The sequence below is a fragment of the Pseudomonas sp. GW704-F2 genome, assembly GCF_059423025.1.
In genome coordinates, this window is record NZ_JBWKXO010000023.1 from 54,533 (window position 1) to 99,205 (window position 44,673).

A 44,673-nucleotide genomic window follows, 5' to 3' on the forward strand; every position below is an offset into this window, starting at 1 on the left:
GGGCATAGAAGTCGGCGCGCTAGTGGGCCTGGAGGACGAAAACGGTCGCCAGCAATGGTTGTTCCTGGCGCCGGATGCTGCGGGTTTGAAAGTCGATGTGGTGGGGCAACCGGTCACCGTCATCACCCCGCGCTCGCCCCTGGGCCACAGCCTGCTGGGCAAGTTCGAAGGCGATGAGGTGGAAATCCTGGTGGCGGGCGCCCGGCAACACTTTACGGTGACCGAGGCCCGCTGAAACCACTCAGTGGACGGGCAGTTCTACGCCGTCGAACAACTCTTCCAGTTCCTGCTTGTTGTGGCACTGGATCGCCTTGGCCATGACTTCGCGCGTCAGGTGCGGGGCGAATTTCTCGATGAAGTCGCACATGAAACCACGCAGGAACGTGCCGCGACGGAAACCGATCTTGGTCACGCTGGACTCGAACAACTCGCTGGCGTCGAGCACGACCAGGTCTTTATCGAGCTGGGTGTCGACCGCCATCTTGGCGACGATCCCCACGCCCAGGCCCAGGCGAACGTAAGTCTTGATCACGTCGGCGTCGGCGGCGGTGAACACCACTTTCGGCGTGAGGCCGCGGTGGCTGAAGGCTTCGTCGAGCTTGGAGCGGCCGGTAAAGCCGAACACATAAGTCACGATCGGGTATTCCGCCAGGGCTTCCAGGGTCAGCTTCGGCAGCTTGGCCAGCGGGTGGCCTTGCGGCACCACCACACAACGGTTCCAGCGATAGCACGGCATCATCACCAGGTCGCCGAACAACTCCAGCGCCTCAGTCGCAATCGCGAAATCGACGGTGCCGTCGGCGGCCATTTCAGCGATCTGCATCGGTGACCCCTGATGCATGTGCAGGGCCACATCCGGGTATTGCTTGATGAAATCGCGGATCACCGGCGGCAACGCATACCGCGCCTGGGTGTGGGTGGTCGCGATCGACAGGGTGCCCTTCTTCTCGTTGGAGAATTCCTGGGCGATCTGCTTGATGCTTTCGACTTTGCGCAGGATCTCGCCGGCGGTGGTGATGATGCGCTCACCGGCCGGGGTGACGCGTGTCAGGTGCTTGCCGCTGCGGGCGAACACTTCGACACCCAGCTCGTCTTCGAGCAGGCGGATCTGTTTGCTGATACCCGGTTGCGAGGTGTACAGGCTTTGAGCGGTAGCGGAAACGTTGAGATCGTGGTGCGCCACTTCCCAGATGTAGCGCAGTTGTTGAAGCTTCATATGTATCCCTCAAAGCAGATAGACGCCACGGGTATCAGCGACGGTATATAACTATATTAAAGGTTAGACAGATAAATCTAGAACTTTTTATCTATCACTCCCCCTCACACGTCATCACTGCGTCGACGTTGTAACGATGGCACCAGGTAAACCGGCACCGGAGACAGCTGCAACACCCGCGCGGCAGTGCGCCCAAGGGGTGTGGCCGCGGCCGTTGCGTGGCTATGACTGCCTACGATCAACAAATCCACGGAAAGTTTACGCAACTGGTCGAGAATCACCTCGCACGGGTCACCCTGGATCACCCGCACCGAGTGGATCAGTTGCAAGTCTTGCGCGCCGTCCCCCAGCTCCTCGCGAAAACTCTCAAGGACCCGCTGCTCGATCGTCGCCATCACTGTGCTCAGGCCCTGGCTCTGCCATTCGTTCAGGGCCTTTTCATCAAGGTAGCTTTGCAACACCGATTCGGCGAACAGCCCGATGGGTTCGACCACATGAATCACCGACAGCTCAGCCTTGAACGTTCGCGCCAGCGCCAGCGCATGTTGCATCACATAAGGCGCATACAGACCAAGGTCCGTGGCATACAGCATCGAACGGATCATAAAACCTCCTGGACTGCCAGGATGGCGGAGATTGAATGAGCTTAGCAGCGCCTCGGGGATTTCGACTGACTTAGCTCGGCGTCTGAATCTTCACCTCATTACTGATGCCATGGGGCACATGCCCGGTGGCCACCACCTCCCTGGCTTTCTCGCAATGGCCGGCCTGGTCGTCGAAAAAAACGTCGGCGGCGAACGCCTCCAGGAACGCGGATTTCTCCAGGCCGCCGAGGAACAGCGACTCGTCCAGGCGGATATCCCACTCGCGCAGGGTGCGGATCACCCGCTCGTGGGACGGCGCCGACCGGGCGGTGACCAGGGCAGTGCGGATCGGGCAGGCCGCGTCCGGAAACTCACGCTGCAACAGGTTCAGCGCCGCGAGGAAGCCCTTGAAGGGGCCGCCATGCAACGGCTGGCGCGCCGATTCGCGTTCGCTGGCCTGGAACGCTTCCAGCCCGCCCTGTTGGTAAACGCGCTCCGACTCGTCGGAAAACAACACCGCATCGCCATCGAATGCGATCCGCAGCTCCTCGCTCGATGCACGGCGCGCGCCGCCCGACAGAATCGTCGCCGCGGCGAACCCAGCATCGAGCGCACTGCGCACATCGTCAGCATGGGTCGAAAGAAACAGATGGCAACCAAACGCCGCCAAATAAGGATATGGACTACGCCCTCCTACGAAAGCGGCGCGGGAAATGTCCAACCCGTAATGCTGGATCGAATTGAACACGCGCAGGCCGGTGTCGGCACTGTTGCGCGACACCAACACCACCTCGACCCGGGCCCGGCCCAGGCTGGCGTTGAGGCTCAGCAGTTTTTTGACCAGCGGGAAGGCATCGCCCGGCTCGAGCGTTTCTTCTTCGTGCTCGATCTGGTATTTGCGGTAGGCCTCCACGCCTTGGGCCAGGTAGACCTTGTGGCTATCGCTCAAGTCGAACAGGGCCCGCGATGAAATCGCCAGCACCAGTTTGTCGCCCAATCCGTTTGCCATGGTGGTTCCCCCCAATCAGCGGTTATGCCGATCAATAAAACTCAAGGCCTGATACAACGCCTGCATGCGCGGCAGCTCGCAGCCAGCGGCCTTGGCGGCGGCGAGTGGGCGAGCGTAGATCGCCGCCAGTTCCAGCGGGCGTTTATGGATATGGTCGTGGTACATGCTGGGCAGGTAGTCGTCCATGCTTTCGGTCATGGTAAACATCTGCTCGGCATAGCTGGCCGGAATCTCATGACCGCAGGCGTGAGCGCCCTTCACCACTTCGGCCATCAGCGCCTGGATCAGTTCGCGGCTGGACTCGTCCGCCATCATCGCCGTGGTGCCACAGCCCAACAGCACGGAGAGACCGTTATAAGGCACGTTCCACACCAGCTTGTGCCAGCGCGCCAGGTGTACGTTGGCCATGGCCTGGGACTCGATGCCGGCCTGATGAAACAACGCGGCGCCTGCCTCGACAATCGCCTTCTGGCGCGCTTCGTCGTTGGCGGCAGTGCCGCTGTGATAACCCAGGTTGACCCGGCCCAACGCCTGATGCTCGACAACGCCGGGGGCGGAACGGTGTACGCCGATATAGCACAACCCACCGAGCAGATGCAGGGACGCCGGCAAGTGTTCGCGCAGGCTGTCTTCGACGTCGAGGCCATTTTGCAGCAACACCACCTTGGCGTCGGGCGCCGCGACCTGGGCGATGGTCGGGGCCAGGTCGACATTGCCCGTGGATTTGGTGCCCACCAGCAGCCAGTCGCACGGCGGCATGTCGGCGGCGTGGGCGTAGGCCTGCACGGGGTTCAGGTGCAAGGTGCCATGCACGCTGCTGTTGAGGCGCAGGCCACGCTCACTGACCGCTGCGTATTCGCTGCGCAGCAGGAAATGCACATCGAAGCCGGCGCGCGCCAGCATCAGGCCGTAGAAACCACCGATGGCGCCGGTGCCGATAATGCCAATGCGTGGCGACAATGCGGTCATGGCAAATCCTCTGGAGTGCGGGTAAGCGCTTGATGAATAGCGTCGGTAAGCTCGGAAGGTGTAAGACGTGTCTGTATCTGCCCGAAGAATTGACCCTCGCACACCACGAACAGCGCCGGCAAATGAAAGACCTGATAACGTTCCACCGCGCCGCCGTTGTGCCCGGCATCCACCCAGCACAACCGATCCACCGGCAACTGCCAGCCCGGTAGCTGCTGATGCGCCCAACGGCAACCGGAACAGCCCACGCTGGTAAACAGCACGAGCGAAATGCCTGGTAATCCCAGCAGTTGCTGGTCAATATCCAGGTCGGTCAATGCCTGCTCCTTCACTATACTGCTGCCACCGCCGTCGACTGGACGGTGCTCGGAGTCCGTGTACATGGGTCGTTTTTTACCTCATCCTGATGATGTCGCTGCCCTGTTGATCCAACGTCCCTCTCCCCCCATTCCCCGCCAACGCCTGCACACTATCGGCCTGGGCGGCATCGCCTGCAATTGCCCGCGTGCCTGGCGCCAGGGTACAGCGGTTGACCTGCATATCCCGTCCCTGGGCGCCGGGGCCCGCTACCCGGGCTATGTGGCATGGTGCCGCAAGGTAGAAGACGGCTATCGCGTCGGCATCTCGTTTACCGATGAACATGCGTTGTTCGGCGCACGCATGGGTGAGCAAGCATGCCGGATAGAGCGCTACTGCCGCCAGCACGAAGACGCCGAGTCGACGCCCGAGCAGTTCGAAACGATGGCCCGCGAGTGGGTGGCGCGGCACGCCGGTGAATTCTCCCATGAGGCGTTTGTAGCGCCGGCACTGGATTAAAGCGGGCTTTGCCCATTGTCGCGGGCCCGTGTTACGCGCTAAGGTTCCTCCCCCCTGCATTCAAATCATGCTGTGCTCCGCCGCACGGGGATGGCTGGCGGCCGGCACCCGTGACCCTGACGAGTAACACGATGGCTGATTTACCGATCAACGACCTGAACGTCGAATCCAACGAGACCCTGATCACGCCCGATCAGCTCAAGCGCGAAATCCCCCTGAGCGACGCTGCCCTGCAGACCGTCACCAAGGGTCGCGAAGTCATTCGTGACATTCTCGACGGCACCGACCACCGCCTCTTCGTGGTAATCGGGCCATGCTCGATCCACGACCTCAAGGCGGCCCACGAATACGCCGAGCGCCTCAAGGCGCTGGCCGAAGAAGTGTCCGACACCTTGTATCTGGTCATGCGCGTCTATTTCGAGAAACCGCGTACCACCGTCGGCTGGAAGGGCCTGATCAACGACCCGTACCTGGACGACTCGTTCAAGATCCAGGACGGCTTGCACATCGGTCGCAAGTTGCTGCTGGACCTGGCCGAAATGGGCCTGCCCACCGCCACCGAAGCCCTCGACCCGATCTCCCCGCAGTACCTGCAGGACCTGATCAGCTGGTCGGCCATCGGCGCGCGCACCACCGAATCGCAAACCCACCGCGAAATGGCGTCCGGCCTGTCTTCGGCCGTGGGCTTCAAGAACGGCACCGACGGCGGCCTGACCGTGGCGATCAACGCGCTGCAGTCGGTCTCCAGCCCTCATCGCTTCCTGGGTATCAACCAGGAAGGCGGCGTCTCCATCGTCACCACCAAAGGCAACGCCTACGGTCACGTGGTATTGCGCGGCGGCAACGGCAAGCCCAACTATGATTCGGTCAGCGTTGCCCTGTGCGAACAGGCGCTGAACAAGGCCAAGATCAAGCCGAACATCATGGTCGATTGCAGCCACGCCAACTCCAACAAGGACCCGGCCCTGCAACCGCTGGTGATGGAAAACGTCGCCAACCAGATCCTGGAAGGCAACCAGTCGATCATCGGCCTGATGGTCGAAAGCCACCTGAACTGGGGCTGCCAGGCAATCCCCAAAGACCTGGCCGACTTGCAGTACGGCGTGTCGATCACCGATGCCTGCATCGACTGGGCGACCACCGAGAACACCCTGCGCAGCATGCACGCCAAGCTCAAGGACGTGTTGCCCCTGCGCAAGCGCAGCTGAGTCTGATCCTGATCCTGATCAGCGCACACAAAAACGCCGGGCTAAGCCCGGCGTTTTTCATGTTGCAGTTCATGCCTTACAGCTTGGCCGCATGGCGCTGGTGGCGCTCCATGTAGCGCTCGACGTAAGAGCACGACGGGATCACCGTGTAGCCGGCCTCTTCGGCGAACTTCAAGGCTTCCTCGGTCAATGCAGCCGCGATACCGCGACCTCGCAGTGCGTTGGGCACGAAGGTCCGATAGATGTCCAAGGTCTGCTTCCCGAGGTCCATATAGGTCAGGTAGGCACGATGACCGTCCACATTGGTCTCGAACTGATGACCAGCCTGGTCATGGTGGATGGACAACGCCTCGCTCATCACTACTCCTCGCGGGTCTTGGATTCTGACCCCTACCTTACCGATGTTTTTCCGGCGAAGGAACATCTACGCCACCCCGTGCCGGTTTCGACAACGAGAAAACCGTGAGCGCTCACAACCAGCACGTAGAGAATAGTAGGCGGCAATCCTGAAATTGCTCAAGACGCACTCGTCATCCCTGGGGCTGGCGGATATAGAAAGGGCCTCGATCAATCGGTGACCGAAAGCCTGAACATTGCCGGCAGTTGAAGCTTGAGACGAACAGGCGCTGTTAAAGTCACCTCTACATGCGCAAAAGATACAGGGTTTGGCAAAGTCAACCTGTACAAAAGTGTTAGCTTCAGTATATAAATTTTCATCTACTTACAAGGCTTGACACATGCGGGCCGGCCCTTTCAGGGCGCATGCATTCTTCAGCAGACTGCTAAAAATTGAACGCTTTTTATACAATTTCCCAAAAGATTAGCCAAAATAGATTCAGCACAGAAATTTTTTTTTGCTTCTTGCGCTACGTCAGTTTACTTACTACAAGTAATGAGTAGTATGTACGCCGGCTATTAGCTCACTCTGAGATAGTAGCTATCTTATAGAAAGTCCTTGAAGGGGAACACGATGAACAACGTTCTGAAATTCTCTGCTCTGGCTCTGGCCGCAGTTCTGGCTACCGGTTGCAGCAGCGTCTCCAAAGAAACCGAAGCTCGTCTGACTGCAACTGAAGACGCAGCAGCTCGCTCCCAGGCTCGTGCAGACGAAGCCTACCGTAAAGCTGATGAAGCTCTGGCTGCTGCTCAAAAAGCACAACAGACTGCTGACGAAGCTAACGAGCGCGCTCTGCGCATGCTTGAAAAAGCTAGCCGCAAGTAATAGTCCTTCGGGGTTGTTACCAAGCCGGTCCATTCTTGGACCGGCTTTTTATTGCCTGCGATTCGGTCCCGGATCACGGGCAATAAAAAGCCCGCCGCAGCCCAAGGCCGTGGCGGGCGATTGATCGAACCGGCTTATTGCAACGGATCGAGCGGCGCGTTCGAGACCATCGACGCCGCAGCCGGCACACCGATTTCAGTCGGCAGGCCATCTTCCGCCGCGACCACGTCGCGCACCTGATCCCAATTCACCCGCAGGTGATTGGCCAGGTCTTCACGCTTGAGCAGCGCGTTGATCACCGCGGTGTGCTTGTCGACCACCGACGGCGTGCCATCGTCGTTCAGCGGCGTATGCGCTTCGAGGTAGACCTTGCCGCCACTGCTGCCGAACTTGTAGGCATCGTTGATGATACGCACCGGAGTACCCACCGGTACCATGCCGGCCATTTCCAGCACGTTATTGTTGAACATGCGGAAGCAGCCGTGGCTGGTACGCGTGCCGATACCGAACTTCATGTTGGAGCCGTGGATCAGGTAGCCCGGCGTGCCCAGGGTGAACTTGAACGGCCCCAGCGGGTTGTCCGGGCCGGCCGGTACCACGTTGGGCAACGGATCGCCGTTGGCGGCGTGCTCGGCCTTGATCGAAGCGGGCGGCGTCCAGGTCGGGTTCGGCGTTTTCGCGACAATGCTGGTATGGGCGATCGGCGAGCCCCAGCCTTCACGACCAATCCCCAGCGGGAAGGTGTAGACGACGTTCTGGCCCTTGGGGAAATAGTAGAGCCGGTATTCGGCAAGGTTGATCACGATGCCTTCGCGGGGGCCCGGCGGCAGGATGAACCGCGTCGGCAGGACGATCTCGGTGCCCGCCCCCGGCAACCAGGCATCGACGCCCGGGTTGGCGGCGACCATCTCCGAGTAGCCCAGGTCGTAAGTGGTGCCCAGGTCGGCAAACGTATCTTCGTACTTGGCCTTGATCACTTGGACCTGGCCGACGATGTCTTCGCCCGGGGGTGGCAGGGGCAACTGCAAGGCCGCTGCGGAACCCGCCGCACACAGGGCGGCAAGAGACAGGCAGCAGGTGACGGCGGAAAGGCGCGACAACATCCGGAAAATCCTTCGCAGAACAACGTGTAGGTAAAAAGCGATTGTATACGCGATGCGGGCTTCAAGCTGCAAGCTCGTAGCGCCCCTCACCACTCGAAGCGCAGCTCCGGCCAGATCGGCGGCGTGCCACGCTTTTGCGACTCCAAGATGGCACGGCACAGGGGGCACAGGCGCTGATCCTGGAAAATCGAGCGATCCACCGCCGACCAGCGTGGCTGAGCCGGCAACAACGTGCCGCAGAGCGTGCGATCGATCGTGCCGCCCAGCTCCAATTGACGCGTGACCAGATGCACCCGGACTTCCTGGCAGGCGAACAGATCCAGCTGCTCGTCCGGCTCGATCAGTTGGTAATTAAACAGGGACCAGGCAGGACGCGACATCGAGGGCTCCAAATCGGGGGGGCGCCACCTTAGCCGAAAGCCTGCCGGTAGAAAAGCGTCATAACAGCGGTTTTAGCGTCGGCCAGACATTTTCCAGCAACTTACCCTGGGCGCCGACCGCCGGGTGCAGTTGATCGGCCTGCATCAGCTCGGGATGACCGCCTACGCCGTCGAGGAAAAACGGTACCAACGGCACGCTCTTTTCCTTGGCCAGGGCCGCGTAGACCCCGGCAAATGCCGTGGTGTATTTCGGACCGTAGTTAGGCGGCAACTGCATGCCCAGCAGCAGGACCTTGGCGCCGACCGCCTGGGACTGCTCGATCATCGACGCAAGATTTTGTTTCAATTGCGCGGGCGGCTGTCCACGCAGGCCGTCATTGCCGCCCAGCTCGATAATCACCAGGTTGGGCTTATGCTCCGCAAGCGCCGCCGGCAGCCGCGCGAGGCCTCCGGCGCTGGTGTCGCCGCTGATGGACGCGTTGACCACTTTATCGTCGAAACCTTCGTGTTTGAGCCGCTGTCCCAACAAGGCTACCCACCCTTTGCTGGTATCCAGTCCGAAACCGGCACTGATACTATCGCCAACGATCAGGACTGTACCCGCCGCTGCGTTCTGGGCCATGCACATCAAGGCCAGGCCAGCACTCAAAAACCACATTCGCATCGGATTCTCCATGGGCGCAAGCATTCTCATCGCGCGAAACCTTAGCAAAGTGGTTCCCAGCGCGGAAGGTGAACTGACTATCCTGCACGAACTGAGCCTGGAACTGAACAAGGGCGATAGCCTGGCTATCGTCGGTGCCTCCGGCTCCGGCAAGTCCACCCTCCTCGGTCTGCTGGCCGGCCTCGACCTGCCCAGCAGCGGCGAAGTCATCCTCGCCGGCCAAGCCCTGAGCAGCCTCGACGAAGACCAGCGCGCGCGCATCCGCGCCGAGCATGTGGGCTTCGTCTTCCAGTCATTCCAACTGCTCGACAGCCTCAACGCCCTGGAAAACGTCATGCTGCCGCTGGAGCTGGACGGCCGCAAAGACGCCCGCGAGCGCGCCAGGTACCTGCTCGAACGGGTCGGCCTGGGCCAACGCCTGACCCACTCGCCACGCCAACTCTCCGGGGGTGAGCAGCAACGGGTGGCGATCGCCCGCGCCTTTGCCGCCGAACCGGACGTGCTGTTTGCCGACGAACCCACCGGCAACCTCGACAGCCATACCGGCGAGCGCATCAGCGACCTGCTGTTCGAACTGAATAAAGAAAGCGGCACGACCCTGGTCCTGGTCACTCACGACGAGCGCCTGGCGCACCGTTGCCGACGCCTGATCCGCCTTGAAGCCGGCCTGCTGGTCGCGCCCCTGGAGCCTTGATGGCACGCTTGCCGCTGTTGCGCCTGTTTAGCCTTGCCCTACGCCAATTGCTGCGCGATGCCCGCGCCGGCGAATTGCGCGTGTTGTTCTTCGCCCTGCTGGTGGCCGTGGCCTCCAGCACCGCCATCGGCTACTTCGGCGCACGCCTTAATGGCGCCATGCTGTTGCGCGCCACCGAGTTCCTCGGCGCCGACCTGGTGCTCGAGGGCAGCTCACCCGCGCGCCCCGAGCAAATCAGGTCCGGGATCGAACTGGGCCTGGATCACGCACGCGTCGTCGAGTTTTCCAGCGTTATCGCCACCGATAACGGCATCCAGCTGTCCAGCATCAAGGCGGTCAACGAACAATACCCGCTGCGCGGCGAACTGAAGAGCGCAGCCGCGCCATTCGCTGACGAAACCGCGGGCGGCGGCCCGAAACCCGGCGAAGCCTGGGTGGAGGCACGGCTGCTCACCGCACTCGACCTGAAAGTCGGTGACAGCATCGACGTGGGCATGAAGTCCCTGCGCCTGGCGCGTGTGCTGACCTATGAACCGGACCGCGCCGGCAATTTCTACAGCCTCACGCCACGGGTGATGATCAACCTGGCCGACCTGGGCGCCACTGGCGTCGTCCAGCCCGGCAGCCGCGTCAGTTACCGCGAGCTGTGGCGCGCAGCCCCCTCAAGTACGGCACTGCAAACCTATCGTGACCTGATCGAGCCGGGCCTCGCGGCCAACCAGCGCCTGCAGGACTCGCGGGATGGCAACCAGCAGATCGGCGGCGCCCTGGGCAAGGCCGAGCGCTACCTGAACATGGCCAGCCTGGTGGCGGTGTTGCTGGCCGGTGTGGCCGTGGCGTTGTCCGCCAACCGTTTCGCCAGCCGACGTTTTGATGCCAGCGCGTTGTTGCGCTGCCTGGGTTTATCGCGGCGTGAAACCATGCTGTTGTTCAGCCTGCAACTGAGCGTACTCGGCCTGTTGGCGAGCCTGGCCGGCGCCCTGCTGGGCTGGCTGGCGCAATTTGGCCTGTTCTATTTCCTGCACGACCTGCTGCCGGCGGACGTACCGCCCGGCGGGCTGCTGCCGGCCATTGCCGGGATCGGCACCGGGCTGGTGGCCCTCGCCGGTTTCGCCCTGCCACCGTTGGCAGCACTGGGCCGCGTCCCACCGCTGCGCGTGTTGCGGCGCGACCTGCTGCCCATCCCGTCCAGCACCTGGATGGTCTACGGCGCGGCGCTGCTTGCCCTGGGCCTGATCATGTGGCGCCTGAGCCTCGACCTGGTGCTGACCTTCGCCCTGCTCGGCGGGGGCGTGGTTGCGGCGTTGATCCTCGGTGGCCTGCTCCTGCTGCTGTTGCAGAGCCTGCGCCGCCTGCTGGCCCGGGCGTCCCTGCCGTGGCGCCTGGGCCTGGGCCAGTTGCTGCGTTATCCGTTGGCGGCGGCAGGCCAGTCGCTGGCGTTCGGCTTGATCCTGCTGTCCATGGGCTTGATCGCCCTGCTGCGCGGCGAATTGCTCGACACCTGGCAAAACCAGCTGCCCAAGGATGCCCCCAACTACTTCGCGCTGAACATCCTGCCCGCCGACAAAGACGCCTTTGGCGCTCGCCTGCTCGAACTGCAGGCACAATCGGCGCCGCTGTATCCGGTGGTGCCCGGCCGGCTGATCAGCGTCAACGGCGAGCCCGTGCAGGCGATCGTCAGCAAGGACTCCAGCGGCGACCGCGCAATCCAGCGCGACCTGAGCCTGACCTGGGCCGCCGACCTGCCGCCGGGCAATGCCCTGACCGCGGGTACCTGGTGGTCACAGCAACCGGGCGATGAAATACCGGGCGTGTCGGTGGAAGCCAAGGTTGCCGAAAGCCTGAAACTCAAGCTCGACGACCACCTGGTGTTCACCGTGGCGGGCGAAACCCGTGAAGCGCGGGTCACCAGCCTGCGCACCATCAATTGGGATAACTTCCAGCCCAACTTCTTCATGATTTTCCAGCCTGGCACCTTGAAAGACCTGCCGGCCACCTACCTGACCAGCTTCTATCTGGCCCCCGGCCATGACCGGCAGATCATCGACCTGTCCCGGGCCTTCCCGGCGGTCACGATCCTGCAAGTCGAGGCCCTGCTGGAACAGCTGCGCAGCATCCTCGCCCAAGTAACGCTGGCCGTGGAGTATGTGCTGCTGTTCGTGCTGGCGGCAGGGATGGCGGTGCTGTTCTCCGGCCTGCAGGCCACCCTGGACGAACGCATTCGCCAAGGTGCGCTGCTGCGTGCGCTGGGCGCCGAGCGCAAGCTGCTGGTGAAGGCCCGACGCATCGAGTTCGGCCTGCTCGGCGCCGTCAGCGGTTTGCTCGCGGCGCTGGGCACCGAACTGGTGACCTGGGTGCTGTACCGCTATGCCTTCGACCTGGCCTGGCACCCACACCCGTGGTTGCTGTTGCTGCCGGTGATCGGTGGCGTGCTGATCGGCGCTGCCGGGGTGTTCGGGACGCGCCGCGCGCTGAATGCCACGCCATTGGCGGTATTGCGCGAAGGCTGAGACGACAATGGCCCGCGCGTCACAGACCGCGGGCCACCATTGTCTATTTCACATACTCGATAGCGGTGATCCACCAGCACACCTCGCCGTTCGGCGTCTGCACGATGGCCTCATCGTCGACTTGCTTGCGCAGCAGCGCCCGCGCCATCGGCGAGTCGATGGAGATGTAGTCCATGCGTTCGTAGATCTCGTCATAGCCGACGATGCGAAAACGCTTGGTTTCGCCCTGCTCGTTTTCGATATCGACCCAGGCACCGAAAAATACCCGCCCTTCCTGTTCGGGCATGTACTCCACCACGCGCATGTCTTCCAGACGCTTGCGCAGGTAGCGCACCCGTCGGTCAATCTCACGCAGCAGCTTCTTGTTGTACTGGTAGTCCGCGTTCTCGCTGCGATCCCCCAGGGAAGCGGCCCAAGTCACCTTGCGCGTGGTGTCTGGACGCTTTTCGCGCCACAGGTAATCCAACTCCTTCTTCAGCGCCTCATGACCTTCTTTGGTAATCAGCTTGGTACTCAAACGTGTGCATCCCCAGGCAATGTCCATTGATTCCAATACGCCGCGGCATGCAGGCCCCGGCGTCGACGAACAGAGGGTGATGATAAATGAACCGGGGAAAGTAGCCAGACCCTCTGACGCCTCGCATCACAGCTGGATTGCGCCCGGCTCACTGCTCGCTTGAACCAGCTCATTCCTGGCCAGGCCGTCCAACGCCTGGTCGAGTTCAAAGAGAATGGCATGCACATTCTGGCGCAACCCTGGTAACTGCACGAGCAGCGCCGCCAACGCCTGCGCCTGCAACTGCACGGCGCCCTCCTCCTGCACCATGCGACGGGTCAGTTCCTGGCGTTTTTGCTCAAGCTCCGCCAGCCCTCGCTGCAGTTCAACCTGGCGCTGTTCGAGCGCTTCTTCGCGCTTTTGCATTGCAAGTTTTTGCTGGGTCAGTTCCTGGGCGACACGCGCGAGGTTGGTCAAGGTGCTGTCCACCTCGAACAGTGAATTGTGTTCTGCCTGTTCGTTGGATGCCGGCGGCGCACTGGGTGCAACCGCGACGACCGGCGCAGCAGTTGGCGCCACGACCGCGGGCACCTGCCGCTGAGGTTCAGCCAGCCCCTCGATCACCACGGGCAAGACCTTTTCAGGCTCCTTGGTGACTTTGGGAGCCGAGACCAATTTGGAAGAAAAACGAATGGACGGGACAATCAGCGTAGGACTTTCAATCGCCTCTGACGCAGGGGCCGATGTGCCCAAGGTAATCACCTTCATCACCAAGGCTTTCTTGATGTTCATTGAATGATGATCTTCGGGCCTGGCGGGCGGCAACTTGCAGCCTTTCAAGTCGACAAAGTGATAGGGAATCTGGCCGTCGCCGACGCTACCCGACTTGGTACCGGAAGCGGCCAGGGTCAGTATTTGTTTAAACACCCGCATCGCAACTTGCAGATCCTCTTGGGTATCCACCCCACCCAAGAAGTAGCGTTCAACTTTCCTACGCAATGCTGCGACATATACCCGGGAACTACCCGGCTCTATTTCTTCATCCAGGCTGTACACAAGAAAGTTCGACTCGATCTGGGGAACAGCAAAACCACAGAGCAGAGCACCGTTGACCGGCGCATCCTCACCAGAGCGTTCAAGAACTAGGGTACGTAGAAGCATCATAGTAATCAGGCCTCATGACAACAAGCAAAGCGTATATAAACATCAGATAAACATCCGACCATCAACATGCATTTATCACTCAACGATTGTTTCAGCGAGGTAACAGACTGAACGTAGGACTTCTCTTATTAAGATACTTCAGCGTTTCCAAGCACTGTACATTGAACGTACCATTTTTAAACCCGAGCCCTATATCACTCAACAAAGGCGCTTGCCTCTTCATTCTTCTTGCCTCATCAACCGAACAGAAAAGCATAATGATCGAGATAAGCAACCTCACAAAATACTTGAACAAAAAGAGTGTAATCAGCGATGTCTCATTTTCTGCCAAACGCCAAGAGTGCCTTGGTTTATTTGGATTGGAGGGGGCAGGTAAAACGACACTTTTAAAAATGATCGCCGGCGCCATCCAACCCTCCTCGGGGCAAGTGCGGATTCTGGGGCTGGATACACACACACACGGCTATCACGCACGCAAGGCAATAGGCTATCAACCCGAATCCGGTGTCAGTCACCCGACTCTGTCGGTCAAGAACCTGCTCAAGTTCATCGCCACCGTTCGGGGATTCCAAGGCGCGGAGCGACGCAGGCGGGTGGATCACGCGGCCAGCCGACTCGAACTCTGGCCAGTCCTCGATTACCCGATCAACACCCTTCCCCCTGGTCTGAAACGCAAAGTCGCGTTTGCCCAGGCCCTGCTGCACGACCCCGACGTGCTGTTGCTGGACGAACCCAGCGAAGGGTTGGCGCCCCATCAGCAAGGCAAGATCAGCAGGCTTATCCAGTCGTTGGCCGACGAGATGACGATCATCGTTGCCTCACGCGATTGCGAAGCACTGGCCGGCGTCTGCACCCGCGCCCTGGTCATTGGCGGCGGGCGCCTGTTGGCGGACACCCCGATGCCCGAGCTGCAGCGCAGTTCCCGGCACTTTCGCGCGGTCACCCTGGCGGCGGAGTCAGCCCTGGATTTACTGGCGCTTGCCGTACTGCCCGGCGTGGCAGGTATCGAAGAAGACCGGCACGGCCCGGGCACGGTAACCGTTCTCGCCATGCCGGGACACTCCATCTACCCCGCCATCTGCGCATTGATTGCCAACCGACGCTGGGAAATACACTCACTGAATCTGGAGCCAGGCCGCCTGAACGATGTCGTTCACCACCTGAGCCAGGAGGCATCCCATTGAACCTGCTGCCATCTGTTTTCAAACGCCAGCTTGCCAGCTATCTATCGGCACCTGCCACCTACCTGAGCGTTGCGCTGTTCCTGTTGCTGTCGACCTTGCTGGGGTTGCACACCAGCCAACTGCTGGAGCGCAGCAGCAGCGATTTGCAGGGCTTTTTTCAATGGCACCCGTGGTTGTACCTGTTACTGATCCCTGCGCTGTCGACTCAACTTTGGGCGGACGAGAACGAGACAGGCTTTGGCGATTTCATGAAAACACTGCCTGTGCGGCCCGCCGAACTGGTTATTGGGAAGTTCCTCGCCGCCTGGGTCGTGGCGGGCCTGGCATTATTACTGACATTCCCCATCGTGACGGTGGTCAACTTGTTGGGCAGTGCGGACAACCGGGTCATCGTCTCCCAATTCCTGGCCAGTTGGTTATTGAGCGGAAGCTATCTCTCAGTGGGTGTTTTTATTTGCGCACTGACCCGCCAGCGCCTGGCCATTTTCATATTGACGCTGAGCCTGCTGTTATTGGCCAGCGGCGTGTCTTCGATATTGGATGCACTGGAGCGTCAAGCGCCCATCTGGATCATCGACAGTTTGACATCTCTCAGCCCACTCCTGCGTTTTGGCCTGATTGATCACGGGACACTTACCTTTCAGGACGGCGCGTATTTCATCAGCATGATCATTGCTTTTCTTGCTGCGACGACCGTTATCCTCAACTACAAGAACAGCTGAGAAGGAACACTCTCGATGCGATATCCATTGCGCACCGGCATGACACTTAGCGTCATACTGCTGCTGTTCCTCGCATTCAACCTGGTATGGGTAGTCAAACTTCCTGATTTACGCCAGGACTTTTCCCAACAACAGACCAATACATTGTCACCCGCGGCATTGCACTTGCTCACCACACTGGAAAGTCCACTGGACTTCTATTATTTCAATTCAAGCATACCGGCCAAAAAAAGCATCCTGAAACACTATGCCAAACGCGTTGAAGAAAAACTCAGGGCGTTCGAACACGCAGCAAACGGCAGGATCAATCTGCACATTATCGATCCCACTCCCTTTTCAGAGGATGCCTACAAAGCAGGACTGTATGGCCTGCGCGATCAACCGGGGTTCTTCGGTCTTATCGGCGCTCGGGAAGGGCAAACCGCCCAACGCATCGAGTCGTTCAACCCGGAGAACGAGCCGCTGCTGGAGTATGAAATCAGCCACTTGATCACCCAGTTGCTGCACCCCGAGCCCGCGATCGTCGGGCTGTTATCAGGGTTACCGGCCGGCGCATCCATCGAGCCGCTGGTACTGGAATTGCACCGACATTTCGACCTCCTGGAGCTGGAGCCGACCGCCGATCATGTGCCCTCACGGATTAAAACCCTGATGCTGGTACATCCACGCGGGCTGCCGGAAAAAACACTGTATGCGATCGACCAGTTCGTCCTGGGCGGCGGCAAACTGCTGATGTTTATCGACCCCCTCGACAAAGGCGGCTCAAAGACAACGTCTTCCGCCACCCGGTTAGACGGGTTGCTCGCCGGCTGGGGGGTCAGCATGCCGAGCAACAAAGTGCTGGTCGACCCCACCTATGCCCCGTCGGAACATCAACCGGCCACATTCACCCTGCCACGCCAAGCAATGAATACCCGCGATGTCAGCACCTGGAAGCTGGGCACAGTGACCGTGTCGAACAGCGGCGCCCTGTTTTCCCTGGATAAAAGTCGCGCCATCTTCACGCCGCTGTTGCGCAGTTCCAGACAGTCGTTACTGATCGATTCAGACGCCGTGGGCAGTGCGTTACCCACGCGTGGCGAGCCTCACGTGATCGCTGCCCGCCTCGAAGGGCCAGCCTATTCGGCGTTTGCCGACGGATTTGGCGGGCGGCCGCCGGGGTTGCAGAAGGCGGCGCAGATCCATGTGGTCGTGGTTGCAGATACGGATATGTTGAGCGAGCCTCCCGGCGAATCCGCGCGAAATGCCAACAAACTGTTTGTCATGAACGCACTGGATAACCTCGCCGCGCCGCAGGCCCTGGCGGACATTCGCCCGCGCGCGGTGGCCGGCCATTCATTGAAGCTGCTGGCGAAGCGGCGCGAGGCTGCCGAACGCGCCTATCGGGATCAGGCTGCCGAGCTGGAACGGCGCCTGGCACGAACGGAAAAGGAATGGCAGCGCCTTAACCCCGACGTCACGGCCCTGGGCACGGAGTCGGTCGATACCAGTACCCAGTTGCAAGCGCTCAACAAGGAACGCCTGCGTCTACCGATGGAACTGCATACGCTGAAAAACACGCTTTACGCGCCGGTGCAGCGCCTGGAACGCAACGTAAAACTGCTGGTGATTGTGCCGTTGCCGGCACTGCTGTGCCTGATTGCCTGGGGGCTGTTTCGGCGGCGGCGTCGTCGCTGGCCGGTGCCGCCGTCGGCGTTTTATTGAGGGCTCAGCGCCGCGCGATCAAACCTTGCCGGGCAATGCGCGTCAGTTGGCGGATCACCTCAGCCGCGTCACTGGCGCTGGGCGCCTGGATCACCGCAAGGTCAAAGCTGTTGCTGGCAAAGCGTGCCAGGGAATCGCCATCTTCGACAAATTGGATCAGGAACGCCGAGGGCCGCCCGCCCCGACGCGGCCAGCCGTCCAGGTAACGCAACAGCGTCGGCTGGTGCTTGCCGCCCAGGAGAATTCTCGGATTGCGTTGAGTCAGCTCCGCAGTGATCGGAGCCAGGCGTATGAGGGGGCGTGGTGCATTCATCGTGTCGTGTCTCTGCCTCAAAAGTCTGCGGGCAGGTGAGAGGCAACACCGAACCAGCGCTTTAGCGGTATTTCGAAGCCGGCGTCTGCAATGAGAACTGGCTTCTGTCGGGCTGCATCGAGTCCCAGTGGCGCCCCGCAATTAGCTGTTTAAATCGGCGCATAACCAACATCCTAGAGAAGCCGATGGGGCGGTGTCAAGAATCCCGCGCAACGAAAAGGCCCGCACATGGCGGGCCTTCTCCAGCGGTTACAGACCGATCAGTGGGTGATGGCGCGGTCGGCGGACAGTTTGCCGGCACCTTCGAACAGGACGGCCAGGGAGCCGCCGAGCAAGGCCAGGGCGAACTCATAACCATTGTTCGCCATGAACAGACCGTTATGGATATGCACCGAGAAGATCGCCACCAGCGACAGGATCGTCAGGCCCAAGGCCGCAGGGCGTGCCAGCAGGCCGATGATCAAGGCCAGGCCGGCGAAGAACTCGGTACCGCCCGACAACAAGGCCATCAGGGTGCCCGGCGCCAGGCCGATGCTTTCCATCCACTGCGCGGTGCCCGCCAGGCCGTAGCCGCCAAACCAGCCAAAGAGTTTTTGCGAACCGTGGGCAGCGAAGATGATGCCGACGACAATGCGCAGAATGGTCAAGCCATAGCCGGCGCGGGTGGACAGGATGCTTTTGATCAGTGGGCTCATGGGGATAATCCTTTTCAGAGTAGGGGTTGGTTGGCCGCTATATTAATCAGTTTAGGCAATGATAAAAGCCGAAAAAATGCCTGATTAATATCTATAAAATCGATCACTTGCGCGAAGCGATTTTCGGCTCCAACGCCGACGGCTCCAGGGAGTCCCGCTCCCGATCAAACGCCAGGTAGTACTTGTTGACGCTATTCACATAGCTCACGCCGCTCATCCCCACCTGCTCCATGGCAATGCGCTCCACCTGGAAGAACCACTGATTGGGGTTCAACCCACGCCGCTTGGCTTCGGTACGCATGCCTTGCACGCGTTCCGGCCCCATGTTGTAGGCCGCCAGCACGAACGCCATGCGCTCACGCTCGTTGAGCTTGGGGCTGGCGAAAAACTTGCGGCGGATCATCGACAGGTAACGTGCGCCCGCCTGCACATTGCTGTCGAGATTTTCGATATTGTTCACGCCCACCCGCTGCGCCGCCGAAGGCGTGATCTGCATCAGGCCGGTGGGGCCACCGCTGCTGCGCGCGCTTGGGTCGAGGGCGGACTCCTTGAAAGCCAGCGCGGCGAGGTTCAACCAATCCATGCCTTGCTCGCGCGCATGTTTTTGCAGGATCGGGCGCAGTTTCTCCAGGCGCTGGCGGTCGATGCGGGCCAGCGGGTTGCGCACTTGGTAAAGGCGTCGATAAATGCGCTGAAACGCCACGTCCTGGTCGGACGGCGTGCGGTAGGTCTTGAGGAAGCGATCAATACTCGCCCGCAGCATCGCGGCGTCCTGCCGCACGAACCAATACTCTTCGCCCGGCTCATTGATCACCACTTGCTTGTCGAAGCGCAGCTTGGGCAGGATCTTCGACCAACGTTCGGCGATGGGCTTCTCGACGATGGTCAGGTGAAAGATGCCGGCCTGGACCATCTCCAGCACGTCCTCCACCGCCAGGCTCGGGTCGACCCACTCCACCTTGATCGGCGGCTGCTTGTGCAGGGCCAGTTTCTGGTTGACCTGGTTGATCGCATCCGCCGCCGCGCTGCCGGTGGTCAGCGCCAATGTGCGCCCGGACAACTGCTCCAGCCGGGTGAACCGGCGCTCGCCCTTGACCCCCACCAGCCATAACGGCACACCGCTGGCAATCGGGTCGCTCGCACTGATCTTGTGCGTGGCCTTCACTTCCAGCAATTCCCCGGGGGCTACCAGATCGCCTTCACCCCGCGCCAGCGCACCAAGCAGTTGGTCCTTGGCCTTGGGGATGACCTTCAGATTGATTTCCTGGCCATCGCGGGCTTGGTCGTTGAGGTACTGCTCGAACGCACGCAGGCGATGGTATTCGACACCAATGGCCTGGCCCTGGATTTCGCCGGAACTGTTGCGGCTCTGGTTGACCAGTACGCGCAGGGTACGACTGGAGCGAATCTCGGCCAGGTCGCGCACCTTGCTCGGTTTGGTCACTTCCAGCGGCCCGTCCAGCCGCGCGACCGCCGCCATGGGCAGCGATAACGTCAGGCACAACATAAGCAACGCCGAGGGTCGGATCATCCGCTCTCCGGAAAGAATACTGGCCAGCACCTTCGCGAAAAACGAGGGGCTGGAGGTCAGAAACAGAGCGCTTTATGCGCTGACAAGGCACGCAACGGCGGCACCAGGATAGGCGATAGACCCACCACAATGTCACTTGCGACGTTCAAAGACAGCTATAACTCGTTGTAGTTCTAGGTTTTTCTTATAAATCTACAGCTCTGATATGCTTTCCGGCCGCAGGCGGAGATAGCACCATGCAACTCATTGATATCGGCGTCAACCTGACAAACCCAAGTTTCGACGAGAAGCACCAGGCCGTTCTCGAGCGTGCGTATGCCGCCGGCGTGCAACAATTGGTGCTCACCGGCACCAGTGTCGACGGCAGCGAACAGGCCCTGCAATTGTGCGAAAAGCTGGATGAAAGCGGCCAGCGACTGTTCTGCACCGCCGGCATCCACCCCCATTCCGCCAGCGACTGGAACGGCGACAGCGCCCAACGCCTACGTGGTTTGCTCAACGACAGCCGCGTGCGCGCGGTGGGCGAATGCGGGCTGGATTTCAACCGCGACTTCTCACCGCGCCCGCAGCAGGAAAAAGTCCTCGAAGAACACCTGGCCCTGGCCGTCGAGCTGAAACTGCCGGTGTTTCTCCACGAACGCGACGCCAACCAGCGCCTGCTGGAGATCCTCAAGGATTACCGCGATCACTTGTCCGCCGCCGTGGTGCATTGCTTCACGGGCGAGCAGCAGGCGCTGTTCAGCTACCTCGACCTCGACTTGCACATCGGCATCACCGGCTGGATCTGCGACGAGCGCCGTGGGACGCACCTGCATCCGCTGGTCAGAGAAATTCCTCGGGGCCGCCTGATGCTGGAAAGCGATGCGCCTTACCTGCTGCCGCGCACCCTGCGGCCCAAACCGAAAAACGGCCGTAACGAACCGGCCTACCTGCCGGAGGTGCTGCGCGAAGTCGCCCTGCACCGCAACGAAAGCCTGGAAGACCTGGCCCAGCACAGCACCGCCTGCGCGCGTATTTTTTTTGGCCTACCCGCTGTGGTTTGATGTGGCGTATTGACCCATATCAAAGTGGTATTTTTTCAGTAGCGGCACAATAATGGCACCTTGCCAATGCTGTTTCCGCTATCAGAGAAAAACCTTCTATGGGTGCCTGGCTTAGCAATATCTCGCTGAAATACAAATTCTGGGCCGTCAACGCGGTCGCCTTTATCACCACGCTGCTGTTGGTGCTATACGCTGTGCATCTCGAACAGCAGTCGCGCAGCCAGGCGTCCCAGGCCTCGGCACAAGCCCAGGCGCGCTTGCTCAGCGCCTGGCCGGCCGACAAGGCGCTGCCCAAGGGCGAGGCGTGGCTGACGTTTACCCGTGGCCAAGTCCCACAGTTGGTCGATCAAGATCTGTCAGACTTGAGCAGTGCCAGCGGCTGGGTCGAACTCAATCACCTGCCCTTGTTCGGCGAAAACCCGTTGATGGGCGCTGAAGTGGTCGCCCGCGCCGACGGGCAACAGGTCGCCGTGCTCGCTTACGCGCCAAGCCTGAGCCAGGTGTTCAGTGAGCGCTTCGCCAACTACGCGGTGGCGGTGCTGATCCTGATGCTGGCGATGCTCTGCGCGTCGCAGCTGCTGATCCGCTTCCTGCTCAGCCAGCTCAACACCCTCAAGGACGTGATGCTCCACGTCGAGAAAACCGGCGACTTGTCGGCGCGTGTCCCGCTGGCCTGCAAAGATGAAGTCGGGCAGATGGCCAGCGCGTTCAATGCCATGCAAGCCGGCTACCAGCGAGTGGTCAACACCGTGGCCAGCACCGCCAAGCAACTGGATGAGGGCGCGGCGCGCCTGGCCAGCAGCATGAACGAGGTGCAGCACGGCATGCTCGGCCAGCAAAGCGAAACCGACCAGGCCGCCACCGCCATCAACGAGATGACGGCCACCGTCCACCACATCGCCCAGCACGCCGGCGCCACCCGCGATTTGTCCCAGACCGCCGACACCCTCGCCGGCAGCGGCCGCGAAGTGGTGGATCGGGTACAACGCTCAATCGCCGGGCTGTCTAGCGGCGTGCAACAGACCGCCGAGATGATCCAGAAACTCGCCGAAGACAGCCAGAAAATCAACGGCGTGGTCAGCGTGATCCACAGCATCGCCGAACAGACCAACCTGCTCGCGCTCAACGCCGCCATCGAAGCCGCCCGCGCCGGGGAGATGGGCCGCGGTTTCGCCGTGGTCGCCGACGAAGTGCGCAACCTGGCCAAACGCGTGCAAACCTCCACCGACGAAATCACGCTCATGGTCTCGGCGCTGCAAGCCGGCACCCGCGATGCGGTGGACTTCATGCAAGAAAGCTCGTTCAAGGCCGATGACTGCGTGCAACAGGCCCAGGAAGCCGGCGCGGCACTGGCCGAAATCACCGGCGCCGTGGCGCAGATGCGCGAAAGCAACACCCAGATCGCCGTCGCCGCCGAACAGCAGAGCCATGTCGCCGAAGAGATGAACCGCGCCGTGGTGAGTATTCGTGATGTGACCGAGAACACCGTGCAGCAGACCGTGGATTCGGCCACCACCAGCAATCAGCTCGCCACATTGGCCGGGGAGTTGAGCAAGGCGATTGGCCAGTTGAAGCTATAAGCAATACAAGGCGAGGCTATGGCCCCCATAGCCAGCCTTGATTCGCCGCGCCAGCCGACCCGACCTAAACTCTGTTCAAGTTGTTTCAACGGACAGAGGATTCATCATCATGGGCAAACGTCATCCCAATCTCCCCGCCTGGCAATGGCGTCAGTACCCGCAGAACCACCAGCACCCGACCAACCTGGCGTTGCACATGATCGCGGTGCCGCTGTTTATCATCGGGTTTCTGTTGGTCGTTTCCGGGGTGTTCAGCCTGAGCCTGGCCAGTTTGGCCGTGGGCGTTGTCGGCATCCTCGCCGGCCTTGCCTTGCAGCGGCATGGCCACAGCCTGGAAGCCCAGGCCGGTGAACCGTTCAGCGACCGCAAAGACGCGGTCCAACGCCTGTTGGTCGAGCAGTTCGTGAGCTTCCCGCGCTTTGTGCTCAGCGGTGGCTGGTGGCGCGCCTGGCGTCAGCGCCACCGGCACTGAAGGTCAGGCGAAGACCACCACGGTCTGGCGGCTGATGGCGATCAACTCGCCGCTCGGGCTCCACAGCGCCGCAGCGGCATGGCCGTAGCCGTCACGGGCGTGTTCGATGTTGACGTAGTACTGGCACCAGTCAAGTGTGGTGAGGTCTTGCAGCGGCTGGATAAACTCGATGGTCCAGGTCAGGGTACTACCCGGCGCGGGCTTGCGCAGGTGCGGCAGCAACGCTGGCGGCCAGGCATCCACCAGGGCGAGGATGTGCGACTCGGTCAGCGGCTCTTCTTTCACATCGCCGCGCAAGCGCACCCAACCGCCCATGTCGCGGGAGGTATTGCCGGTAAACGGCAGGCCGCCGACACTCCAGCGCATCGCCAGGTGCCGCATGAATTCCGGGGTGACGCCCTGCATATACGGCAGCTCCTGGCATTCATCCCAATGCTTGAAGGTCGGCGGCGGCTCACTCGCCACCACGACTTGCGACTCACGGGACGCGCCGAAACTGGCCTGGACCAGCGTCGCCACTTCACCGTTCTGCACCACCCGGCCAAGCAATTGGCTGACCGCCTTGCCTTCGCGCAGCACTTCGACGTGATAACTGGCGGGCACATCCGCGGCGACCGGGCCGACAAAAGTGATTGCCAACGAGCGTAACGGCCGGTCGGCAGGGACCTGGGCGCGTAGCGCTTCATATTGCAAAGCGGCCACCAGGCCACCAAAGGTCGCGCGACCCTGCGCCCATTCGGCGGGGATGGTGACCTCCAGCGGGTGGTTACGGGCGGCGTCGAGCAAATCACTGAAGCGCATGGCGACCTCACATCAAAAAGACCGGAGCAGCGATCTTAACCAGCGCACCCACCAGGTACAGCGCCTATTCCGGCCAAAAACCGGACCGGCTCAGAAACAATCCGCGCAGAGTTTGTCCAGCACCCGATCCGCCTCGCCTTCGGCCTGGGCCATGGTGCGACGCCAAATCGTCACACAGGGCTGCAGATCGGCTTGATGCTCAGCCTGGAGCAGCCACTGCCAGCAATCATGCCAATCGCCCAGGGCGCCTTGGGCTTGCTTGAGGCGCGACATCGCCTTGACCGGCAGCTTGTCCAGCTCGGGGTAGGCTTCGGCGGCGTAGCGCACGCGCTTGATCAACAAGCGCAGACGGTGGCGATCGTGGCTGGGGTCCTGCAGGGCGTCATCGAGGTTGTGCCATTGCTTGGCCAGGCGTTTCTCGATACGCGTGCGCAGGCCCCTGAGCAGTTTCTGGTGTTGCGAGGCACGGATAAACCGCGGGAATGCATCGAGGATCTGCAGCAGGTGCGCCAGCTCCGGGCCCTCGGCGACGTGGCGATAGGCCTCGGGTTGCAGGCGCAGACGACGGTCGGCGGCGGCATGGTGACCGTGCTGGTGCAGATGCGCGGCCAGCACTTCACGATCGCGCAACGGGGTGGTCAATTGGCCGACGGTACTGGCGGCCAGTTCGAGTTGTTCGACCCCCGGCAAGCCGCGCAAGGGTCGCAACAGGCTACGCAGACGCCGCACGGTGGTGCGCAAATCATGCAGGGCTTCATCGTCGGTGACGGCGGCGAGCCGAGCCTGGCAGCTCAGTAACCCTACTTCCAGGCCGATGACCTGAGCGACTAACTGATCTACCAAGGCTGACATGTTTTCCTCCACTGACGACGAATAATCCCTGCATCACTCAAACCGCTGACGCAGCCTGGTTGCACTCGACAGCTGCGACGAATCAGCGGCCGGCGCGCGACTCACGAATATAGAAACGCGCCTTCTCGGCCTTGTTGGCGCAGCCTTCGAACGCTTCGAATTGCTGCTGGGTCTTGGCGCCGGTCAACAGGGACAAGGCCTTGGAGTAACTCACGGTACCGGCAAAGCCTTCGGCCTTGGCCAGGTCCAGCTCTTTCCACGCGGCGTCCAATTGGCTGCCACAGCTGTCGCGATAGGCAGTTTTCCCGGCGCAACCGGCCAGGGCCAACATGATCACAGGCACACACATCCAGGCTTTCATCGATGACACCTCAAAATAAAGAAAAACGGTCGTACCGTGTAGACGTTGCCTACAAAGAAAAGTGCCTTGTCCGCCACCCGAAATCAAAAGCGCCTATTGCCAGAGCATACCCGAGCCTAGCCGCTATTCTGGAAAAATATTGCGCGGTGGCGCGAAGATTGAAGCCGCCCCCGTATTGGGTGCATTGTGGGCGCCTGCTTAACGAAGGACATCGACCATGAAGAAGCGTGTTGCCTTGGTGCTGGGCTCCGGTGGGGCCAGGGGCTATGCCCATATCGGTGTGATCGAGGAAATCGAACGGCGCGGCTACGACATCGCCTGTATCGCCGGCTGCTCCATGGGCGCGGTGGTGGGCGGAATCTATGCTGCTGGCAAACTCGACGAGTATCGCAACTGGATCGAAAGCCTGGATTACCTCGACGTACTGCGCCTGGTCGATGTGAGCTTCCGCCTGGGAGCGATTCGCGGCGAGAAGGTCTTCGGGCAGATCCGCAAGATCGTCGGCGAGATCAATATCGAAGAGCTGCGCATCCCCTACACCGCCGTGGCCACCGACCTCACCAACCAGCAGGAAATCTGGTTCCAGGAAGGCTGCCTGCACCAGGCCATGCGCGCATCGGCGGCGATTCCGAGCCTGTTCACCCCGGTGATGCAGGGCAACCGCATGCTGGTGGACGGCGGCCTGCTCAACCCGCTGCCGATCGTGCCGGTGGTGTCGAGCCATTGCGACTTGATCATTGCGGTCAACCTCAATGCGACCAACCAGAAACACTACCACTTGCCGGTGATCCAGCGGCCGCCGGCGTTCAAGAGCCGCTTCAACAGCCTGGCGAAGTCGCTGGGTTCGCACTTGCCGTTTCGCCGCAAGCAGGCCGAGCAGTTGATGAAGCTCGAACAGGAAGCCTTGCAGGCCCAAGCGGCCGAGATCAACCCGTGGCTGGAGTCGGCCGAACCGGAATCCCAGCAGCCCGCCGCCGCCCCGGAAAAAGCCGGGGCGCCGAAGTCGGCGACCGGTTCGTTCATCATCGACAACGTCGGCCCGGCATCATTGCTGGACCTGATCAACCAGAGCTTCGAGGTGATGCAGACATCGCTGGCGCAATACAAGATCGCCGGCTACCCGCCGGATGTGCTGATCAACGTGCCGAAGCGGGTGTGCCGGTTTTTCGAGTTCTACAAGGCGCCGGAACTGATCGCCCTGGGGCGCGAGATCGCCAGTGATACGTTGGATCGGTATGAGAGTGAGCAGCACTGAGATTGGCGGTGTGGCTGGGGGCCTCATCGGGGGCAAGCCCCCTCCCACAGTTTGATTTGTGAACACATTTCAAAATGTGGGAGGGGGCTTGCCCCCGATAGGGCCCTGACAGCCAACGAAAACCCACCAGGCCTAAGCCCCCAGCAACCGATACCCCACCCCCGCCTCGGTCACGATAAACCGCGGCTGAGTCGGATCATCCGCCAGCTTCTGGCGCAGGTGGCCCACCACGATGCGCAGGTAGTGGCTGTCCTCGGTATGGGTCGGCCCCCAGATGTCCTTGAGCAGTTGTTGCTGGGTAATCACCCGCCCCGGATGTCGCGCCAATTGCGCCAGCACCGCGTATTCCTTGCGGGTCAGCGCCACTTCGGCGCCGTCCAGCAATACGCGGCGGAAGGCCAGGTCCACCGTCAGCGGGCCAAAACACAACGCCGCTTCCTGGGCTTCACCCGCTGGGGCCTGGCGCAACAAGGCGCGCACGCGGGCCAGAAACTCCTGGATGCCAAAGGGTTTGGTGACGTAATCGTTCGCGCCCCCATCCAGCGCCTCGACCTTTTGCACTTCGCTGGCGCGCACCGACAACACCAGCACCGGCACCGTCGACCACTCACGAAACTCGCGCAGCACCTGCTGGCCGTCCATGTCCGGCAAGCCGAGGTCGAGTACCAGCAAATCCGGCTTGCTCAAGGCGGCCTGGGCCAGGCCTTCGTTGCCAGTGCCAGCCTCGATCACTTTGTAGCCCTGGGAGGCCAGGCTGATGCGCAGGAATTTGCGGATCTGCGGTTCGTCGTCAATGACCAAAATCGTCGCGGTCTGGCTCATGGTGTCCAATCAAAATCCATCGAAAAAAGAGAGTAGCTCACGCCTCGCGTTCCAGGCCAGGCTGTGCGGGTAAAGGCAGGAACAGCGTGATGCAAGTGCCCCGCCCGCCAATCCCATCGGCGACGCTGATATGCCCGCCATGGGCGCCGACCATGCCCTGGCAGATCGCCAGGCCCAGACCGGTGCCCTGCCCGCCGCGATCACCACGGGCAGCGGTGTAGAACATATCGAAAATCTTCGCGCGCTCGTCTTCGGGAATCCCGGGGCCCTCGTCCGCCACGGCGAAGAATAGCTGGTTATCCGACACCCCGGCGCTGACGTGCAAATGGCCCTGGGCCGGCGAGAACCGGGCGGCGTTTTCCAGCACGTTGACCAGCGCCTGCTCGATCAACGCGGCATGCACATACAGCAACGGCAGTTCAGACGGCACATCGATCCTCACCTGCAACGGCGCCAGCACCGCGCGCAAACGGCCGAGGGCGCTGCCGACGATATCGCCGGGCGAGACCCAATCGCGCGCCAGCTTCAACGCGCCGTGACCCAGGCGGGTCATGTCCAACAGGTTCTGGATATAGCGGTCGAGGCGCTCGGCTTCATCGCGGGTGCCTTCGAGCAACTCGCGGCGATCCTCCAGCGGGATGGCTTCGCCGAGTGCCAGCAGGCTGTCGATACTGCCGCGCATGGACGTCAACGGCGTGCGCAAATCGTGGGACACCGAGGCGAGCAAAGCACTGCGCAGTTGCTCGGTCTCGCCGTGCAGGCGCGCGGATTCCAGCTCCTGCGCCAATTGCGCGCGGGCCAACGCCTGGGCCAGCGGCTGGCTCAAGGCGGTCAGCAAGCGACGGCGCTGGCCGCTCAGTTCCATACCGGGTTTTGCGCTGACGCCGAGCAACCCCAGCGGGCCCTCTTCACCCGACAACGGCCACCACCACCAGCGCCCGAACGGCAGCGTGCCGGTGCCCTTACCTGCCGGCTGGTCATGCTGCCAGGCCCAGTCGGCGGCGGCGCGTTCGGCTTCGGTGAAGGTCAGCGGCCCGCCGGTCTCGACTTTCCAGGCGCCCTGGCCGTCGCGGTTGACCAGGCACAGATCCAGGTCGCTCCAGCCTTCCAGGTGATGCGCCGCCGCGCTGATCACCGCCTGGCGGTCGGTGGCGGCGGTGAGTTTGCGCGACAGGTCGAGCAGCTCGCTGGTTTCTTCCTGGGTATCGCGCAACGCCTGCAACTGCCGACGCTGGCGCGCCGCGAGGTTGCCGGTCAACGCCGCCATCAGCAGGAAGAACAACAGGGTCAGCACGTCTTCTTCACGCTGGATGGCGAAGGAGAATTTTGGCGGAATAAACAGGAAGTCATACGTCAGGAACGACAGCGCCGCGCACATCAGGGACGGCCCCAGGCTGCTGCGCACCGCCACCAGCAATACCGCCGCGAGAAACACCAGCGAGATATTCGGCAACGGCAACACACTGGCGACCGCCCAGGCCAGGGCCGCCGCGATCACCGTCGCGACCACCGCCAGCGCATAGTCGAACCACACCAGCCCGCGCACATCCGGCAGGCGCGGCGGTGCAGGTACGTCGTCGCTGTCGAGGATGTTGATTTCCAGACCGCGCGCATTGCGCATCAGGCGCTCGGCCACGCCACCGCCGAACAGCCGGCGTCGCCAGTTCATCCGCGACTGCCCGACCAGCACCAGGCTGGCGCGGCGCTCGGCGGCATGCTGGATCAACGTCTTGGTCACCTCCCCCGCACGCAGCAGCACCACGTCACCGCCGAGGCGTTCGGCCAGTTGCTGGGCATTTTGCAGACGCAGGCGTGCTTGTTCATCGCGTGCGCGGCCGTTATCGATATGCACCAGGGTCCAGGGCAGATGGCGACGCTGCGCCACGCGGCTGGCATGGCGCACCAGGCGCTCGGCTTGCGCATCGCCGTCGACGCCGACCAGCAAGCGCCCACGCACGGCCGGCGCGGCCTGGCCGAGTTGGCGGTAACCCTGGGCCAGGTCGTCGTCGACGTGAGCCGCGGCGGTTTGCATCGCCAGCTCGCGCAGGGCCATCAGGTTGGTCTGGGTGAAAAACGCGTCGATGGCCGCACGGGCCTGTTCTGGCACATACACCTTGCCGTCGCGCAGGCGCTCCAGCAACTCGCGCGACGGCAGGTCGATCAGCAGCAGCTCATCGGCCTCCTGCAGGACCCAATCGGGCAGGGTTTCGCGCACCTGCACGCCGGTAATGCCACGCACCTGATCGTTGAGGCTTTCCAGGTGCTGGACGTTGACCGTGGTGAACACGTTGATGCCGGCGGCGAGCAGTTCCTGAATATCCTGCCAGCGCTTTTCATGGCGGCTGCCGGGCGCGTTGCTGTGGGCCAGTTCGTCCACCAGCACCAGTTGCGGCTTGGCGGCGAGCAGGCCGTCCAGGTCCATTTCCTCGAGCATCACGCCCCGGTATTCACTGCGCAGCAACGGTTGCTGCGGCAGGCCGCTGAGCAACGCTTCGGTCTCGGCGCGGCCGTGGGTTTCGACCACGCCAGCGAGCAACCTGACGCCCTGGCGCAACTGCGTGTGGGCGGCCTGGAGCATGGCGTAGGTCTTGCCCACACCCGGCGCGGCGCCCAGGAAGACTTTGAGCCGGCCACGGCCGTCCCGGGGCAGATCGGCTAACAGGGCATCGGCGCGGCCGGAGTCGCTCATGCGCGGGGGTTCCTTCAGGGGTTTATAGGGTGTCTTTCAGGGCGCTATCGCGGGCAAGCCCGCTCCCACATGTGGAATGCATTGCCCGCGATAGCGGCGCTCCTGTTTACAATTTTTCCAGGGCCATGTTCAGCGCCAGCACATTCACCACCGGCGGGCCCACCAGTGGGCTTTCAATGTGTTCATCCAGCAAGCGTTGCAGGGTGGCCACCGGCACATTCCGCGCGGCGGCTACCCGCGCCAGTTGATAGGCAATCGCCTGCGGAGGCAAGTGTGGATCAAGACCGCTGCCGGAGGTAGTCAGCGAGGCTAACGGCACCGGCCCTTGCGCGGGCACGAACTGTTTATTCGCGTCATCGAACACGCGCGTGGCCAATGCCGGGTTGCTTGGCCCCAGGTTGCTCGCGCTGCTGGACACGGTCGCGAACGCGCCCGCCGAAGGACGCGGGTGGAACCAGCTGTCGCCGGTAAAGTCCTGGGCGATCAGGCTGGAGCCGCGCACCTTGCCGCTGGCGTCGCGCACCAGGCTGCCGTTGGCCTGGTCCGGGAAGGCAACCTGGGCGACGCCGGTCACCACCAACGGGTAGGCGACGCCGGTGATCAGGGTCATGAGGACCAGCAGGCTCAGGGCCGGGCGGATGATATTGGACATTTCAAATTCCTCGATTCGGTCAGTGCAACCTGTGGCCACCGCTTTGCCGGTGCCCACAGGCATCGGGTCAAACCAGGTGCAGCGCGGTCAGCAACATGTCGATCGCCTTGATGCCCACGAACGGCACCACAATCCCGCCCAGGCCGTAGATCAACAGGTTGCGCCGCAGCAACGCCGCCGCGCTCGCCGCCTGCACCCGCACACCGCGCAGCGCCAGGGGAATCAGCACGACGATGATCAGCGCGTTGAACACGATGGCCGAGAGGATCGCGCTCTGCGGGCTCTGAAGGTGCATCACGTTGAGCACGCCCAGTTGCGGGTAGATCGAGGCGAACAGCGCCGGCAGGATCGCGAAGTACTTGGCCACGTCGTTGGCGATGGAAAAGGTGGTCAGCGCGCCGCGGGTCACCAGCAATTCCTTGCCGATCTGCACCACGTCCAGCAGCTTGGTCGGGTCGCTGTCGAGGTCGACCATGTTGGCCGCTTCGCGGGCAGCCTGGGTGCCGTCGTTCATCGCCATGCCGACGTCCGCCTGGGCCAGCGCCGGGGCATCGTTGGCGCCGTCGCCGCACATCGCCACCAGTCGACCGTCGTTCTGTTCGTGGCGAATCCGCGCGAGTTTTTTCTCCGGGGTGGCTTCGGCCAACACGTCGTCCACGCCGGCTTCCGCAGCAATCGCGGCCGCTGTCAGCGGGTTGTCGCCGGTGACCATCACGGTGCGGATCCCCAGCTTGCGCAGCTCGGCAAACCGTTCGCGGATGCCGGGCTTGACCACGTCCTTCAGATGGATCGCACCGAGCAACTTGCCATCGACGCACACCAGCAACGGCGTGCCGCCGCTCTGGGCGATCTTGTCGACTTCCCGCGACAGGGCCGGTTGCAGGTCGCCGCGAGGCTGACCGATAAACGCCAGCAGCGAGTCCACGGCGCCTTTGCGGAATACGCGGCCCTGATAGTCGACGCCGGACAAACGGGTTTCGGCGGTGAACGGCACGGCGGTCAGTTCCGCCAGGGACGGCTCGGCTTGCGGGTGCAGGGCACGCAGGTATTCAACGATGGATTTACCTTCTGCCGTGTCATCCGCCAGGGACGCCAGCAGCGCGCCCTCGGCCAGTTCCCGGCCGCTCACGCCCGGCGCCGCCACCACTGCCGCGCAGCGACGGTTGCCAAAGGTGATGGTGCCGGTCTTGTCCAGCAACAACACATGCACGTCCCCCGCCGCTTCCACGGCGCGACCGGACTTGGCGATCACGTTGAGGCGCACCAGGCGGTCCATGCCAGCGATACCGATGGCCGAGAGCAAGCCGCCGATGGTGGTCGGAATCAGCGTCACCAGCAGGGCGACCAGGAACACCAGGGGCAAGCTGCCATTGGCGAAGTGGGCGAACGGCTGCAGGGTCACGACCACCAGCAGGAAGATCAGGGTCAGGCCGATCAGCAGGATATCCAGCGCCACTTCGTTGGGGGTTTTCTGGCGTTTGGCGCCTTCCACCAGCGCGATCATGCGGTCCAGCGTGGACTCGCCGGGGTTGGCGGTGATGCGGATCAGCAGCCAGTCCGAGACCAGGCGCGTGTTGCCGGTGACGGCCGAGCGATCGCCGCCGGATTCGCGGATCACCGGCGCGGATTCACCGGTGATCGCCGCTTCGTTGACCGCGGCGATGCCTTCGATGACCTCGCCGTCGCCGGGGATCATTTCCCCGGCGGCGACGCGCACCACATCACCTTTGCGCAGGCTGGTGGCGGGCACGACCTTGAAGCTGCCATCGGCCTCCTTGCGCCGTGCGCTGAGGCCTTCGCTGCCGGCCTTGAGGCTGTCGGCGCGGGCCTTGCCACGCCCTTCGGCCAAGGCTTCGGCGAAGTTGGCGAACAGCACGGTAAACCACAGCCACACGGCGATTTGCGCGGCGACGAAGGTCGGCACGGCGGTGTCGGGCACCAGGCACAGCACGGTGGTGAGGATGGCGGTCAGTTCGACCACCAGCATCACCGGCGAGCGTTGCAGTTGCCGTGGGTCGAGCTTGACGAACGCCTGGACCAGCGCCGGGCGCCACAGCGCAGAGATCGCGGTTTTGGCGGGTTCGTGGGGTTTGACCGGGCTCGCGTTTTTTGCAGGCATGTTCATTTTCATATCCCTCGGCTCTTCATTTAAAAGCAGCCATGCTCAGGTGTTCAGCAATAGGGCCCAGTGCCAGTGTCGGCAGGAAGGTCAGGCCGCCCACCAGCAAAATGGTCACGGTCAACAGGGTCACGAACAGCGGACCATGGGTGGGGAAGCTGTTCTGGCCAATCGGTGCGGTCTTCTTCATCGCCAGGCTGCCGGCCAGGGCCAGTACCGGGAGGATGTAGCCGAAGCGACCGATCAACATGCCCAGGCCCAGCATCAGGTTGTGGAACGGCGTGTTGGCACTGAAGCCGCCGAACGCCGAACCGTTGTTGGCACTGGCCGAGGTGTAGGCATAGAGCAACTGGCTGAACCCATGGGGACCAGGGTTGCTGATCGCACCGGCCGGGCCGGGCAGGCTGGAGGCTATGGCACCGAGCACCAGTACGCCGATCGGCATCACCATCAGGGTCACGACCAGCAATTGCACTTCCTTGGCCTGCAGCTTCTTGCCCAGGTATTCCGGAGTGCGGCCGATCATCAGGCCGGCGAGGAACACCGCGATCAACACGTTGAGCAACATGCCGTACATACCGGCGCCGACGCCGCCGAAGATCACTTCGCCGACCATCATGTTGACCAGTGCCACCATCCCGCTGAGGGGGCTGAGGCTGTCGTGCATGCCGTTGACCGAACCGTTGGACGCCGCGGTGGTGGTCACCGACCACAACACGGTGCCAGTGGTGCCGAAGCGCGCTTCTTTACCTTCCAGCGGCGCCGTCTGCTCAACCGCCGGGTTGTTCAAGGTCGGGTTGGGCTGGTACTCGGCCCACAGCGAGGTCGCGCCACCGATCAGGAACAGGGCCAGCATGCAAGCGAGAATCGCCCGGCTCTGACGCAGATCCTTCACGTAATGGCCGAAGGTAAACACCAGCGCCACCGGGATCAGGATGATCGCCGACACCTCGAACAGGTTGGCCCAGGCCGTCGGGTTTTCAAACGGATGCGCCGAGTTCACGCCAAAGAAACCACCGCCGTTGGTGCCCAGTTGCTTGATGGCAATCTGGCTGGCTGCCGGGCCCAAAGGGATCACCTGGTCGACGCCCTGCAGGGTCACGGCATCAACGTAATGCGCGAAGGTTTGCGGCACGCCCTGCCACACCAGGAACAACGCCATCACCAGGCACAACGGCAACAGGCCGTAGAGCGTGGCGCGGGTCATGTCGACCCAGAAGTTGCCCAGGGTCTGGGTGGATTTGCGACCGATCCCACGGCACAGCGCGACCAGGACTGCCAGGCCGGTGGCCGCACTGACGAAGTTCTGCACGGTGAGGCCGGCCATCTGGCTGAGGTAGCTGAGGGACGCTTCACCGCTGTAGGACTGCCAGTTGGTGTTGGTGATGAAACTGACTGCGGTGTTGAAGGCCTGGGTCCACTCCAGGCCCGGCAACTTCTGCGGGTTCAGTGGGAAGTAGCCCTGGAACAACAGGATCGAGAACAGCAACACAAACCCGGCGAGGTTGAACGCCAGCAACGCCAGCATGTATTTCTGCCAGCTCTGTTCCTGCTGCGCGTCCACGCCCGAGAGGCGATAGCACGCGCGCTCCACGGGCCCGAGCAGCGGCGTGAGCCAAGTGCGCCGGCCTTCCATCACGTTGTAATAGAACCGCCCCAGGAACGGGGCCGGCACCAGTACCACGGCGAAGAAGGCGATGATCAGCCAATAGTCATAACTGTGCATAGCCTGCTCCTAGTTCCGATCCGCGCGTAACAGCGCAACCAGCAGATAAATGAACAGCGCCACGGCCAATAGCAGTGACACCCCGTCCAGAACGCTCATGGAAGTCTCTCCGTTTAGCGGCGAGTGCCGCGTGTGGGGCAATTGTCGGCAGGAGTGGTGTAAAGGAACGAGAGCGAGGGGCTGGGTGGGGCGTAAAGATGGCGTAAAGAGTGGGTTTATGCGGGGTTTACACCGGGGGGTTCGGCGCCTGGGCGGGCGCTATCGGGGGCAAGCCCCCTCCCACACTTGACCGAGTTGTCATGCCGAGCGCCGATCAACCTGTGGGAGGGAGCTTGCTCCCGATAGCACCGGCACAGTCACCGCCGCACTTATCTGGTGCAGCAACAGAAAATTTCAAACGCCAAACCATCCCCCAAACGACAGTAGCGCAGCTTTACGACAATGATTCTCAGGCTGGCATGGCCGCTGCAACACCTTGAATCATTCCAACCGGTTCAGGGAGCGCAATACGATGAACACACAACTCAAACCCACCTTGGGCACCCTGCATTTGTGGGGCATCGCGGTCGGGCTGGTGATTTCCGGGGAATACTTCGGCTGGAGCTATGGCTGGGGCGTGGCCGGGACCTTGGGCTTCCTGGTGACCTCGTTGATGGTCGCCGCGATGTACACCTGCTTTATCTTCAGTTTCACCGAACTGACCACCGCCATTCCCCACGCAGGTGGGCCCTTTGCCTACAGCCGCCGCGCGTTTGGGGAAAAAGGCGGCCTGATTGCCGGCCTGGCGACCCTGATCGAATTCGTGTTCGCCCCACCCGCTATCGCCTTGGCCATCGGTGCGTATCTGAATGTGCAGTTTCCCGCACTCGATCCGAAACACGCAGCCGTCGGCGCCTACATCGTGTTCATGGGCCTGAACATCCTCGGCGTGAAACTCGCCGCCACCTTCGAACTGGTGGTGTGCGTACTCGCCGTCGCCGAACTGCTGGTATTCATGGGCGTGGTCGCCCCCGCGTTCAGCTTCAGCAACTTCGCCCTTAATGGCTGGGCCGGCTCCGACACCTTCGGTGCTCCGGCGATTGCCGGGATGTTCGCGGCGATCCCCTTCGCGATCTGGTTCTTCCTCGCCATCGAAGGCGCGGCCATGGCGGCCGAGGAAGCGAAAGATCCCAAGCGCACCATTCCGAAAGCCTACATCAGCGGCATCCTGACCCTGGTGATCCTGGCCATGGGCGTGATGTTCTTCGCCGGCGGCGTGGGCGACTGGCGCACCCTGTCGAACATCAACGACCCGCTGCCCCAGGCGATGAAAACCGTAGTAGGCGAAAGCTCCGGCTGGCTGCACATGCTGGTGTGGATCGGCCTGTTCGGTTTGGTGGCGAGCTTCCACGGCATCATCCTTGGCTACTCGCGCCAATTCTTCGCCCTGGCTCGGGCCGGCTACCTGCCGTCGTTCCTGGCCAAGCTGTCGCGTTTTCATACACCGCACCGGGCAATCATCGCTGGCGGCGTGGTCGGTATTGCCGCCATCTACAGCGACGGTTTGATCAACCTGGGCGGCATGACCCTGACTGCAGCAATGATCACCATGGCCGTATTCGGCGCCATCGTGATGTACATCATGAGCATGCTCAGCCTGTTCAAACTGCGTAAGACCGAACCGCTGCTGGAACGCACCTTCCGCGCACCGGGCTACCCAATCGTGCCGGGCATCGCGCTGGTGCTGGCGGTGGTGTGCCTGGTGGCCATGGCCTGGTTCAACGCACTGATCGGCATGATCTTCCTCGGCTTCATGGTGGTCGGCTTCATCTACTTCCAGATGACCGCGCACGACCGCGCCGCGGCACCGGCAGATGCAATGTTGACCGGGCTCTAAGGTTTTGAGGCAGAACAGGCCTACACTGAACTACTCAGAAAGCCTGTAACTCAAAGCAGTTATTACCGTGGGAAAAACCTCCCACGGCAATCTGCCTCAAGGAGAGCGTTATGCCGTGGTATGCATGGTTGATTATGGTGGTGGCGATCGGGTCGATCGTCGGCGGGCTGCTGATGCTGCGTGACAGCGCCAACAAAGTGGAACTCACCGACGAACAACGCAAACGCGTGGCCGAGCGCAATGCGCAGGCGGATGCCAAGGACTCGCAGGACCGCTGACCTGGTTTGCCCCTGTGGCGAGGGAGCTTGCTCCCGTTGGGCTGCGAAGCAGCCCCCTCCCCCGGTTACTCCCAATCCGCCTTGGCAATCTGCAAACCGTGCTGCCCCTTATAAGCAGCACGCGCAGGCGAGCTCCAACCGTTCAGCAACTCTTCTTCCAATCGATAAATCTCAACCCCCAGCGGACGACACACCGTCAGCGGGTCCTGTGCATCCGGGCCCCACATCGGCAGCGACAGATCCCCGCCCGGGCAGGTCGACAGCGCACACAACAAATCAATCTCGGCAAAAAACTCCAGGTAATCGCCCTTCTGCGCCGGACAGGCTTTCATGAAATACATGTCGTCGTGATTGAGGCCGGTGCATTGGAAGATGTTCAGCACGTCATGCACGTCGAATTCCGTCAGACCGTGAGGCAACACCGCACGGGTCAGGTTCGAGTGACAGTGATGATGGAAATCTTCACCAGTGAGCATGCGGTTCACATACGGATCGCAGCGCGTACCGAGCAAATCATGCAGGCGCCCGCCGTGCTCATCGATGCCGTAGCTGGCCAGGCTGTCATCGGTGATGGTCACCAGCGGCCGCAGGAACGGCAGGTTAGACCACAACCGATCATGGGTGCTGACATGCGCGCCCTGTAACTGGCGCGTGCGCGCGGCCCACAGGCGTTCGCGCGGGTCGTTGGCGTTCCACACATTGAAGTCGCCCACCTGCGGCCCCACCGGCGTAGTCACACGGAACACATGCCCGGCCGGCACCTTCCACGCCCTGCCCGTGCGAATCGGCACCTCGAACTGTTCGACCAAGGTGCGTTGATCCTTGCGCTCACGGATACGTTCGTAAAACGCGGTGTCGACCTGCAACGCCGAACCTTTGCTGACCTGGTAAGCGGCTGGATAGTCTTTGTACATGCTGCGGATCCTCGATCAAGGGAAAGTAAACAGGGCCAACGACTGCCGTTCTGAATCATCCAGGTACACGCTCATCGCCTCCCCGGCCGCCAGCTTGTTGTTATTGGCTAATAACGTGTGGATCTCAAGGTCCCGTTCCAGCCAGGGCGACTGGAAACGCTGCTCATCGGGCGCGGCGCAGAACACCAGACGCAACTGCGCAATCACCTGGGCGAAAAACTCGTCGAACAACGGGCTGCGCATCAGCCCGACAATCTGCTGGTGCACCAACAGGCTGTGGGTCGCAACCGCACGCCAGTCCTCACGCTCCCGGGCCAGCGCGGTGGCCTCGATGGCGTTTTGCATACGCTCGGATTGATCCTGGGTGAACGCACCGCTCTGGGCAATGGCCTGCAATTCGAGCGTGCGGCGGACGACAAATAAATCACGCACCTCTTCGCGCTCCAACCGACGAACCACCACGCCCTTGTTGCGCACATAGCGCGTCAACCCTTCCCGCTCCAAACGGTGCAACGCCTCACGAATCGTATTGCGCGACGCGTTATAGGCCCTGACCAGCTCGGCTTCGACCAATGCCATTCCCGGCAACAGTCGGCCACCAATGATGTCGGCACGCAGTTCCAGGGCGATCTGGTCGGCTAAGGACAAGCTGAGTGTCATCGTTACCTCACGATTGTTGAACAATCCTCCCTGTGTCAGTAATCACTTTTCATGCCAACGCCTGCGCGATGTAAAAAGATTCAGCGTGGTAAACACGCATCGTCGAAATCGTGCGCGACGGTTTGTAAACGCAGATCCCGGATGAAAAAAGGCCGGTCACTGACCGGCCCCTCGATGCTTACTTGATCTCTAACCTGCCACGATTCTTCTCCAGCAACGCCTTGCCGATACCCTTTACTTCCAACAACTCATCCACCGCCATGAACGGACCGTTGCTCTCGCGATAGGCGATGATTGCATTGGCCTTGGCGGCACCGATGCCGAAAAGGTCACGACGCAGGGTTTCGGCGTCGGCGGCGTTGAGGTTGACCTTGGAGGATTGTTCGGATTGGGTCATTTGGGTGGTGATGGGGCTTGGGAGTTCGGGTTTGATCGATGGGGCGGCGGTAGTGGCGGCGGAGAGAGTGGTGAGGAAGGCGAAGATTAGGGAGGTGAGGTAGGTGTTTTGCATTGGTGGGGCTCCATGACATCGGTGAGGTAGAAAAAGCAGCTTTTCCGAAGCTGCTTTTCTACGTTAGGCGATGGGTGGAGGGTGTCAAAAGTGGTGGTATTGCAAGGTATGAACAGACCGAGACTCAATTTTTTTGGGGGCCGCGAGTCTTAATGATCTTGCGCAACTGGGCGTTGATACTCTCGATGGCGTTGGTCGTGTAGATCACTTTTCGGATCGCTGGCGGGAAAACAAAAAATGGAATTACTCGATCCCAAGCACGCCGCCAAGCAGCCACCACCGTCGGATACTGCTTGCCCCACGGCCCGCTTTCAAAGGCATCCAGCGCCTGCTCAGCCGCTTCGGCGGTGACTGCCTGATAGATCGGTTTGAGTACCTTGGCTAGTTCGCGGCGATTATCCAAGGCCGCGTAATCAAGGCTGTTGCGGATCAGATGAACAATGCATGTTTGCAAAGTTGTGTCTGGAAACACTGCGCTGAGGGCTTTCGACTTTGGCGTCGGGACGCATCATGACGGACTGGCTCCAGAAAGGATCGGGAGCACAGCATCAGATTTCAACTGGAGACTTTGAATGTGTAGTGTAGGTGATGGATCGCTTACGTTAGGACAACCGCCTCGTCGCCGACATCAGGCAATGTTTTGATACGTTCGGACTCCAGACACTAGAGCCAAAGGCAGAAGCCGTTGCGCTTCAAATACAGAATCTTCACTCGGTTTCGCGGCTTATTGAGGAAAACAAGGAGCACTGGGTCAAATGTGGCGACTTTGATACCCAGTTCGACTAGGGCAGCCAGGCCGTCAATATATTTTCGGAAGTCGAAGGGCTTAGGTACAGATAGATTTTTTTGACTTTCGCGCGGTGTCACATGATGGCGGCGGTGCTCCAGAAAGAAATCGAGAGCACCGCATCGAGCACCAGCTAAGCGCTTTGAATCTGGGGTTTATAGAGCACTTAATGCGCCAGTTAGAGCTGACAGAGGATAGTCAATGTAGCCACGAATCTGTTCAAGTCGTGGGTCGGTGGCTTACCCAAGTTATCAGGGATAACTTCAACTATCACGCGATGCCAGGGAAACTGATACGTATTAGCAATTTTCGTTCATCGGCTTTCCGCCTATGGCGGCAACCCCAATACGTGGCAGCCAGCAAAATCGGCTTCAATGGTCACACTACTGAGGCCTTGCTGACATCTACATACCGAAGCCCAGAAATGCACATCCGTACCCTGAGAACTGTTCCGCGCCACATACACAAGGTAGTAGCCGTATGCGGTAGTTCCGCACGTACGGATCTGTGTGGGGGGCGGCAGGTAACCGCCGCCCCTACCGCTACCATTCTGTTCCCGGCAACTCAATACATTAATGTTGATCTGCCTTCATGAGCAGCACCCGTGGCGTCGCCAAATTACGACACCGCCGGAGCGCTGATATAAAAATGTTTAAACAAACAGTTAGTCTGAACGGTAGTTGTACATCCGTGACTCTGGCCGATCGTAGATCGGATTTTGAATTGATTGCTGGACAAAAGCATAAATTGAAAGTGTTATCAGTGCAGCCAAGACAAGTTGCTGTCCCTTGAACTTGAGCGGATCACTCTGAAAACCACTAACCATGGCGACTAAGCACACGTAGAATACGGGGAAGAAAAACCGAGTTTCTACAGCACCAGGGATGACTGCGACACAAGCAATTAATAATACGATTGTCCATCCCAATTTCTCCACCAACCCTGCAGGAGAGAAAGCGCCAGACAAAAACAACAATCGAAAGAACTGTGTTATACCCAATACAACTACTGCCAGTGAAAAAATAGACCGCATTGATTTCTGATGAGAAGGCGTTTGGGTATAAACCTCACCATCACGGACATCCAATCCTGACGCGATGTGACTCGCATAAATAGAAGAGAAGGTAAGTGGGTGAGTAACCACAAGCTTTAAATAGTCTTTGATACTCACTATTTTACGAGCATCAGTATGAAGCAATAAATTCTCCCCCGCCGAGTTCGCGTAAAAAACAGGAGAACCGGGAGCGCCAACCGGCGTGTATGTTTCATAGCGATCAACCACAACACCCCACATGAGTTGAGATAAAAACAGCGAGCCACTCCCCAAATCAGTGATAATAAACGGTGATGGAGTATCATAGTGGCCTTTATTTATGGCCATCTGAGGTACGGCGCCTAAACACGCACCGAGCAAAAATGCGAAAACCCCTATTGCTCGCTTTGTAAAATTTAGCTTCGCAGTGGAAACGATCAATAAACACAGCGCAACAATTGAAAACAAATAGATAGTGCGAGTATTATATGCAAAGTACGCAAACATACCAGCAATAAAAAACAATCCAAATCGCTTAATATTACTTTCACTCTTTATACCCGATAACGCCAATACAGCAGCACCAATAACTAATGCAAGAGAAGGAGCATCGCTCAGAGGGTAACAAATCAGACCAGGAAAAATGATCGCAATCAACATTGACGGAACAGATCGACTTAGTACAGTTAACTTCCCTCCAAATATAGTACTAAAAAAACCTGGGAACAGCACAGCAAAAAAATACGCATAAAAAACCGATGTAAATATCTTGAAAAATAGCAGACCGAAAGGAGCATAGTTATCATGCAAAAACTTGAAAGGGGATAACATTAAAGGATAAAAATAACCTCGCATCTGTTGAGGGAACGAAAAATCCCAAATATGCGCGCTGAGCGCCCAATAATTACCAGCATCAAAAGGAAATACCTGCACATTCATATAAAGCTGTACGACCATATATGCACAGAACGAAATAAAAAACCCTGCAGCGGCATTATCAGAAGTAAGAATACAAAGCGTTGTCGCCGCTGGATTAACGTTTTTTTTCGCCCAATACATATTTTATATATCCATAATAAATTTACGACGACAAGGTCGGAGGCGTGACACTCTATCGCTTTTGACCGCTGCAAGCAACAGACAGTCATAATAAGCTCAGCAGAACTATCACCTAAAGCTGCGCCATTTAAAATTCATTCTTATCTGCAGCGCAAAGAATTTTCACGCAAGCCCGGCGCCGCTACAGCGATGATATGTAACGCCCAGCCGCCAAGCGGCCAATCCATCTTTATAAAACAGAGAACCCACTTTATCATCCCCATATCAGCAATTAAAATTTCACACCTCCAAAATTCTATATAAAAGCCAAAAGCTCGCAATCCATAAAATCGCATAGCACATGACTGCTGGCTAAGACCGCACCAGCACTGATGGTTCATGCCCTTTGCTATCACAAACGAAAAAACTCATGTCGGTGCACGAGAACCGATAGATACACCAGCCTGAAAGAGATAGACCGTTGTGCCGAAATCACCAGGAAGCAAATGGATATGCCGCAGCCTGATGACCCAAATGTACACTTTCAGGTACTATTGGTGCCCCGATTCCCAACGTGACGGATGAGGAAGTCGACCGGGCTCTCACGACGGTCCCCCAATTTGAATAAGGAGATTAGCTTGCTCACGCTCGTCATACCGGTCTACAAGAACGAGGGATCGATCCAAGATCTTCTGAAAGCAGTGACAAGCTTGAACAGCAAACTGGAAGGAGCGCTTGAGGTTGTGTTCGTCGTAGACGGCAGTCCTGACCAGTGTTTTGAGCTGCTGAGAGATGCGCTCCCCTCGCAAAGCTTCGTCTCCAAGCTGATTCTGTTGTCGAAAAACTTCGGATCATTCATGGCCATTCGCACAGGTCTTCAATATGGCTCCGGTAGCCGCTTCGCCGTTATGGCTGCGGATCTGCAGGAACCTCCAGAACTGGTCGAAGCCATGGATCGCATCTTGCGGACAGAACCGATAGATGTAGTGGTCGGTGCACGTGAGGGGCGCGAAGACCCACTGTTGTCGCGAATGGCATCACGTTTATTCTGGGGCTTTTATCGCCGTTACGTAGTACCGGAAATACCTCCTGGCGGCATAGATATGTTTGGCTGCAATCTTGCATTCCGCGACACCTTGCTGACGCTGGAGGAACGCCACAGCTCATTGATTGCGCAAATTTTCTGGCTTGGTTTTCGCCGCAAATGCATTACCTACGCCCGTATCCAGCGCGAACATGGTAAATCTGCATGGACATTCCGCAAAAAGGTTAACTACCTTATGGACAGTGTGTTTTCGTTCACTGACTTGCCAATCCGTATCCTGACGCGCGTAGGTAGCATCGGCGCAGGTTCGGCCGCTTTGCTGGGTATAGTCGTCGCCTTTGCAAAACTCAACGGGATGATTCAGGTACCCGGCTACGCGATGCTAATGCTCACAGTGACCTTTCTAGGATGCGCGAACCTCATGGGTTTGGGTATTGTTGGCTCTTATGCTTGGCGCACTTATGAAAATACCAAAAAACGCCCATTGGCCATTCCAATGCGCATTGAAAGCTACGAAGGTGGGCAATGACTGAATCAGCAAGCGACGTTTTCGTACACTCGCATGCTTTATGCGAAAGTCAGAATATCGGTAAGGGAACGCGAATCTGGGCGTTCACACATATATTGCCCTCCGCCAGATTAGGCAAAGACTGCAACGTATGCGATCAGGTTTTTATCGAGAACGACGTGATCATTGGTAACCGAGTGACGATTAAGTGCGGCGTGCAGATCTGGGACGGCATAGAAATAGAAGATGATGTGTTCATTGGTCCAAACGTGACGTTTACCAATGATCGTTTTCCTAGAAGCAAGATATATCCAGAATTTTTTTCGAAAACGATAATTCGTAAAGGGGCATCGCTTGGCGCCAATGCGACTATTCTGCCGGGCATCACTATTGATTCAAATGCCATGGTTGGCGCGGGGGCGGTCGTTACCCGATCAGTCCCGCCTAATGCGATAGTCGTTGGCAACCCGGCTAAAATTATAGGCTATGTGAATGCAAAGCCTGGTAGCACCAGTAATGATACATTGTCGCCCAAGGCTCAGACTGTACAAGCCACCTCTGTTGCAAAGGTCACCTTGCACGTTCTGACTGAGGTAACGGACATCCGCGGAAGCCTATCAGTTGGCGAGTTTGATCGGGTCATTCCTTTCAAGGCTGAACGATACTTCCTTGTTTATGACGTACCCACTGAAGAAACCCGCGGGGAACATGCTCACCGGGAATGCCACCAGTTTCTGATTGCTGTCAAGGGAACGGTTCATGTCGTTGCCGATGATGGCGTCAACAGAGAAGAGTTTATCCTCGACAAGCCTAATGTAGGGATCCATCTTCCGCCCATGACATGGGGAATTCAGTACCGCTATTCAAGCGATGCAGTATTGTTGGTGTTTGCATCCCATTACTATGACTCGGCAGACTACATCCGTAATTACGATGAGTTCACCGCATTGAAAAAAGCATGATATTGAAAAATAAAAGCCTGCTGAAAAAACTGACAAGCTTCAGTTTTGCGCGCTTTCTGGTGTCGGGCGGCGTAAATACCGTCCTGACATATGGGGCTTACCTGTTACTGCTCAAAAATTTTAGCTATAAGACCGCTTATACCATTTCCTACTTGGCAGGCATCCTATTGGCCTTTGGATTGAGTCGGTATTTTGTATTCAAAAGTCACCGAGGTGCTAAATCTGCAATACTTTTCCCGTTTATTTACGTAATTCAGTACGTTCTCAGTTTTATCATTATCTGGATGTGGGTAGAAAAGCTTAGATTTAATATTGCGATTGCACCACTCATTTCCATAATCTTGACTATCCCAGTCACATTTATACTATCTAAAACTTTATTTTCAACCAAAAAATAAATATCGATGATGATTGCATATACTTATGCGCGCGACCTTTCTATTTATGGCACAAAACGTCACCCTGAAGAACCGCACTATTCAGTGATAAATAATCAATTATTTGG

General features: G+C 59.9%; 46 protein-coding genes and 1 pseudogene (1 of these 47 running past the window's edge). 18 read left to right on the top strand and 29 right to left on the bottom strand.

Going from position 1 to position 44,673, the window contains the following annotated elements; translation table 11 throughout:
* A protein-coding gene (locus tag AC07W0_RS19545) for a GreA/GreB family elongation factor (RefSeq protein ID WP_046384241.1) crosses the window boundary here: on the top strand, nucleotides 1–235 show its final stretch. Its footprint begins 254 nt before the window's first position; 235 of the gene's 489 nt are visible here — the last part of the coding sequence; the start codon falls outside the window, past its left edge; its stop codon occupies nucleotides 233–235.
* Between the two features lie 6 nt (nucleotides 236–241).
* On the opposite strand, the gene cysB is transcribed toward AC07W0_RS19545, so the two are convergent.
* The 5 genes from cysB to AC07W0_RS19570 all read right to left on the bottom strand — a co-directional run bounded on the left by cysB (nucleotide 242) and on the right by AC07W0_RS19570 (nucleotide 4,161).
* Nucleotides 242–1,216 (bottom strand): HTH-type transcriptional regulator CysB, encoded by a 975-nt coding sequence (gene cysB, locus AC07W0_RS19550; RefSeq protein WP_017849520.1) that lies wholly within the window; start codon nucleotides 1,214–1,216, stop codon nucleotides 242–244.
* Nucleotides 1,217–1,320: 104 nt separating this feature from the next.
* Nucleotides 1,321–1,821, bottom strand: a complete 501-nt coding sequence (locus AC07W0_RS19555) for a universal stress protein (RefSeq protein ID WP_046384242.1) — start codon at nucleotides 1,819–1,821, stop codon at nucleotides 1,321–1,323.
* Between the two features lie 70 nt (nucleotides 1,822–1,891).
* Entirely contained in the window at nucleotides 1,892–2,809 is a 918-nt protein-coding gene (locus tag AC07W0_RS19560) for a 5'-nucleotidase (RefSeq protein ID WP_017849522.1), read from the bottom strand.
* A gap of 15 nt (nucleotides 2,810–2,824) precedes the next feature.
* Nucleotides 2,825–3,778 carry a putative 2-dehydropantoate 2-reductase gene (locus AC07W0_RS19565; protein WP_046384244.1) on the bottom strand — a complete coding sequence of 318 codons (954 nt, stop codon included), beginning with the start codon at nucleotides 3,776–3,778 and terminating at the stop codon, nucleotides 2,825–2,827.
* The gene (locus tag AC07W0_RS19570) at nucleotides 3,775–4,161 is read right to left on the bottom strand and encodes a YbbN family protein (protein WP_017849524.1); all 387 of its coding nucleotides are present in this window, start codon (nucleotides 4,159–4,161) and stop codon (nucleotides 3,775–3,777) included. The genes AC07W0_RS19565 and AC07W0_RS19570 overlap by 4 nt, the downstream gene beginning before the upstream one ends.
* Here AC07W0_RS19570 and AC07W0_RS19575 point away from each other — a divergent pair.
* Nucleotides 4,160–4,594, top strand: coding sequence for a PilZ domain-containing protein (locus tag AC07W0_RS19575; RefSeq protein ID WP_017849525.1), 435 nt, complete (start codon nucleotides 4,160–4,162; stop codon nucleotides 4,592–4,594). The genes AC07W0_RS19570 and AC07W0_RS19575 overlap by 2 nt on opposite strands.
* 131 nt (nucleotides 4,595–4,725) lie before the next feature.
* Complete coding sequence (locus AC07W0_RS19580) at nucleotides 4,726–5,802, top strand: 3-deoxy-7-phosphoheptulonate synthase (protein WP_017849526.1); 1,077 nt, start codon at nucleotides 4,726–4,728, stop codon at nucleotides 5,800–5,802.
* A gap of 76 nt (nucleotides 5,803–5,878) precedes the next feature.
* On the opposite strand, the gene AC07W0_RS19585 is transcribed toward AC07W0_RS19580, so the two are convergent.
* Nucleotides 5,879–6,160, bottom strand: coding sequence for a GNAT family N-acetyltransferase (locus AC07W0_RS19585; protein ID WP_003189869.1), 282 nt, complete (start codon nucleotides 6,158–6,160; stop codon nucleotides 5,879–5,881).
* A gap of 612 nt (nucleotides 6,161–6,772) precedes the next feature.
* Here AC07W0_RS19585 and oprI point away from each other — a divergent pair.
* Nucleotides 6,773–7,024, top strand: coding sequence for an outer membrane lipoprotei OprI (gene oprI / locus AC07W0_RS19590; RefSeq protein ID WP_003172710.1), 252 nt, complete (start codon nucleotides 6,773–6,775; stop codon nucleotides 7,022–7,024).
* A 134-nt stretch (nucleotides 7,025–7,158) separates the two neighbouring features.
* Here oprI and AC07W0_RS19595 read toward each other — a convergent pair whose 3' ends face one another.
* The 3 genes from AC07W0_RS19595 to AC07W0_RS19605 form a co-directional block, all read right to left on the bottom strand.
* On the bottom strand, nucleotides 7,159–8,127 hold the full coding sequence (locus AC07W0_RS19595; RefSeq protein WP_017849528.1) for a L,D-transpeptidase family protein: 969 nt from the start codon (nucleotides 8,125–8,127) through the stop codon (nucleotides 7,159–7,161).
* Nucleotides 8,128–8,213: 86 nt separating this feature from the next.
* A complete protein-coding gene (locus AC07W0_RS19600; RefSeq protein ID WP_017849529.1) occupies nucleotides 8,214–8,507 on the bottom strand; it encodes a hypothetical protein in 294 nt (97 codons plus the stop codon).
* A gap of 58 nt (nucleotides 8,508–8,565) precedes the next feature.
* Nucleotides 8,566–9,171 carry an arylesterase gene (locus AC07W0_RS19605; protein WP_026140353.1) on the bottom strand — a complete coding sequence of 202 codons (606 nt, stop codon included), beginning with the start codon at nucleotides 9,169–9,171 and terminating at the stop codon, nucleotides 8,566–8,568.
* Between the two features lie 10 nt (nucleotides 9,172–9,181).
* On the opposite strand from AC07W0_RS19605, the gene AC07W0_RS19610 reads away from it, so the two are divergent.
* Both AC07W0_RS19610 and AC07W0_RS19615 read left to right on the top strand, forming a co-directional pair.
* Complete coding sequence (locus AC07W0_RS19610) at nucleotides 9,182–9,865, top strand: ABC transporter ATP-binding protein (protein WP_017849531.1); 684 nt, start codon at nucleotides 9,182–9,184, stop codon at nucleotides 9,863–9,865.
* On the top strand, nucleotides 9,865–12,375 hold the full coding sequence (locus AC07W0_RS19615) for an ABC transporter permease (protein ID WP_102617957.1): 2,511 nt from the start codon (nucleotides 9,865–9,867) through the stop codon (nucleotides 12,373–12,375). Before AC07W0_RS19610 ends, AC07W0_RS19615 begins: the two co-directional genes overlap by 1 nt.
* A gap of 43 nt (nucleotides 12,376–12,418) precedes the next feature.
* Here the strand turns inward: AC07W0_RS19615 and greB are convergent, their stop codons facing one another.
* Both greB and AC07W0_RS19625 read right to left on the bottom strand, forming a co-directional pair.
* Nucleotides 12,419–12,892, bottom strand: coding sequence for a transcription elongation factor GreB (gene greB / locus AC07W0_RS19620; protein WP_026140354.1), 474 nt, complete (start codon nucleotides 12,890–12,892; stop codon nucleotides 12,419–12,421).
* Nucleotides 12,893–13,018: 126 nt separating this feature from the next.
* Nucleotides 13,019–14,035 carry a hypothetical protein gene (locus AC07W0_RS19625; protein ID WP_102617956.1) on the bottom strand — a complete coding sequence of 339 codons (1,017 nt, stop codon included), beginning with the start codon at nucleotides 14,033–14,035 and terminating at the stop codon, nucleotides 13,019–13,021.
* A gap of 257 nt (nucleotides 14,036–14,292) precedes the next feature.
* Here AC07W0_RS19625 and AC07W0_RS19630 point away from each other — a divergent pair, with 257 nt between their 5' ends.
* The 3 genes from AC07W0_RS19630 to AC07W0_RS19640 are packed head-to-tail and all read left to right on the top strand — an operon-like array spanning nucleotide 14,293 to nucleotide 17,645.
* Nucleotides 14,293–15,219 (top strand): ABC transporter ATP-binding protein, encoded by a 927-nt coding sequence (locus AC07W0_RS19630; RefSeq protein ID WP_046483446.1) that lies wholly within the window; start codon nucleotides 14,293–14,295, stop codon nucleotides 15,217–15,219.
* Complete coding sequence (locus AC07W0_RS19635) at nucleotides 15,216–15,941, top strand: ABC-2 transporter permease (protein WP_102617955.1); 726 nt, start codon at nucleotides 15,216–15,218, stop codon at nucleotides 15,939–15,941. The genes AC07W0_RS19630 and AC07W0_RS19635 overlap by 4 nt, the downstream gene beginning before the upstream one ends.
* 15 nt (nucleotides 15,942–15,956) lie before the next feature.
* Nucleotides 15,957–17,645 (top strand): Gldg family protein, encoded by a 1,689-nt coding sequence (locus AC07W0_RS19640; protein WP_046483453.1) that lies wholly within the window; start codon nucleotides 15,957–15,959, stop codon nucleotides 17,643–17,645.
* Between the two features lie 4 nt (nucleotides 17,646–17,649).
* On the opposite strand, the gene AC07W0_RS19645 is transcribed toward AC07W0_RS19640, so the two are convergent.
* From AC07W0_RS19645 to AC07W0_RS19655, 3 genes are all read right to left on the bottom strand, one after another.
* Entirely contained in the window at nucleotides 17,650–17,958 is a 309-nt protein-coding gene (locus AC07W0_RS19645; RefSeq protein WP_017848810.1) for a hypothetical protein, read from the bottom strand.
* A gap of 260 nt (nucleotides 17,959–18,218) precedes the next feature.
* Entirely contained in the window at nucleotides 18,219–18,653 is a 435-nt protein-coding gene (locus AC07W0_RS19650; protein ID WP_017848811.1) for a DoxX family protein, read from the bottom strand.
* Nucleotides 18,654–18,756: 103 nt separating this feature from the next.
* Nucleotides 18,757–20,184: an MltF family protein gene (locus AC07W0_RS19655; RefSeq protein ID WP_026140250.1), complete on the bottom strand. Its 1,428-nt coding sequence runs from the start codon at nucleotides 20,182–20,184 to the stop codon at nucleotides 18,757–18,759.
* Nucleotides 20,185–20,420: 236 nt separating this feature from the next.
* On the opposite strand from AC07W0_RS19655, the gene AC07W0_RS19660 reads away from it, so the two are divergent.
* The 3 genes from AC07W0_RS19660 (at nucleotide 20,421) to AC07W0_RS19670 (ending at nucleotide 23,279) form a co-directional block, all read left to right on the top strand.
* Entirely contained in the window at nucleotides 20,421–21,227 is an 807-nt protein-coding gene (locus tag AC07W0_RS19660; RefSeq protein WP_046483457.1) for a TatD family hydrolase, read from the top strand.
* A gap of 98 nt (nucleotides 21,228–21,325) precedes the next feature.
* Complete coding sequence (locus AC07W0_RS19665; RefSeq protein ID WP_102617954.1) at nucleotides 21,326–22,807, top strand: methyl-accepting chemotaxis protein; 1,482 nt, start codon at nucleotides 21,326–21,328, stop codon at nucleotides 22,805–22,807.
* 109 nt (nucleotides 22,808–22,916) lie between these two features.
* Complete coding sequence (locus AC07W0_RS19670) at nucleotides 22,917–23,279, top strand: Mpo1-like protein (RefSeq protein ID WP_017848815.1); 363 nt, start codon at nucleotides 22,917–22,919, stop codon at nucleotides 23,277–23,279.
* A 3-nt stretch (nucleotides 23,280–23,282) separates the two neighbouring features.
* Here the strand turns inward: AC07W0_RS19670 and AC07W0_RS19675 are convergent, their stop codons facing one another.
* The 3 genes from AC07W0_RS19675 to AC07W0_RS19685 form a co-directional block, all read right to left on the bottom strand.
* The gene (locus AC07W0_RS19675; RefSeq protein ID WP_102617953.1) at nucleotides 23,283–24,080 is read right to left on the bottom strand and encodes an acyl-CoA thioesterase; all 798 of its coding nucleotides are present in this window, start codon (nucleotides 24,078–24,080) and stop codon (nucleotides 23,283–23,285) included.
* A 90-nt stretch (nucleotides 24,081–24,170) separates the two neighbouring features.
* Nucleotides 24,171–24,932: a CHAD domain-containing protein gene (locus tag AC07W0_RS19680; protein WP_017848817.1), complete on the bottom strand. Its 762-nt coding sequence runs from the start codon at nucleotides 24,930–24,932 to the stop codon at nucleotides 24,171–24,173.
* 82 nt (nucleotides 24,933–25,014) lie between these two features.
* Nucleotides 25,015–25,293 carry a hypothetical protein gene (locus AC07W0_RS19685; protein WP_017848818.1) on the bottom strand — a complete coding sequence of 93 codons (279 nt, stop codon included), beginning with the start codon at nucleotides 25,291–25,293 and terminating at the stop codon, nucleotides 25,015–25,017.
* 217 nt (nucleotides 25,294–25,510) lie between these two features.
* On the opposite strand from AC07W0_RS19685, the gene AC07W0_RS19690 reads away from it, so the two are divergent.
* Nucleotides 25,511–26,548, top strand: coding sequence for a patatin-like phospholipase family protein (locus AC07W0_RS19690; protein WP_017848819.1), 1,038 nt, complete (start codon nucleotides 25,511–25,513; stop codon nucleotides 26,546–26,548).
* Between the two features lie 132 nt (nucleotides 26,549–26,680).
* Here AC07W0_RS19690 and AC07W0_RS19695 read toward each other — a convergent pair whose 3' ends face one another.
* The 6 genes from AC07W0_RS19695 to kdpF all read right to left on the bottom strand — a co-directional run bounded on the left by AC07W0_RS19695 (nucleotide 26,681) and on the right by kdpF (nucleotide 34,655).
* Nucleotides 26,681–27,370 (bottom strand): response regulator, encoded by a 690-nt coding sequence (locus tag AC07W0_RS19695; RefSeq protein WP_026140251.1) that lies wholly within the window; start codon nucleotides 27,368–27,370, stop codon nucleotides 26,681–26,683.
* Between the two features lie 37 nt (nucleotides 27,371–27,407).
* Nucleotides 27,408–30,059, bottom strand: a complete 2,652-nt coding sequence (locus AC07W0_RS19700) for a DUF4118 domain-containing protein (RefSeq protein ID WP_017848821.1) — start codon at nucleotides 30,057–30,059, stop codon at nucleotides 27,408–27,410.
* 106 nt (nucleotides 30,060–30,165) lie between these two features.
* Nucleotides 30,166–30,711, bottom strand: a complete 546-nt coding sequence (kdpC, locus tag AC07W0_RS19705) for a potassium-transporting ATPase subunit KdpC (protein WP_026140252.1) — start codon at nucleotides 30,709–30,711, stop codon at nucleotides 30,166–30,168.
* Between the two features lie 67 nt (nucleotides 30,712–30,778).
* Entirely contained in the window at nucleotides 30,779–32,836 is a 2,058-nt protein-coding gene (gene kdpB, locus AC07W0_RS19710) for a potassium-transporting ATPase subunit KdpB (protein ID WP_173677821.1), read from the bottom strand.
* Between the two features lie 19 nt (nucleotides 32,837–32,855).
* Nucleotides 32,856–34,556 (bottom strand): potassium-transporting ATPase subunit KdpA, encoded by a 1,701-nt coding sequence (gene kdpA, locus AC07W0_RS19715; protein WP_017848824.1) that lies wholly within the window; start codon nucleotides 34,554–34,556, stop codon nucleotides 32,856–32,858.
* A 9-nt stretch (nucleotides 34,557–34,565) separates the two neighbouring features.
* A complete protein-coding gene (gene kdpF, locus AC07W0_RS19720; protein ID WP_003218754.1) occupies nucleotides 34,566–34,655 on the bottom strand; it encodes a K(+)-transporting ATPase subunit F in 90 nt (29 codons plus the stop codon).
* A 412-nt stretch (nucleotides 34,656–35,067) separates the two neighbouring features.
* On the opposite strand from kdpF, the gene eat reads away from it, so the two are divergent.
* Both eat and AC07W0_RS19730 read left to right on the top strand, forming a co-directional pair.
* Nucleotides 35,068–36,432, top strand: a complete 1,365-nt coding sequence (gene eat / locus AC07W0_RS19725) for an ethanolamine permease (RefSeq protein WP_017848825.1) — start codon at nucleotides 35,068–35,070, stop codon at nucleotides 36,430–36,432.
* A gap of 110 nt (nucleotides 36,433–36,542) precedes the next feature.
* The gene (locus tag AC07W0_RS19730; protein ID WP_017848826.1) at nucleotides 36,543–36,710 is read left to right on the top strand and encodes a DUF2897 family protein; all 168 of its coding nucleotides are present in this window, start codon (nucleotides 36,543–36,545) and stop codon (nucleotides 36,708–36,710) included.
* Nucleotides 36,711–36,775: 65 nt separating this feature from the next.
* On the opposite strand, the gene AC07W0_RS19735 is transcribed toward AC07W0_RS19730, so the two are convergent.
* The 6 genes and pseudogenes from AC07W0_RS19735 to AC07W0_RS19760 form a co-directional block, all read right to left on the bottom strand.
* Entirely contained in the window at nucleotides 36,776–37,624 is an 849-nt protein-coding gene (locus AC07W0_RS19735; protein WP_102617952.1) for an urea carboxylase-associated family protein, read from the bottom strand.
* Nucleotides 37,625–37,639: 15 nt separating this feature from the next.
* Entirely contained in the window at nucleotides 37,640–38,284 is a 645-nt protein-coding gene (locus AC07W0_RS19740) for a GntR family transcriptional regulator (protein ID WP_102617951.1), read from the bottom strand.
* A 178-nt stretch (nucleotides 38,285–38,462) separates the two neighbouring features.
* Nucleotides 38,463–38,795 carry a ComEA family DNA-binding protein gene (locus AC07W0_RS19745; protein ID WP_102617950.1) on the bottom strand — a complete coding sequence of 111 codons (333 nt, stop codon included), beginning with the start codon at nucleotides 38,793–38,795 and terminating at the stop codon, nucleotides 38,463–38,465.
* 139 nt (nucleotides 38,796–38,934) lie between these two features.
* A pseudogene (locus AC07W0_RS19750) lies at nucleotides 38,935–39,282 on the bottom strand (transposase); the annotation flags it as partial.
* Between the two features lie 176 nt (nucleotides 39,283–39,458).
* A complete protein-coding gene (tnpB, locus tag AC07W0_RS19755; RefSeq protein ID WP_256580909.1) occupies nucleotides 39,459–39,662 on the bottom strand; it encodes an IS66 family insertion sequence element accessory protein TnpB in 204 nt (67 codons plus the stop codon).
* 584 nt (nucleotides 39,663–40,246) lie between these two features.
* On the bottom strand, nucleotides 40,247–41,674 hold the full coding sequence (locus AC07W0_RS19760) for a hypothetical protein (protein WP_146013176.1): 1,428 nt from the start codon (nucleotides 41,672–41,674) through the stop codon (nucleotides 40,247–40,249).
* A gap of 611 nt (nucleotides 41,675–42,285) precedes the next feature.
* On the opposite strand from AC07W0_RS19760, the gene AC07W0_RS19765 reads away from it, so the two are divergent.
* From AC07W0_RS19765 to AC07W0_RS19775, 3 genes are read left to right on the top strand one after another with little or no spacing between them, the layout of a single operon-like run.
* On the top strand, nucleotides 42,286–43,227 hold the full coding sequence (locus AC07W0_RS19765; RefSeq protein WP_102617971.1) for a glycosyltransferase family 2 protein: 942 nt from the start codon (nucleotides 42,286–42,288) through the stop codon (nucleotides 43,225–43,227).
* Nucleotides 43,224–44,168: a WxcM-like domain-containing protein gene (locus tag AC07W0_RS19770; RefSeq protein WP_102617949.1), complete on the top strand. Its 945-nt coding sequence runs from the start codon at nucleotides 43,224–43,226 to the stop codon at nucleotides 44,166–44,168. The genes AC07W0_RS19765 and AC07W0_RS19770 overlap by 4 nt, the downstream gene beginning before the upstream one ends.
* On the top strand, nucleotides 44,165–44,566 hold the full coding sequence (locus AC07W0_RS19775) for a GtrA family protein (RefSeq protein ID WP_102617948.1): 402 nt from the start codon (nucleotides 44,165–44,167) through the stop codon (nucleotides 44,564–44,566). The genes AC07W0_RS19770 and AC07W0_RS19775 overlap by 4 nt, the downstream gene beginning before the upstream one ends.
* The last annotated feature ends 107 nt before the right edge of the window (nucleotides 44,567–44,673 follow it).

What these genes read in the sequence shown, in the direction of transcription:
- cysB (WP_017849520.1), bottom strand. Translation starts at nt 1,216, where the DNA reads ATGAAGCTTCAACAACTGCGCTACATCTGGGAAGTGGCGCACCACGAT.
- AC07W0_RS19555 (WP_046384242.1), bottom strand. Translation starts at nt 1,821, where the DNA reads ATGATCCGTTCGATGCTGTATGCCACGGACCTTGGTCTGTATGCGCCT.
- AC07W0_RS19560 (WP_017849522.1), bottom strand. Translation starts at nt 2,809, where the DNA reads ATGGCAAACGGATTGGGCGACAAACTGGTGCTGGCGATTTCATCGCGG.
- AC07W0_RS19565 (WP_046384244.1), bottom strand. Translation starts at nt 3,778, where the DNA reads ATGACCGCATTGTCGCCACGCATTGGCATTATCGGCACCGGCGCCATC.
- AC07W0_RS19575 (WP_017849525.1), top strand. Translation starts at nt 4,160, where the DNA reads ATGGGTCGTTTTTTACCTCATCCTGATGATGTCGCTGCCCTGTTGATC.
- AC07W0_RS19570 (WP_017849524.1), bottom strand. Translation starts at nt 4,161, where the DNA reads ATGTACACGGACTCCGAGCACCGTCCAGTCGACGGCGGTGGCAGCAGT.
- AC07W0_RS19580 (WP_017849526.1), top strand. Translation starts at nt 4,726, where the DNA reads ATGGCTGATTTACCGATCAACGACCTGAACGTCGAATCCAACGAGACC.
- AC07W0_RS19585 (WP_003189869.1), bottom strand. Translation starts at nt 6,160, where the DNA reads ATGAGCGAGGCGTTGTCCATCCACCATGACCAGGCTGGTCATCAGTTC.
- oprI (WP_003172710.1), top strand. Translation starts at nt 6,773, where the DNA reads ATGAACAACGTTCTGAAATTCTCTGCTCTGGCTCTGGCCGCAGTTCTG.
- AC07W0_RS19595 (WP_017849528.1), bottom strand. Translation starts at nt 8,127, where the DNA reads ATGTTGTCGCGCCTTTCCGCCGTCACCTGCTGCCTGTCTCTTGCCGCC.
- AC07W0_RS19600 (WP_017849529.1), bottom strand. Translation starts at nt 8,507, where the DNA reads ATGTCGCGTCCTGCCTGGTCCCTGTTTAATTACCAACTGATCGAGCCG.
- AC07W0_RS19605 (WP_026140353.1), bottom strand. Translation starts at nt 9,171, where the DNA reads ATGCGAATGTGGTTTTTGAGTGCTGGCCTGGCCTTGATGTGCATGGCC.
- AC07W0_RS19610 (WP_017849531.1), top strand. Translation starts at nt 9,182, where the DNA reads ATGGGCGCAAGCATTCTCATCGCGCGAAACCTTAGCAAAGTGGTTCCC.
- AC07W0_RS19615 (WP_102617957.1), top strand. Translation starts at nt 9,865, where the DNA reads ATGGCACGCTTGCCGCTGTTGCGCCTGTTTAGCCTTGCCCTACGCCAA.
- AC07W0_RS19625 (WP_102617956.1), bottom strand. Translation starts at nt 14,035, where the DNA reads ATGATGCTTCTACGTACCCTAGTTCTTGAACGCTCTGGTGAGGATGCG.
- AC07W0_RS19630 (WP_046483446.1), top strand. Translation starts at nt 14,293, where the DNA reads ATGATCGAGATAAGCAACCTCACAAAATACTTGAACAAAAAGAGTGTA.
- AC07W0_RS19640 (WP_046483453.1), top strand. Translation starts at nt 15,957, where the DNA reads ATGCGATATCCATTGCGCACCGGCATGACACTTAGCGTCATACTGCTG.
- AC07W0_RS19645 (WP_017848810.1), bottom strand. Translation starts at nt 17,958, where the DNA reads ATGAATGCACCACGCCCCCTCATACGCCTGGCTCCGATCACTGCGGAG.
- AC07W0_RS19650 (WP_017848811.1), bottom strand. Translation starts at nt 18,653, where the DNA reads ATGAGCCCACTGATCAAAAGCATCCTGTCCACCCGCGCCGGCTATGGC.
- AC07W0_RS19655 (WP_026140250.1), bottom strand. Translation starts at nt 20,184, where the DNA reads ATGATCCGACCCTCGGCGTTGCTTATGTTGTGCCTGACGTTATCGCTG.
- AC07W0_RS19660 (WP_046483457.1), top strand. Translation starts at nt 20,421, where the DNA reads ATGCAACTCATTGATATCGGCGTCAACCTGACAAACCCAAGTTTCGAC.
- AC07W0_RS19665 (WP_102617954.1), top strand. Translation starts at nt 21,326, where the DNA reads ATGGGTGCCTGGCTTAGCAATATCTCGCTGAAATACAAATTCTGGGCC.
- AC07W0_RS19670 (WP_017848815.1), top strand. Translation starts at nt 22,917, where the DNA reads ATGGGCAAACGTCATCCCAATCTCCCCGCCTGGCAATGGCGTCAGTAC.
- AC07W0_RS19675 (WP_102617953.1), bottom strand. Translation starts at nt 24,080, where the DNA reads ATGCGCTTCAGTGATTTGCTCGACGCCGCCCGTAACCACCCGCTGGAG.
- AC07W0_RS19680 (WP_017848817.1), bottom strand. Translation starts at nt 24,932, where the DNA reads ATGTCAGCCTTGGTAGATCAGTTAGTCGCTCAGGTCATCGGCCTGGAA.
- AC07W0_RS19685 (WP_017848818.1), bottom strand. Translation starts at nt 25,293, where the DNA reads ATGAAAGCCTGGATGTGTGTGCCTGTGATCATGTTGGCCCTGGCCGGT.
- AC07W0_RS19690 (WP_017848819.1), top strand. Translation starts at nt 25,511, where the DNA reads ATGAAGAAGCGTGTTGCCTTGGTGCTGGGCTCCGGTGGGGCCAGGGGC.
- AC07W0_RS19695 (WP_026140251.1), bottom strand. Translation starts at nt 27,370, where the DNA reads ATGAGCCAGACCGCGACGATTTTGGTCATTGACGACGAACCGCAGATC.
- AC07W0_RS19700 (WP_017848821.1), bottom strand. Translation starts at nt 30,059, where the DNA reads ATGAGCGACTCCGGCCGCGCCGATGCCCTGTTAGCCGATCTGCCCCGG.
- kdpC (WP_026140252.1), bottom strand. Translation starts at nt 30,711, where the DNA reads ATGTCCAATATCATCCGCCCGGCCCTGAGCCTGCTGGTCCTCATGACC.
- kdpB (WP_173677821.1), bottom strand. Translation starts at nt 32,836, where the DNA reads ATGAACATGCCTGCAAAAAACGCGAGCCCGGTCAAACCCCACGAACCC.
- kdpA (WP_017848824.1), bottom strand. Translation starts at nt 34,556, where the DNA reads ATGCACAGTTATGACTATTGGCTGATCATCGCCTTCTTCGCCGTGGTA.
- kdpF (WP_003218754.1), bottom strand. Translation starts at nt 34,655, where the DNA reads ATGAGCGTTCTGGACGGGGTGTCACTGCTATTGGCCGTGGCGCTGTTC.
- eat (WP_017848825.1), top strand. Translation starts at nt 35,068, where the DNA reads ATGAACACACAACTCAAACCCACCTTGGGCACCCTGCATTTGTGGGGC.
- AC07W0_RS19730 (WP_017848826.1), top strand. Translation starts at nt 36,543, where the DNA reads ATGCCGTGGTATGCATGGTTGATTATGGTGGTGGCGATCGGGTCGATC.
- AC07W0_RS19735 (WP_102617952.1), bottom strand. Translation starts at nt 37,624, where the DNA reads ATGTACAAAGACTATCCAGCCGCTTACCAGGTCAGCAAAGGTTCGGCG.
- AC07W0_RS19740 (WP_102617951.1), bottom strand. Translation starts at nt 38,284, where the DNA reads ATGACACTCAGCTTGTCCTTAGCCGACCAGATCGCCCTGGAACTGCGT.
- AC07W0_RS19745 (WP_102617950.1), bottom strand. Translation starts at nt 38,795, where the DNA reads ATGCAAAACACCTACCTCACCTCCCTAATCTTCGCCTTCCTCACCACT.
- AC07W0_RS19760 (WP_146013176.1), bottom strand. Translation starts at nt 41,674, where the DNA reads ATGTATTGGGCGAAAAAAAACGTTAATCCAGCGGCGACAACGCTTTGT.
- AC07W0_RS19770 (WP_102617949.1), top strand. Translation starts at nt 43,224, where the DNA reads ATGACTGAATCAGCAAGCGACGTTTTCGTACACTCGCATGCTTTATGC.
- AC07W0_RS19775 (WP_102617948.1), top strand. Translation starts at nt 44,165, where the DNA reads ATGATATTGAAAAATAAAAGCCTGCTGAAAAAACTGACAAGCTTCAGT.